A 55626-nucleotide genomic window follows, 5' to 3' on the forward strand; every position below is an offset into this window, starting at 1 on the left:
GGCGGCCGCTGGGACATCTCCGCGCACCGCTTCGAGCGGCGCGGGCTGCTGGTCGCACGGGCGACGCTCGCGGGCGCGCGACCGGTCACGCTGCTGTGCGCGCACCTCGCGCTCACGCGCGCCGCACGGCTGCGCCAGATGCACTGGATCGCGCACTGGATCGTGCGCAACGCGGGCGACGGCCCGCTGATGCTGGCCGGCGACTTCAACGACTGGCGCAACGATTCGGTCGCGCTGTTCGGCGAGATCGGGTTGTCCGAGGTCGCGACGCTGCTCGGCGAATCGGGCCGCACGTTCCCCGCGTTCTCGCCGGCGCTCGCGCTCGACAAGATGTTCGTGCGCGGGCTGACGCCGCTCGAATGGCGCGCGCCGTCCGGCGAGGCCGCGTGGCTGTCGGATCACCTGCCGTACATCGCGCGCCTGCGCCTCGATCCGCCGCAAACCTGAGCGGCGCGGCGGCGCCCGCGCTCGTCGGCCTCGGCGCGAAACTCGCCGCCGATCGATGAAAGCGAATCGAAAGACAACGTTGCGCCAAATCCGCGCCTGTGCCGGGGGCAAGCGCGCGATTGGCACAGTCAAGGTAAAATAACGAGTTCCTCAATCGTCTGTCATCGAGAAGGCGCGTGTCCGACGCGCCGGCCGGCCGATCCCCGGATCGGGTCGACGCCCTCGTTTTTCGCCCATTGCACGCGTCTGCTACGCGCGTCCGTTTTCAAAGCCATGAGCAAATACGACACCGCCACCGTCCAATCCGTCCATCACTGGACCGACACGCTGTTCAGCTTCACCTGCACCCGTGAGGCGAGCCTGCGCTTCAACAACGGCGAATTCACGATGGTCGGCCTCGAAGTCGACGGCAAGCCGCTCGCGCGCGCTTACTCGATCGTCAGCCCGAACTACGAAGAGCATCTCGAATTCTTCAGCATCAAGGTGCAGAACGGCCCGCTGACGTCGCGCCTGCAGCACCTGAAGGTGGGCGACACGGTGCTGATCGGCAAGAAGCCGACGGGCACGCTGGTTGCCGACAACCTGCTGCCGGGCAAGACGCTGTGGATGCTGTCGACGGGCACGGGCCTCGCGCCGTTCATGTCGATCATCCGCGATCCGGACATCTACGAACGCTTCGACAAGGTGATCCTGACGCACACGTGCCGCCTGAAGGGCGAGCTCGCGTACATGGACTACATCAAGCACGACCTGCCGGGCCACGAGTACCTCGGCGACATCATCAAGGAAAAGCTCGTCTACTACCCGACGGTCACGCGCGAAGCGTTCGACAACGAAGGCCGGATCACCGACCTGATCGCGACGGGCAAGCTGTTCACCGATCTCGACGTCCCGCCGTTCTCGCCGGAAAACGACCGCGTGATGCTGTGCGGCAGCACCGCGATGCTGAAGGACACGACCGACCTGCTGAAGCAGGCCGGCCTCGTCGAAGGCAAGAACAGCGCGCCGGGCCACTATGTGATCGAGCGCGCATTCGTGGACTGATCGATCCCCATATTTGCGCGTCATCAAGAACCGGAGCGAAAGCTCCGGTTTTTTTTCGTCCCTACTTGGCGAATTCGTAACAAATTGGGATCATCCCATCTCAAATAGTTACATTTGGATACGTCATCGTCCGGTGCTCGGGTGTCAGTGTTTTTCCTACAACACGTTCATTCCGATTATTCACATTTACCCTTAAATGTCCCGCCCGTCATGACTTTTCAAGAATTTTTGAGATATTATTCGCCGCGCGCGGTTGCCGTTCGGATGAGAGTGGAAGGGTCGGATGCAAGTGTTACAAGACGTAACTTTTGTTACTCTGGCAGGTGACAAATTCCGTCAGGGAGCCGCGCCTTCTGCGGCTTCCGGCACACGCCGCCGACCGGTGTCTGAACCGCTTTCTGACAGCAGGGAGAGTCATGGATACGTCGCTTAACGCGCCTTTGGGCGCCCACGCCCCGTTCCCGTCGCAGCAGCCGTCGCCGGCCTGCGCCCCCGCCCCGTTGCCTTGCACGACTGCCGCCGGCCGCGATGCGCTCGCCGCGCGGATCACCGAACTGTCCGCCGCACTGTTCGCCGCCGACGAAGCGGCTCGCCGCCACCTGGCCGGCGAGTTGCACGACGGGCTCGGCGCCGAACTCACCGCCGCGCGTTTCGCGCTCGCGAACATCGACACCTGGCTGCCCGCCGACGCGCCCGAAGGCTGCCGTCGCGCGCTCGATCTCGCGCAGCGCGCGCTCGACGCCGCAACCGACGCGAATCGCCGGCTGATCGACGAGCGCGGCACGCCGGCGCTCGACGGCGGGCTCGTGCGCGCGCTGTCGGCCTGGATCGACACCCATGCGGCACGCACGGGCCTGCGCACCAGCTTCGTGTGCGCGGCCGATGCCCGCCTGACGCAGATCGCCGGCGCCGGCGCACTCGCGGTGTTCCGCGTCGCGCAGGAAGCGTTGTCGAACGTCGCGAAGCACGCCCGCGCGACGTCCGTCGACGTGCGGATCGTCGCCGACGGCACGCATCTGTCGCTGAGCGTTGCCGACGACGGAATCGGTTTCGCGCGCGCGCACCGTCACGGCTACGGTCTCGCCGGCATGCGCGCCCGCTGCGAGGCGTTCGGCGGCAGCTTCGAACTGGCCTCGCCGGCCGCCGGCCGCGGCGCCCGGCTCGCCGCGCGGTTCGCGTGGGACGCGCTGTTCGCGGCGCCGGCAACGGCGCGCCGCGCCTTCCCGATTTCGTGAGGTCGTCATGAGCCTGAACATCCTGCTCGTGGACGATCACGCGATCGTCCGGCAAGGGATCCGCCAGTTGCTGATCGACCGTGGCGTCGCGCGCGACGTCACCGAAGCCGAGAACGGCGGCGACGCCATGGCCGCCGTCGACAAACAGGAATTCGACGCGATCCTGCTCGACATTTCGCTGCCGGACACGAACGGCATCGAAGTGCTCAAGCGTCTCAAGCGCAAGCTGCCGCGCACGCCGGTGCTGATGTTCTCGATGTACCGCGAGGATCAGTACGCGGTACGCGCGCTGAAGGCCGGCGCCGCCGGCTACCTGTCGAAGACGGTCAACGCCGCGCAGATGATCGGCGCGATCCAGCAGGTCGCGGCCGGCCGCAAGTACGTGAGCCCCGCGATGGCCGAGGCGCTCGCCGAATACGTGTCGTTCGAGAACGAGCCGCTGCCGCACGAGAAGCTGTCCGACCGCGAATACCAGACGCTCTGCATGCTCGCGTCGGGCAAGCGGCTCACCGACATCGCGAACACGCTGTCGCTGTCCGTGAAGACGGTGAGCGTGTACCGGTCGCGGCTGCTCGAGAAGATGCGGCTGTCGAACAATGCGGAACTCACGTTCTACGTGATGAGCAACCAGCTCGTCGACATGGCGCCCACGGCCGGCGCCTGATACGCGCGCCGGCACGCCGGCCGGCGTGCCCAAGCGCTTGTTTTGCCTGACGATCCCGCCGCCCGGTGCTGCACCGCGGCGAATCGTCTCGGCCAGATCGGTTAAAATTGCGGGTTTTCACTCAGTCAGCGCTACGCGCCCGCGCGCGCTGGCGATTCATCCGCAATGTCTCTCTTCCGCAAGAAAAACGTCGATCGCATGATCGCCGGCGCGCATGCCGCCGGGCTCAAGAAAGCGCTCGGCGCGATCGACCTCACCTTCCTCGGCATCGGCGCGATCATCGGCACCGGCATCTTCGTGCTGACCGGTACCGGCGCCGTGCAGGCCGGTCCCGCGCTGATGCTGTCGTTCGTGATCGCCGCGATCGCATGCGGCCTCGCGGCGCTGTCGTACGCGGAATTCGCGTCGACGATCCCCGTCGCCGGCTCGATCTACACGTACTCGTACGCGACGCTCGGCGAACTCGTCGCGTGGATCATCGGCTGGGACCTGATGCTCGAATACGGCCTCGCGTCGTCGGCCGTGTCGGTCGGCTGGTCGGGCTACCTGCAGTCGCTGCTGCAGGGCTTCGGGCTGACGCTGCCGACCGTGCTGACGGCCGCGCCCGGCGCGGTGCCGGGTGTCGTCACGTGGTTCAACCTGCCCGCGTTCCTCGTGATGATCGTGATCACCACGCTGCTGTCGATCGGCATCCGCGAGTCGACCCGCATCAACAACATCATGGTGTTCATCAAGGTGTCGGTCGTGCTGCTCGTGATCGCGGTCGGCCTGTTCCACGTGACGCCCGCGAACTGGCAGCCGTTCATGCCGCACGGCTGGAACGGCGTGTTCGGCGCCGCGGCCGTGATGTTCTTCGCGTTCATCGGTTTCGACGCGGTGTCGTCGGCGGCCGAGGAAGTGAAGAATCCGAAACGCGACCTGCCGATCGGCATCATCGCGTCGCTCGCGGTGTGCGCGGTGCTGTACGTGACGGTCGCCGCGGTCGCGACCGGCATCGTGCCGTCGGCCCGGTACGCGAACATCTCGCACCCGATCTCGTATGCGCTGCAGGTTGCCGGCGAGACCTGGGTGGCGGGCTTCATCGATCTCGGCGCCGTGCTCGGCATGCTGACCGTGATCCTCGTGATGAGCTACGGCCAGACGCGCGTGATCTTCGCGATGTCGCGCGACGGGCTGCTGCCGGCGACGCTGTCGCGCGTGCACCCGCGCTACGCGACGCCGTTCCTGACGACCTGGCTCGTCGGCCTGTTCTTCGGGCTGATCGCCGCACTCGTGCCGCTCAACGTGCTCGCCGAGCTGATCAACATCGGCACGCTCGCGGCGTTCTCGATGGTGTCGATCGCGGTGCTCGTGCTGCGCCGCACGCACCCCGACCTGCCGCGCGCGTTCCGCTGCCCCGGCGTGCCGGTCGTGCCGATCCTCGCGGTCGCATCGTGCCTGTTCCTGATGCTGAACCTGCAGCCGATCACGTGGGCCGCGTTCGGCATCTGGCTCGTGATCGGCCTCGTGATCTACTTCCTGTACTCGCGTCACCACTCGAAGCTCGCGCACGGTCGCCACGACGCGCATTGAGCGCCGCCGCTGCGCGCGAGCGCCGCGCGCAGCGGTGCGACGCCCAGCAGGGCCGGATGCCGGCCCTGCGCACTTCTTCGCCCTTCCTCCCAGGCACCCGCCGCACCGTGCACGGCGGGCTCATTTCCGCGGAACCGGCAACGATCCGCACACCGGTTCAATTCTTCGTCCAGCGGTCCCAATGCAGTCGGATTCAATACATTTCAATTAATCAATCGACGCATCGTGCACTCTGACCAAATTACAAAGAAATGAAAAAATAATCGGCGGATCGACATTGACCTATTTCAACCGCGAAACTAGTATTCAGAACGATCATCGTTGCCATCCGGCCTTTCTCCACGGAAGCGCCGAGCAGCTGCGCACATCACGCGGCATCACGAGAACGATATTGTGGAGACAGCTTTCGGATCATTCCCATTCGCACCGCCGTTCCCGCGGCGAGATTTTCACGCCCCATTAACCGGCTTGCACAAAACCGGATAATTCGCTTGCCTGACTGTATTGAATTGCCTCCGTTTGGAGGCATAGTGCGGCACTGTCCGAAGTTCAACAAGAACCAGAGAGGTCTGTCATGAGCAATACATTGGTCAACGTCACGGCGAAGGTCGAAATCAGCGCGGCAAATGCCAAAATCGCCGAACTCAAGGATTTTCAGAGCCGGAACTGGGCGATCGGGCTGAACGGGGATACGCTGGCCCCGGATAGCTTCCTATCCTTCTTCACCGAACGCAACCTGCCGTTCAGCTACTACGTCCGCGCGCGTGGCGTCTCGGTCGGCGAGCCGAGCGCATACCAGGCGAACATCGAGACGCTGACGCAGCACATCGCCGCGATTCGCGCGTCGGAAGCGCTCGCCGTCGGCGCAACGATCCGCGAGCTCGAGCTGTACAAGTCGCGGAACTGGGCGATCGGCCTGAACGGCACGACGCTGCAGCCGGACAATTTCCTGCCGTTCTTCGGCACCCGTTCCGTGCCGTTCGAGTATTACGTGCGCAGCGGCGGCGTCGAGCTTGGCTCGCCGAACGCGTACGACAACAACATCCGCAACCTCCAACAGTACCTGAGCGCGCTGTGACGCAGCGTCCCGCCGGGTTCTCGCGCCTGCCCGGCGGGTGAATCGGCGCCGTCCCGCTGAAGTCGGCCGGGACGGCGCGCATTCGGGGCGCATACACCCTGCGTCGCCTCAGCGGTCGCCCGGTATTCGGGTGTCCCATTGCTTCGCACATCCCTCCTTTTCCGCCGAGCCCATCCACCCGGCGCCTGCACGCCTGCGCGCGGCGGTTCATAATCGCGCCATCGAACGGCGGCCCGCATCGGCGGGCGCGCCCGGCAACAGGAAGAAGATGATGGAAAGCGTCGATCTCGATGTATTGAAATCCAGCGCGCGCTGGCTCGAAGAAGGCCGCCGCGTGCTGCTCGTGACGGTCGTGAAGACCTGGGGCTCGTCGCCGCGTCCCGAAGGCGCGATGCTCGCGGTGCGCGAGGACGGGCTCGTGGTCGGTTCCGTGTCCGGCGGGTGTATCGAGGACGACCTGATCGCCCGCGTGCATGCGAGCGGCATCGCGGCCGACGCGCGCCCGGAAGCGCTCAAGTACGGCGTGACGGCCGAGGAAGCGCATCGCTTCGGGCTGCCTTGCGGCGGCACGATCCAGCTCGTGCTCGAGCCGCTCACGCGCGACAGCGGGATTGCCGCGCTGTGCGCGGAAGTCGAGGCCGGGCGCCTCGTCACACGCACGATGACGCTGGCGACGGGCCGCGCATCGCTGTCGCCCGCGCAGGCCGCCGACGGGCTCGCGTTCGACGGCGAGCGGCTCGTGACGATCCACGGGCCGCGCTACCGGATGCTCGTGATCGGCGCCGGCCAGTTGTCGCGCTATCTGTGCCAGATCGCGGTCGGGCTCGACTACCAGGTGACGGTGTGCGATCCGCGCGAGGAATACACCGATGCGTGGGACGTGCCGGGCACGCGCGTCGTGCACACGATGCCCGACGATACGGTGCTCGACATGAACCTCGATGCGCGTTCGGCCGTGATTGCACTGACGCACGATCCGAAGCTCGACGATCTCGCGCTGATGGAGGCGCTGAAGACGCCCGCGTTCTACGTGGGCGCGCTCGGCTCGCGGCGCAACAACGCGGCGCGGCGCGAGCGGCTGCGCGAATTCGATCTGAGCGAAGCGGAACTGGCCCGGCTGCACGGGCCGGCCGGCATCTACATCGGCAGCCGGACGCCGCCGGAAATCGCGATCTCGATCCTCGCCGAGATCACCGCCGCGAAGAATCACGTGTCGCTGCCGACGATCCTGCAGGTCGAAGGCGCGAAGGCCGCGCGGGAGATCGCCGCGCGCGGCGGCGAGGCCTGCGGCATCTGAGCCGCGGCCCCCGCGGCGCCAAACGAGCCTCTAGACGAGCCCCGCGACGAGCGCCGCGGCGACCGAACCGACCACCAGCACGACGCCGACCGTACGGCGCTTGTTCAGCTCGGTCCACAGCAGCACGCCGGTCAGCGACAGCAGGATCAGCGAGCCCGCGATCGTATCCATCAGCAGCACCCAGCCGAGATTCATCCCGACGCCGCGATGCAGGTTGTTCAGCGTCGTCAGGAACGAGTTGCCCGTACGCTTCACCGAGACATAGCCGTTGCCGACCCAGTATTCGGCCTGCAGGTTCTGGTGCGGGCCGAACAGGCCGAACTGCCAGTGCTCCGGCTGCATCACGCGCTTGTCGCCCCACGCAACGGGCTGCGCGGCGTCCTTGCGCACGCGCCCCGGCTTGCCGTCGAAATTCAGCTCGCGCTGCAGCCACTTCGTCATCGCGGCAGGCGTCTTCGGCACCGGATCCGGCAGCGCGATCTGCATCTCCTCGACCTGCGGCTCGCCTGTCGAAATCTTCAGCGGCGGCGCGCGGTGGTTGAGCAGCACGCCCGTCACGCCGAACAGCAGCCCGAGCACCGCGCCCCACAGCCCGACCCAGCCGTGCACCTTGCGCAGCCACTTGATGAAGGTCGCGCGGCGCGAACGCTGGCGGCGCGCGGCCCGTTCGTCGTCGCTCAGCGGGCGGGCCGCCGGGTGCAGCACGGTGACGCCGGCACGGGGCGTACCCGCTTGGGGCGTATCGATCGTTTCGGGCGCGTTCACGCGAAAGGTTCCATTCGTTCAAAACAACGGGCGGCGCGCAAAGCGTGCGCGCCGCCCGGGTAGCATGAAAATGAGAATGGATATCATTACATAAATTGAGGCGGGGCTCAATCGGCGAGCCCGTGCAGGCCAGGGCCTGTTCACGCTAATAACAGGCTTGCGCTGGCCGCGTCAGCGCAGCGGCGGCAGCGGAAAGTCAGGCGGCGCGCCGCCCGCCCCTGCGTCGGCGCGCTCGAGCGCGTACAGCCATGCGAGCAGATCCGCGACCGCCTGGTAGAGCTGCGGCGGAATCCGGTCGTCGAGGTCGACCTGCATCAGCAGCGACACCATCTCCGGCGCCGTATGCACGTACAAGCCCGCATCGTGCGCGCGCGCGACGATCATCTCGGCGAGCACGCCGTAGCCCTTCGCGACCACGCGCGGTGCCGCATCGCCCCCCTTCGGATCGTAGACGAGCGCGGCCGCGCGCTTGCGGGACGATCCGCTCATCGCGCGCCTCCGTCGTCGGCGCCGCCGCCGCGCACATAGGCAGCCGCGGCCGCCTTCGCGGCGACCGCGTCGAAGCCGTCCGGGCCGTCGTCGACCGCGCGGATCGACAATCCTCCCACCCGCAGCCCCGACACCTCGAGCCGCTGCCGCAGCGCGGCCTCGTGCCGTGCGAGCCGGCCGGCGCCGATCTCGTTCGCGCGCAGCCGCGCGACGAGCTGTTCGCCGTTCAGCACCAGTTCCGCGTCGACCGTGCCGAGCGACGGCAACGTCAGCGTCAGGCGCGTGCGCCACGCGATGCCGTCGCCCGGGCCGTCGTCGCCGCGCGGCGCGCGGCTGCCCGGATCGTCCGGCTCGATCGTCCAGTCGAGCCGCGCGCCGGGCCATGCCTCGCCCGTCCAGCGGAACTGGTCGGTGGCGAGTGCGTCGAGCTGCTGCCTGACGAGCGGCACGGCGGCCGGATGCACGGTCACCGGCGCCGCGCCCTGCGCGTCGGACGACGCAGCGTCGGCCAGCGCGGCGCGCGCGGGGGTCCAGCGGGAATCGGCGGTTTCGGGGCGCGCGTCGGCGGCGCCGGCGCCGCGCGCGTGCACCGCGTCGGGCCCGAGAAAGTCGTGCGCGGGCGCGCGCGGCGGCGCGCCGGCCGGCGTGCCCTGCCCCGGCGTCTGCTGGGCCGCCGCGCGAGGCGCGGGCGACGGCAGCGGCAAGCGGGCGTCGAGCAGGTCGTCGAGCACGCTGTCGGCCGCCGGCGGATGCGCGTCGGCGGGCGCGAGCAGGCGCGCCTGCGGCTCGCGCATCAGCGCCGCGAGCGGCCGCTGGCCGGCCAGCCACTGCGCCAGATGGGATTCGTAGAAAAGACCGCTTTCGCTCACGGCCTGCGCGAGCGCGGTGCGCAGCGCCGCGACCGGCGGCGCGGCCGACGCATCGCGCACCGCCTGCGCGGACGATGCGGCCTGGCCGGACGGGAGCGCCGCCTGGCGCGCCGCGTCCGGTGGCACGGCCGCGCGCGCGCCGCCCGGCGCCTGCGCCGCCGGATCAGCCAGCAGCACGGTCGGATCGGCGAGCAGCGGCGTGCGGCCGACGACCGCCGGCGTCGCGTCGCCGCCGAAACGGGAGATCGCGTCGAGCACGCGCCCGACATCGGACAGCGCCGTCTGCGCGGACGCTTGCGGGATCGACGCCGCAGGCGGCACCGGCGGCGCCGGCGCCGCGGAGGCGCCGGTGGCCTGCGCACCGACCTGCGCCGCCGCCCCGCCGCCGGACGGGGGCGACACGACGCCGGTCAGCAGGCTGTCGAGGCGGCTCGCCAGCAGCGCGGCCGCAACGGAGTCGATACCGGTCATGATCGGAGCCTGCTCACCTATGCAACATCGATGCGAATTCGGAAACCGGCGGCGCCGGGCGCGGCGCAACCCGCGCCGTCAGCCGCGCGCGCGCGCCTGGTACAGGTCGGTCAGCACCTTGGTCGAGCGCCGCGCCTCGAACAGCGCGGACAGCCGCGCGACGTCCGGGCTCGCGAGATCGCGGATCGCGGCGTCGTCGGCCAGGATGCGGCGGATCAGGTCGAGCTTGCGGGCGAGTTCGGCCTCGTCGAGCGCGATGCCCTGCCCGGCCTCCTTCAGCCCGTCGACGAGCTGCAGGTATTCCTCCTGCAGCCCCGGCAACGCGCTCCAGTCGGCGCTGCGGGCGGCGCCCAGCATGCGGCCCGATACGGCGGCGAGCGCCTCGTAACGCGCGAAGTACTGTTCCTTCCGGTTCATCTTTGCTGGTCCGCGGCCTGCTGGGCAGCCATCCGCGCGACTTCCGGGGCGATCCCCGTCCATGCTTCCTCGAGCGTCGCGAGCAGCCCGTCGACCTCGACCAGCATCGCGTCGCTCGCCTGCGCGTTCGCCTGCAGCAGGCGCTTGCCGATGTAGCTGTACAGCGCATCGAGGCGCGCCGCGATGTCGCCGCCCGCGTCGCGGTTCAGCGACGCCTTCAGCCCGCTCTCGACGATCCGGATCGCCTTGCCGATCGCATCGCCGCGCGCGGATACGTTGCCCTGCTGCAAATGCATGCGCGCCAGCGCAACCGCCTGCCGCGCGCCCTGGTACAGCATCGCGATCAAACGGTGCGGGGAGGCGCCCATCACCCCGGTCTCGACGCCGACACGCGCGTATGCACTGGCTCCAGCGTGTCCTGGGGAAAACATGCGCTTCTCCTTGTTATGCGTTGGATCTGGATAGCCTGCGCCCGCGACGCGGCTGACTCCCGGAGTTATCGGAAATGAAGTTAAAAGCTTTAGGCGAAACCGAGGGCCCTGTCAGACCGGCATCTGCATGATGTCGTTGTAAGCGCTCACCAGCTTGTTGCGGACCTGGAGCCCGAACTGGAAGCCGATGTTGGCTTTCTGCATGTCGACCATCACGTCGTTCAGCGACACGTTCGGCGCGCCGACCTCGAACGCCTGCGCCTCGCCGAGCGCGTGCTGCTGGTCGCCGCTGATCTTGTCGAGCGACGCCTTCATCGCGCTCGCGAACGTGCCGGCCGTCGCCGCGCCGGAACCGGCGACCGCCGCGCTCGGGCTCGCCGCGCCGCTTGCCGCCTGCGCGGCCATCGACTGCATCTGTTGCAACACCGAACCGATTCCGCTGACGTTCGCAGTCATGCTGTTTCCCCATCCAGAAAAGAGGGCCCGTTCGGGCCGGACCGGGCGGGCCGTCGGCGCGTATCGCACGCCCGCCATACCGGATCGCGAAAAAGGATAGCAGCGCGCCGCGCGTCAAAGCCGAGAAAGTACGGGGGAAACCCCGCTCTTTTCAGTCGATCGGAACAGGGCCCGGTTCACGATAATCGCATCGTGTCATTGTCCGCCCGCTCGTCCGAGCGAGCTCAGTCGTCCCGCTCCGGAGAAACTCGACGCATGGATTCGCAGGCCAACTCGCTGATCAACCCAGACGCCCGCGCGGGCCTCGCCAGCCCGGCGCCCGGCGCCGCCGCGGCCGCCGCGTTGCCGGGCGCGGGTGGCGCAGGCGCGGACTTCGGGCTTGGCGGCTTCGCGGAACGCATTCCCGGCATCTCGCGGATGAAGGGCAACCCGAAGCTGCCGTTCCTGATCGCCGTCGCGTTCGCGGTCGCAGTGATCGCCGCGCTCGTGCTGTGGAGCCGCGCGCCCGACTATCGCGTGCTGTACAGCAACCTGTCGGATCGCGACGGCGGCGCGATCATAACCGCGCTCCAGCAGGCAAACGTTCCCTACAAGTTCGCCGATGCCGGCGGCGCGATCCTCGTGCCGTCGAACCAGGTGCATGAAATGCGCCTGAAGCTCGCCGCGATGGGGCTGCCGAAGGGCGGCTCGGTCGGCTTCGAGCTGATGGACAACCAGAAGTTCGGCATCAGCCAGTTCGCCGAACAGATCAACTACCAGCGCGCGCTCGAAGGCGAGCTGCAGCGCACCATCGAATCGATCAACGCCGTGCGCGGCGCGCGCGTGCATCTCGCGATCCCGAAGCCGTCGGTGTTCGTGCGCGACAAGGAAGCGCCGAGCGCGTCGGTGTTCGTCGACCTCTACCCGGGCCGCGTGCTCGACGAGGGCCAGGTGCAGGCGATCACGCGGATGGTGTCGTCCGGCGTGCCCGACATGCCCGCGAAGAACGTGACGATCGTCGACCAGGACGGCAACCTGCTGACCCAGACCGCGTCGGCATCCGGTCTCGACGCGAGCCAGCTCAAATACGTGCAGCAGGTCGAGCACAACACGCAGAAGCGCATCGACGCGATCCTCGCGCCGATCTTCGGCACGGGCAACGCGCGCTCGCAGGTCAGCGCGGATCTCGATTTCTCGAAGGTCGAGCAGACGTCGGAAAGCTACGGCCCGAACGGCAATCCGCAGCAATCCGCGATCCGCAGCCAGCAGACCAGCAGCGCGACCGAGCTCGCGCAGGGCGGCGCGTCGGGCGTGCCGGGCGCGCTGTCGAACACGCCGCCGCAGCCGGCGTCCGCGCCGATCGTCGCCGGCAACGGCCAGAACGCGCCGCAGACGACGCCCGTGAGCGACCGCAAGGACCAGACGACCAACTACGAGCTCGACAAGACGATCCGTCACCTCGAGCAGCCGATGGGCAGCGTGAAGCGGCTGTCGGTCGCGGTCGTCGTCAACTACCAGCCGGTCGCCGACGCGAAGGGCCACGTGACGATGCAGCCGCTGCCGCCGGCGAAACTCGCGCAGGTCGAGCAGCTCGTGAAGGATGCGATGGGCTACGACGCGAAGCGCGGCGACTCGGTGAACGTCGTGAACAGCGCGTTCTCGACCGCGAGCGACCCGTACGCCGACCTGCCGTGGTGGCGCCAGCCCGACATGATCGCGATGGCGAAGGAAGCCGCGAAGTGGCTCGGCATCGCGGCGGCCGCGGCGGCGCTCTACTTCATGTTCGTGCGCCCGGCGATGCGCCGCGCGTTCCCGCCGCCCGAGCCGGTCGCGCCGGCGCTCGCGGCGCCGGAAGATCCGGTCGCGCTCGACGGCCTGCCGGCGCCGGAGAAGGTCGAAGAACCCGACGCGCTGCTGCTCGGCTTCGAAAGCGAAAAGAACCGTTACGAACGCAACCTCGACTACGCGCGCTCGATCGCCCGCCAGGATCCGAAGATCGTCGCCACCGTCGTGAAGAACTGGGTGTCCGATGAACGCTGAAGGCTTGACCAAGAGCGCGCTGCTGCTGATGTCGATCGGCGAGGAAGAGGCCGCGCAGGTATTCAAGTTCCTCGCGCCGCGCGAGGTCCAGAAGATCGGCGCCGCGATGGCCGCGCTGAAGAACGTCACGCGCGAGCAGGTCGAGGACGTGCTGCAGGAATTCGCGAAGGAAGCGGAGCAGCACACCGCGCTGTCGCTCGATTCGAGCGACTACATCCGCTCGGTGCTGACCAAGGCGCTCGGCGAGGACAAGGCCGGCGTACTGATCGACCGCATCCTGCAGGGCAGCGACACGAGCGGCATCGAGGGCCTGAAGTGGATGGACTCGGGCGCGGTGGCCGAACTGATCAAGAACGAGCATCCGCAGATCATCGCGACGATCCTCGTGCACCTCGACCGCGACCAGGCATCCGAGATCGCGTCGTGCTTCACCGAACGCCTGCGTAACGACGTGATGCTGCGGATCGCGACGCTCGACGGCATCCAGCCGGCCGCGCTGCGCGAACTCGACGACGTGCTGACGGGCCTGCTGTCCGGCAGCGACAACCTGAAGCGCAGCCCGATGGGCGGCATCCGCACCGCGGCCGAGATCCTGAACTTCATGACGAGCGTGCACGAGGAGGGCGTGCTCGAAAGCGTGCGCCAGTACGACGCCGATCTCGCGCAGAAGATCGTCGACCAGATGTTCGTGTTCGAGAACCTGCTCGACCTCGAGGACCGCGCGATCCAGATGGTGCTCAAGGAAGTCGAGTCGGAAACGCTGATCATCGCGCTGAAGGGCGCGCCGCCCGCGCTGCGCCAGAAGTTCCTCGCGAACATGTCGCAGCGCGCGGCCGAACTGCTCGCCGAGGATCTCGACGCGCGCGGCCCGGTGCGCGTGTCCGAAGTCGAGACGCAGCAGCGCCGCATCCTGCAGATCGTTCGCAACCTGGCCGAGAGCGGCGCGATCGCGATCGGCGGCAAGGCGGAAGACGCGTATGTCTGATTCGGCGAGCGATCGCGCGGGCACCCTCACCGCCTACCAGCGGTGGGAGATGGCGTCGTTCGACCCGCCGCCGCCCCCGCCGCCGCCCGACGACGCGGCAGCGGCCGCCGCCGCGCTCGCCGAGGACCTGCAACGCGTGCGCGACGCCGCGCACGCCGAAGGCCATGCGGCCGGCCACGTCGAAGGTCAGGCGCTCGGCTACCAGGCCGGTTTCGAGCAAGGCCGCGAACAGGGGTTCGAAGCCGGCCAGGCCGACGCGCGCGAACAGGCCGCGCAGCTCGCGGCGCTCGCCGCGTCGTTCCGCGAAGCCGTGTCGAGCGTCGAGCACGATCTTGCCGCCGACATCGCGCAGCTCGCGCTCGACATCGCGCAACAGGTCGTGCGCCAGCACGTGAAGCACGACCCGGCCGCGCTCGTCGCGGCCGTGCGCGACGTGCTCGCGGCCGAACCCGCGCTGTCCGGCGCGCCGCATCTCGCGGTGAATCCGGCCGACCTGCCCGTCGTCGAAGCCTATCTGCAGGACGATCTCGATGCGCTCGGCTGGAACGTGCGCACCGACGCGTCGATCGAGCGCGGCGGCTGCCGCGCGCACGCCGCGACCGGCGAGGTCGACGCGACGCTGCCCACGCGCTGGCAGCGCGTCGCCGCCGCGATCGGCAAGGTGAGCACGTGGTGACGCGGCCGCCCGAAGCGCTCGCGCACGACGGCCTGACGCCGCTCGAACGCGAGCTCGCGCTCGCGTCGTTCGGCCCCGACGCCCCGCACGAGCCCGCGCCGCCCCCCGCGGCCGCCGACACCGCGCCGCGCGCACCGCACAACCCGCATCTCGCGCACTGGCGCACGCACCTGAACGGCCTCGCCGCGCGCAGCCGCCGCGCGCTGCCGCTGCGCCCGTGCGGACGCCTGACGCGCGCGGCCGGCCTCGTGCTCGAGGCGATCGGGCTGCGCCTGTCGGTCGGTGCCGAATGCACGATCGAACTGCCGCCCGGCAGCACGCTGCCGCACGCGGAAGCGGAAGTCGTCGGCTTCGCCGGCGACCGCCTGTTCCTGATGCCGACCACCGACGTCGCCGGCGTGCTGCCCGGTGCGCGCGTCTGGCCCCGCGAAACCGCGCCGGTGGCCGATCCGCTCGCGGGCGCGAAGCGTTTGCCGGTCGGCTGGGAGATGCTCGGGCGCGTCGTCGACGCGTCGGGCCGCCCGCTCGACGGCCTCGGCCCGCTCGCGTCGAAGGTCGACGCGCCGCTGTCGGCGCCGTCGATCAACCCGCTCGAGCGCGAACCGATCCACCACGTGCTCGATGTCGGCGTGCGTGCGATCAACGCGCTGCTCACCGTCGGCCGCGGCCAGCGGATGGGCCTGTTCGCCGGCTCCGGCGTCGGCAAGTCGGTGCTGCTCGGCACGATGGCGCGCTACACGAGCGCGGAAGTGATCGTGATCGGGCTGATCGGCGAACGCGGCCGCGAAGTGAAGGAGTTCATCGAACAGATCCTCGGCGAGGACGGGCTCGCGCGCTCGGTCGTCGTCGCGGCGCCGGCCGACGTATCGCCGCTGCTGCGGATGCAGGGCGCGGCCTATGCGACGTCGCTGGCCGAGTATTTCCGCGACCAGGGCAAGCACGTGCTGCTGCTGATGGATTCGCTGACGCGCTACGCGATGGCGCAGCGCGAGATCGCGCTCGCGATCGGCGAGCCGCCCGCGACCAAGGGTTACCCGCCGTCGGTGTTCGCGAAGCTGCCGGCGCTCGTCGAGCGCACCGGCAACGGGCCGGAGGGCGGCGGCTCGATCACCGCGTTCTACACGGTGCTGACCGAAGGCGACGACCAGCAGGACCCGATCGCCGATTCGGCGCGCGCGATCCTCGACGGCCACGTCGTGCTGTCGCGTGCGCTCGCCGAAGCCGGCCACTATCCGGCGATCGACATCGAGGCGTCGATCAGCCGCGCGATGACCGCGCTGATCGACGAAACGCATCTCGACCACGTCCGGCAGTTCAAGCAGATGCTGTCGCGCTACCAGCGCAATCGCGACCTGATCGCGGTCGGCGCGTACGCGCCCGGCCGCGACGCGCAGCTCGATCGCGCGATCGCGCTCTATCCGCGCATCGAGGCATTCCTGCAGCAGGGCTTTCGCGAATGCGCGCCGTTCGCGTCGAGCCTCGCCGGGCTCGATGCGCTGTTCACCCACGGAGGCTGACGCTAAATGGCACAAGGCTTTCCCCTGCAGATCCTGCTCGACCGCGCCAACGAGGATCTCGACTCGGCGACCCGGCAGCTCGGCACCGCGCAGCGCGACCGCACCGCGGCCGCCGAGCAGCTCGACGCGCTGCTGCGCTACCGCGACGAATACCACGCGCGCTTCTCGCAATCCGCCCAGCACGGGATGCCGGCCGGCAACTGGCGCAATTTCCAGGCGTTCATCGACACGCTCGACGCCGCGATCGCGCAGCAGCGCAGCGTGCTGGCCGCGGCCGAAGTCCGTATCGACGAAGCACGCCCGAACTGGCAACAGAAGAAACGCACCGTCGGCTCGTATGAAATCCTGCAGGCGCGCGGCGTCGCGCAGGAAGCGGTCCGAAGCGCGAAGCCCGGCGCGAACAGCGCGACGCCGACGAACACGCCGCGAAGATCCTGCGCATGCGGGCCGACGCGGCAAAGTCGACGTAACCGACCACCGCATTCGAACGAGAGAACGTCATGCCTCCCCTGCCCCTGCTCGGCGCACTGATCGATACGGCCGGCTCCGCCCTCAAGGCCGGCCGCAAGGCGGCCGCCGCGGACGCGTCCGCGCCCGCCAATGCGGCCGACGCCGCCGGTTCGCCGCTGCCGTTCGCGCAGACGCTGAAGCAAAGCGTCGCGTCGCAGCGCACGTCGTCGGCGCAGGCCGATGCGTCGTCGACGCCGACGTTGCCTTCGACGTCATCGAGCGCGCCGTCGACCGTCGCCGGCAACGCGAAGCCGTCCGGCTCGTCCGACGACAAGGCCCGCGACGACGCCACCGCGGCCGTCAACCCCGATGCGGCCGCACTCGCCGCCGCGGCCGTGCAGGCGCAACTGCAGGCGCGTCCCGACGGCACGCCTGCCGCGGCCGACGCGCCGTCCACCGACCCGCTGTCGCGCGCCGGCGACGCGGCGTCGGCCGCCCTCGCGGCGGCCGCGAACGCGACGAAGGGCGACGCGCAGGCAGCAGCCGCGACCGACGAACCGGCGACGAGCCGCGACGTGCTGCATGCCGCGCTCGCGAAGCTGACCGGCGACGCGAACGCCGCCGCGACGCCGTCCACGGGCGCGGCCACGGGTACGGCCGCGCAGCCGGCCCTGTCGACCGCGGCCGCCGTGCCGGCGACGCCGAAAGCACCGACGTTCGACAAGACGCTGACCGACGCGAAGGGCGCGCTCGCCGCGCAACAGGGGCAGGCGCAGCCGTCGCCCACGCAGCCGGTCCAGGCCGATGCGGTCAAGCCCGATGCGGCCCATGCGCTCGCGGCGACGCAGGACGCCGCCGCTCCGGCCGGTGCGGCGCTGGCTGCCGCGACGGCCGCCGCGCAAGCGAACGCGCCGGTGGCGGCGGCCGCGAACGGCATCGCCGCCGCGAACGCGCACGTGCTCGCCCCGCACGTCGGCACGCCGGACTGGACGGACGCGCTGAGCCAGAAGGTCGTGTTCCTGTCGAATGCGCACCAGCAGAGCGCCGAGCTGACACTCAATCCGCCCGATCTCGGGCCGCTGCAGGTCGTGCTGCGTGTCGCGGACAATCACGCGCACGCGCTGTTCGTGTCGCAGCACGCGCAGGTGCGCGACGCGGTCGAAGCCGCGCTGCCGAAGCTGCGCGAAGCGATGGAATCGGGCGGGCTCGGCCTGGGCAGCGCGACCGTCAGCGACGGCGGCTTCGCTTCGCAGCAGCAGAACCCGCAACCGTCCTTCGCCGGCGGGCAGTCGGCGCGGCGCGGCGGCGGCGCACCGTCAGGCGCCGATGCGACGCTCGACGCCGCGCAACCCGCGGCGACGGTCGCGACCGCAAGCCGCGCCGGCCTCGTCGATACGTTTGCCTGAGCATGACTGCCCGCGTGCGCGCGCCGCTCAGCGGCCGTGCACCGCCGCAGCCGCGTGCGGCGCGCCCGCCCGGCGCGCCGCGACGATGAAGTCCGCCGCGCGTTCGCCGATCATCACCGACGGCGCATTCGTGTTCCCGCCGACCAGCGTCGGCATCACCGACGCATCCACCACGCGCAATCCTTCGACGCCGCGCACGCGCAGTTGCGGATCGACGACCGCGCGCGCGTCCGACCCCATCCGGCAGGTGCCGACCGGGTGGTAGATCGTGTCGGCATGCTCGACGATCGTCTTGCGCAGCTCCGCTTCGCTCTGGTCCGCCCGCGTGTACAGCTCGCGCCCGCCCTGCGACGCGAGCGGTGCCTGCGACAGGATCCTGCGCATCGCCTGCGTGCCCCGCACGAGCAGGTCGATATCGCGCGCATCGCTGAAGAAGCGCGGATCGATCAGCGGTGCGTCACGCGCATCGCCGCTCGCGAGCGTCACCGTGCCGCGGCTGAACGGCCGCAGCGCGCACACGTGCAGCGAATAGCCGAAGCCCCAGTGCATCTTGCGGTTGTGGTCGTCCACGAGCGCCGTGCAGAAATGCAGCTGCAGGTCGGGGCGCTCGAGCGACGGATCGCTCTTGATGAAGCCGCCGGCCTCCGCGACGTTGCTCGTCATCATCCCGGTGCGGCTCGAGAAATAGCGCGCGAGCGCGGGCGTCATCTTCGCGATCCCGCGCAGGCACACGCCGACCAGTTCCGATGAATTCACGCGCGTGTTGATGATGAAGTCGATATGGTCGATCAGGTTCGTGCCGACGTCCGGCGCATCCTGCACGACGGCGATCCCGTGCCGGCGCAGTTGCTCGGCCGGGCCGATCCCCGAACACATCAGCAGTTGCGGCGAATTGAACGCGCCGGCCGACAGGATCACTTCCGCGCGCGCGTCGAGCGTCTCGACGCGCCCGTTGCGCGCGACCGCGACGCCGGCCGCGCGCTTGCCGTCGAACGTGACGCGCAGCACCGTCGCATCGGTGATCACGTGCAGGTTCGGCCGGTCGCGCCCGTAGATGTACGCACGCGCAACGCTGCAGCGCGAGCCGTCGCGGTGCGTGACCTGATAGAAGCCGACGCCTTCCTGCGTCGCGCCGTTGAAGTCGTCGTTCAGCGGATAGCCGGCCGCATGCGCGGCCTGGATGAATCGTTCGGAGAACGGATTGCGAAAGCGCAGATCCGACACCGACAGCGGGCCGTCCGCGCCGTGCCACGCATCGGCGCCGCGTTCGTTGCCTTCCGCGCGTCGAAAATACGGCAGCACGTCCTGCCAGCCCCAGCCTGTCGCGCCGAGCTGCGCCCATTCGTCGTAGTCGCCCGGGTGGCCGCGCGTGTAGATCATCGCGTTGATCGCGCTCGAGCCGCCCATCCCGCGCCCGCGCGGCTGGTAGCCGCGCCGCCCGCCGAGGCCCGGCTGCGGCACCGTCTCGTAGCCGTAGTTCGTGCCGAGCTTGAACGGCACCAGCGCCGCGATGCCGACCGGCATGTTGACCAGCAGGTTGCGCTCCGTGTGGGAGCCGGCCTCGATCAGCGCGATCGTCGCGTCGGGGCAGGCATCGGCGAGACGGCCTGCCAGGCTCGATCCGCCCGATCCGCCGCCGACGATGATGTAGTCGTATTGCATGTCACGTCTCCGTCGTGTCATGGAAGGCGCCCGGCACCGCCGCGCGTCCCGGGTCTTGTAGTTCGGGCATTGTAGGAATGGCCGCTGCGCACGCGGCGCGCGGATTCAAGAGCGATTCCTCTAAACGCCCGCGTGAACTAAATTTAAGATGTATCGATTCGCTTGGCGCGACGCCCCCGGCCGCCAGCAGCCGATCTGTCGCGAAATGGGAGTGACCGTCATGCAGCGACACGTTGTGCAGGCCGTGCGCCGACCAGGTGGTCCGGCCGTGCCGCCCCTGCCCGGCATTTCATTTCAAACGACGCCCGGTGCGCGCGCATGCGCTGCGATGCGAACGACGCGCGACGTTCGAACGACGCGGCTGTCGCCGGTCCGTTTGGAACGCGCCGCGTCTGCACCGCTCGACAGGCTGCTGAAGCTGCAGGCGACAGTCTCGCGATGCATCGCGCCCGCGCATGCGGCGACGCCGCATGCAGCCGTTCACGCGTCGGTTTCGCACGCTGCAACGCAGCGCAAACAGGCAACGCGCATCGCCGGCGCCAGCGCGTCGATGCGCATCGACCGTCGCGCGGATGCGACGCTCGCAGCAACGCCCCCACCCCGATCCGCCACGCCGCGCTTGTCGCGCGGGCGCCAGCGGCCCGACTGCCGGCCGGCGCGCCACGCCCCACCGGAGGAGACGACATGAAGAACGACCTGCCCGAATTCGCCGCGCTGACGTCGCTGCTACGCGACCAGCGCGCGGCCTACCTGCGCGCACCGTACCCCGCATGGGAAACGCGCGCGCAGCACCTGCGCGCGCTGCGCACGATGCTGCTCGACCACGCGGACGCGCTCGCCGAAGCGATCAGCGCCGATTTCGGTCATCGCGCGAAGCAGGAAGTGCTGCTGTCGGAAATCTGGATGGCGAAGGAAGAGATCGACGACGCGCTCAGGCACGGCAAGCGCTGGATGAAACCGATCCGCAAGCCGATGAACAAGTGGCTGCGCCCGGCGCGCGCGAAGGTGATTCCGCAGCCGCTCGGCGTGGTCGGCATCGTCGTGCCGTGGAACTACCCGGTGCTGCTCGCGGCCGGCCCGCTGATCTGCGCGCTCGCGGCCGGCAACCGCGCGATCATCAAGATGTCCGAACTGACGCCGCGCACGTCGGCGCTGTTCGAGCAGCTCGTTGCGAAGACCTTCACGCGCGACCACGTCGCGGTCGTGAACGGCGATGCGGAGGTAGGCGCCGCATTCAGCGGCCTGCCGTTCGATCATCTGCTGTTCACCGGTTCGACGCACGTCGGCCGCCACGTGATGCGCGCGGCCGCCGACAACCTCACGCCCGTCACGCTCGAACTCGGCGGCAAGTCGCCGGCGATCGTCGGGCCGAATGCGCGCTTCGATGCGGCCGTCGACGCGATCGTCGCGGGCAAGACGCTGAACGCGGGCCAGACCTGCATCGCGCCCGACTACGTGCTGCTGCCGCGCGGGATGGAGGCCGCGTTCATCGAGCGCGCACGGGCACGGTTCGCGAAGATGTACCCCGACCTGTCGGCCAACGGCGACTACACGACGATCGTAACGCCGCGCCACTACGCCCGGCTGCAGCAACTGGCCAGCGACGCGCAGGCGGCCGGCGCGCAGCTGCATCCGCTGTCCGACGCGCAATCCGATCCTGCATCGCGCCGCTTCGTGCCGTGCGCGGTCACGCAGGTGCCGGCGGCGTCGCAGCTGATGCAGGAGGAAATCTTCGGGCCGCTGCTGCCGCTCGTGCCGTACGAGCGGCTCGACGAAGCGATCGCCTACGTGAACGCGCGCCCGCGTCCGCTCGCGCTCTACCTGTTCGACGAGGACGGCGGCACGATCGACCGCGTGATGCGCGAAACGATCTCGGGCGGCGTGTCGATCAACGAAACGCTGATGCACATCGCGTGCGGCAGCCTGCCGTTCGGCGGTGTCGGCGCGAGCGGCATGGGCGCCTATCACGGCTACGACGGCTTCGTGACGTTCTCGAAAATGAAGCCGGTGCTCACGCAGGCGCGCCTGAACGCGCGCAACCTGCTCGCGCCGCCGTACGGCAAGCGCTTCGCCGCGCTGATCAAGCTGATGCTGAAGTTTTGAGCGACGCGGGCCGCGTGCCGGCCCGCGTCCGTCACACGGGCCAGAGCGGCCCTTCCTGCATCGCGCCGATCTGCTCACGCAGCTCGAGCACGCGTGCTTCCCAGTAGCGGTGCGTGTTGAACCACGGGAACGCGGCGGGGAAGGCGGGATCGTCCCAGCGTCGCGCGAGCCATGCCGCGTAGTGGATCAGCCGCAGCGTGCGCAGCGCTTCGACGAGATGCAACTCGCGCGGCTCGAATTCGCAGAAATCCTCGTAGCCGGCCAGCAGGTCAGCCAGCGCACGCGACGCGCCTTCGCGATCGCCCGGCAACAACAGCCACAGATCCTGGATCGCGGGCGCCATCCGGCTGTCGTCGAAGTCGACGAAGTGCGGGCCCGCATCGGTCCACAGCACGTTGCTCGGATGGCAGTCGCCGTGCGTGCGCAGCAGGCGGATCTCGCCCGCCCGCTCGAACGCGGCCTCGACACCTTCGAGCGCGAGCGTCACGGCCGTTTCGTAGGCCGGTCGTACGTCATCCGGAATGAAATCGTGCGCGAGCAGGTAGTCGCGCGGCTCGTAGCCGAACGTACCGATATCGAGCACGGGACGCGCGACATACGGCTGCGTCGCGCCGACCGCATGGATCCGGCCGATGAAGCGGCCGAGCCATTCGAGCGTGTCGCTGCGGTCGAGATCGGGCGCGCGGCCGCCGCGCCGCTCGAAGATCGAGAAGCGGAAACCGTCGAACGCGTGCAGCGTGCGGCCGTCGAATGCACGCGCGGGCACCGCCGGAATCTCGCGCGCGGCGAGTTCGGCGACGAACGCATGCTCTTCGAGGATCGCTTCGTCCGACCAGCGGGCCGGACGGTAGAACTTCGCGACGACCGGCGGGCCGTCTTCGATGCCCACCTGATACACGCGGTTTTCGTAGCTGTTGAGCGCGAGCAGGCGCCCGTCGGTGCGCAGGCCGGCCGGCATCAGCACGCTGTCGAGCGCGTCGAGCACGCACTCGGGCGTGAGTCCGGCGAACGGCGGGCCGGCCGGGGCGGAAGGAGCGGGAGTGACTTCGTTCATGCCCCGCATTGTGCCGCCAGCCGGGCCGAAAGACGAGCGCCCGGTGCGGCGTATGCGCTCAGTGAAGCGCCGCGCCGGCCGGCAGCACGGATTCGCCTGTGTCGATCAGGTCCTCGAGAAAGAACGGCTCGGTGTTGAGTTCCTTCGACTCGCCCGGTACGCCCGCGTACCAGGTCACCATGGCCATGTCGCCCAGGATGCGCTGGACGATGCCGCGCGCGCCCTTCGGCACCGCGATATGGGTAGTGCAGACAATCGACCCGACATGCATGATGGTTCCCCACTCGTTCTTGAATCTTGATATCCGGCCAACCTGCGCGGCCGGCCAATGCACGACATGCGCCGCCGCTGCGATGGCGGCCGCGCTATCCCATTGTTCACGGTTTATCGAAGCGCGAAAAGAAGAAGAAGCAGGCGAAGTGCCGCGAATTCGTCGAATGTCTCCAATCAACCACTGCGCCGCCCGCGCGCTTGCATGGGCGACACCCCCATCATACCCTGTCGGGTGTGACTGTCCGGCGATCCTGCCGCCGGCGCTCCGGCGGCCGCTTCCGGGGGCGCGCATGGCGGGCGCGGGCGGCGCGTGACGCCCGCGCGCCGATTGCCACTCAGGCCGCTGTTGCGGTACCTTTGATGCTCATTCGCGTTCCAGCGCATTTCGCCCACGATGCCTTCGCAACCGTCCGCCCTTCCGATTTCACGGCCGCCGCTCGACGCGCGGCCGCGGGCATGCGCGCATCCGGCCGCGCCTCCTCCTGTCGCACCGCCGCTCGTCGGCGCCGCGCCGCCCCCTCCGGCGGCGTTCGCCGGCTGACCGCCGGCGCCGTTCCGTCCTCCATTCGCCTGCCTGCCGTTCGTGCGTCGTGACGCACGGCTCGCTGCTGCGCGCGCGGATGGAACGTTCCGATCCGTTCGACAGGTGGATTCACATGGTTTCGTTCAAACGCGCGCTCGCCGCGCACGGCGCGACGTCGCTCTTCGTGCTGCTGTGGAGCAGCGGCGCGATCTTCGCTGAACTCGGTCTGCGTCACGCATCCGCGTTCGTCTTTCTCACCGCTCGTTTCGCCCTTGCATCGCTCGTGCTGCTCGCGTTGTCCGCCGCGCGCGGACGCTGGCTGCCCGCATCGGGCGAGCGGCGCATCGCGGTCGTCACCGGGGTGCTGATGATGGGCGGCTATTCGATCTTCTACCTGCTCGCGCTCGAACGCGGGATCGCGCCGGGCGTACTCGCCACGATCCTCGGCGTGCAGCCGATCCTCACGCTCGCGCTCGTCGAGCGGCGCTGGCAGCCCGTGCGCATCGCAGGGCTCGCGCTGTCGCTCGCCGGCCTCGCGCTCGTCGTGTGCCGCGGCGTGGGCGACGGCGGCCTGTCGCTCGCGGGCATCGCGTGCGCGCTCACCGCGCTCGTCGCGCTGACCGCCGGCTCGTTGCTGCAAAAGCGCGTACGGGCGGCGCCCGCCGACGTGCTGCCGTTGCAGAACGCGATCGGCCTCGCGCTGTGCGTGGCGATCGTGCCGTTGCGGCCGATCGCATTCGACGCGACCTGGGCGTTCGTCGTGCCGCTCGCGTGGCTCGGCATCGTGATTTCGGTGATCGCGCAACTGCTGTTCTACCGGTTGATGCAGCGCGGCGACCTCGTCAACGTGACGAGCCTGTTCTATCTCGTGCCCGTCGTCACCACGCTGATGGATGCCGTATGGCTCGGCAACCGGCCCGAGCCGCTCGCGCTCGCCGGCATGGGCGCGATCATCGCGGGGCTCGTGCTCGTGTTCCGTTCGCCCGCACGTCGCGCGTGACCTGGCGGGGCCGCCCGCCGGCAATGGCGGGCGGCCCCGCGAAAGCAGAAAGGAAACGGAAAGAAATTCGCAAGACGGCCGTCTGATTCGCGTTCGAACCGATGCTTTCTTGAGATTTCTGCTGCTTTTTTAATGGTTCGGATAGCGAAAAGCGTGCGGCGTTTCCTATACTCGTACTGACCACCCTTCTCGCAATCGGGTCGGAGCAAAACGAGACTGCCCAAGCATGGGTCCGGAGCAAGTGCAGCTCCGGTCGACAAGGAGACACGCATGACAACCTACTTCACGATCGGCGACTTCATCCTGTTGATTCCGATGGCGCTGGCCGGTGCGCTATTTCTCGGCGCGGTGCCGTGCGCAACCGAATTCCGCCACAACCTGCTGCGCGTGCTGGGCGTCATCCTCGGCGTCGGCGTCGCGGTATTGCTCGTCGAAGGCCTGCCTGCGCTGATCTAGCGGCGCTGCGTATGCCCCCGTTGCGCCGCGCCGGCGGAACGGACTGTCGATACGATGCGGCGGCTACGTCGCGCGCCGCATCGCATGCCGGTCAGATCGCCTGATCGGTGGACGGCTTTTCCCACAGATTGATGCCGCCTTCCGTCGCGTAACGATCGATCTCCGCGAGTTCCTCCGCCGAGAATTCGAGGTGCTTCAGCGCACCAACGTTTTCACGCACCTGCTCCGCACGGCTCGCGCCGATCAGCGCGGACGTCACGCGGCCGTTGCGCAGCACCCATGCGAGCGCCATCTGCGCGAGGCTCTGCCCGCGCCGTTCGGCAATCGCGTTGAGCTTGCGCACGTGCTCGAGGTTGTCCGCACTCAGGTGATCCTGCTTCAGCGAGCCGCCGCCCGGCTTGTTCACGCGCGCGTCGGCCGGCACGCCGTTCAGGTACTTCGACGTGAGCAGCCCCTGCGCGAGCGGCGTAAACGCGATGCTGCCCGTGCCGATCTCGTCGAGCGTGCCGAGCAGCTCGGTTTCGACCCAGCGGTTCAGCAGGTTGTATGACGGCTGATGGATCAGCAGCGGCACCTTGTACTGCGCGAGCAGCTCGGCCATCTCGCGCGTCTTCGCCGCCGAATACGACGAAATGCCGATATAGAGCGCCTTGCCCTGCTGCACGGCCGACGCGAGCGCGCCCGCCGTTTCCTCGAGCGGCGTGTGCGCGTCGAAGCGGTGCGAATAGAAGATGTCGACGTAGTCGAGCCCCATCCGCTGCAGGCTCTGGTCGAGGCTCGCGAGCACGTACTTGCGCGACCCGCCGCCGCTGCCGTACGGCCCCGGCCACATGTCCCAGCCGGCCTTCGTCGAGATCAGCAGCTCGTCGCGGTACGGCCGGAAATCCTCCTTCAGCAGCCGGCCGAAGTTGGTTTCGGCACTGCCGTACGGCGGCCCGTAGTTGTTCGCGAGATCGAAGTGGTTGATGCCGAGGTCGAACGCGGTACGCAGGATGTCGCGCTGCGTCGAGATCGGCGTCGAGTCGCCGAAGTTGTGCCACAGGCCGAGCGACAGGGCGGGCAGTTTGAGCCCGGATTTGCCGCAGGTGCGGTATTGCATGCCGGCATAACGTTCGGAAGCTGCTTCGTAGGCCATGAGTAATCCCGTCAGGACGTCGGAGGGCGGACGCGCGCCGGCACCGCGCGCGGCGCGCCGGCGGCGAAGGAAACGCAGGACGGATATGGTAGCGAACGCGGCCGATGCGCGCACGGCAATGGACGCGGCCGCGACGCTCGCCTACACTGCGGCGTCTCGAATCACCGTTTCAGCGAGGTTGGTATGTCCCGGGTCATCTCGGTTGCACTGCTCGTCGGCGGCGTCGTGCTGCTGTATTTCGGCGGCCAGTCGTTCCATTCGATCAACGACAACGTGTCGCGCTTCTTCACCGGTTCGCCCGCGACGAAGACGATCCTGCTGATCGCAGGCGGCGCCGTCGCATCGTTCATCGGCCTGATCGGCCTCGCGATGCCGGGCAACAAGCGCTGACGCGCGCTCCGCGGCGACGAATCGTCCGACGCAGCGGCCGCAGGCCGGCGGCTAGAACTGCACTTCCGGTTTCGACGCCGAGCGCGTGCCGGGCAGCGGCCGGTTGCTCGCGCCGTGATAGGTGTACACGAGCGAGAATTTCACCTGGTCGGAGCGGTTCTGCCCGGCCGAATGCAGCGTGTTGCTGTGGAAGAACACCACGTCGCCGGCATTGAGCGGCGGGCACACGGCCGCATCGATCATCGTCCGGTTCGCCGGCAGGTCGCTGCGGAAGAACTTCGCATCGTCGAACGCTTCGGGCCCGAATTCGGCCGTATGCGACCCCGGCACGAGCCACAGTGCGCCGTTTTCGTTCGTTTCCGGCCCGAGCGCGAGCCACACCGACACCATGTCCGGGCGCTCGAACGACCAGTAGCGGAAATCGCGATGCCAGCCGGTCAGGCTGCCGTACGCGGGATGCTTCGTCATCATGCAGTTGTGATGCGCGCGCGACAGCACGGGTTCTTCGCCGAAATACTCGCGCATCCACGCGCCGATTTCGGGTGCGATCGCGCGCTCGGCGAACGCCGGATCGCGCGAATACGCATCCAGCAGCCGCCGCACCGTATGCCCGCCCGGCGCATGCTTGGACTCGGGCGCGCCCGGGTAGCGCAGGTCCGCCTCGAACTCGATCGGCTGCGCGGCTTCCTGCAACTGTCGCTCGGCGACGCGCTTCAGCGCCGCGCACTGCTCGGCGCTCACGAGCCCGCGGGCGACGACAAAGCCGCGCTCGCGCAATTCCGCGACTTGCGCGCGGATCGATTCCGACTGCAAAGAAGACATGGGACGCTCGAAATATTTCTTGTGAATGTGACGATTGTAAATCGGCGCCGGATGCCGCGAACAGCGCCATTGTCGTGCGCAGGGAATTGCCGTTCGGCAATTTGATCCAGAGCAAGGGAACTGTGCGCGTCCGCGCTGGCCTCACTGACAGGCGGTATGTAATGCAGGCCTTGTGGCACAAGGGTTTATCGCGACTTTTGCCCGTCATGAATCCCCTGTAGCCTGTCGCGGCCTGTCAATTCTGGCGGGCGCGGCGCGCAGCGAGTTTCGATAAGATCCGTTGCGTCATCCGAGGCCGTTCATACCAGTGCGCTCTCAAGGGCGCCATCCATACAAGCGAAGCATCGTTCACATGCCATTCCGTCTGACTTCCCGTCTCAGCCGCGCTGCGAAGCGCGTCGTGCCCTCCGTTCCCCTTCGCCCGCTGCGCCATCACCGCGCGCGCACGCAGGCGCTGGCCGAGCGCACGCAACAGCCCGCGCGGCTGGACGGTATCCGTGCGTGGTTCCACGCATTTTTCTCGATGATGAGCGCGCAGGCGTTCTCGCGCCGCGCCGGCCTGCGCTCGCTGCTGCAGAAACCGTCGTCGCTGCGTGCGCTCGCGCTGCGCCGCGCTGGGGCCCCAGCGGCGCGTCAACCGTCCGCGCCGCCTCGCGGCCAGCAACGGCTGGTTCGGGTTCGGCGCGCGCTGATCGCAGCGCGGCAAACCGCCGCACGCAAACGTCGCCGCGCCTGCGCGCCGCGACGGCAGAAATAAAAATCTATGGTCAGCCCGATTTTTGCAAGCGAGGCAGCGTTGACCTAAAGTGGACTTGCTCGAATCTATCCGGGGTTGTGGATGGGAAAGATCCCGCCCCATGATGGGAGCCGCACCGGGCAAACCTCAAAAACCCCTCAGCATCGACATGCTGATTTTTGTGTCAGGTTACTTGCCCGGCCGTTGAGTCGTTTATGCCTTCACGTATCTCGCGTCGCAAAACCAGGTGTGACGACTGAAACTGAAGCTGTAAGCGATGGGAAGCGTCAGGCCGGCAGAGCCGCCGGCGCGCTTCGATAGTGTGTCCCTTTGGCGAGGATGGCCCAGGCGATCCTCGCCAATTTATTGGCCAGAGCGCAAGCCACCACGTTCGAGTGCCTTCGTGCCAGTAGACTGCGGACCCACACGCCCAAGGAATCCGTTCGGCGCTCGATGCGCAGCATGATGACCCGCGCACATTGCACCAGCAGTCTCCGCAAGCCTTTGTCGCCGCGCTTACTGATGCCCAATAACGTGGGTTTGCCGCCCGTGCTGTATTGCCGAGGTACCAAGCCGATCGACGCCGCGAACTGACGCGCTGAGCCGTATTGGCGGGCATCGCCCAATTCCGACATCAACACACTGGCAGTAATCGGGCCGATGCCGGGAATCTCCAGTAGCCGTTCGCTGCGTTCGTCTTCGTGCAGTTGCGTGAGCAGCTCGTGTTCGACCTGGCCGATCTGCTCGTCCAGATACTTGAAATGCGCCTGCAGGCGTTCGAGCACGGCCACCAGCCTGGGCGGCAACGCTTCCGCCTCCAGTACGGCCGGTAATCGCCGCATCACTGCCATGCCACGCGGTAGGCTGATACCGAACTCCAACAGAAATGCGTGAATCTGGTTGATCGTACCGGTGCGATTGCGCACCAGCGCCTCGCGCACGCGGTGCAACGCCGACACGACCTGCTGCGCTTCGTTACGCGGGCTCACGAAACGCATGCTCGGGCGCGAAGCGGCTTCACAGATCGCCTGAGCATCCGCGAAATCGTTCTTGTTGCCTTGCCGGAACGGCTTGACGAATTGGGGGGAGATTAACTTGGCCTCATGGCCTAGCGTTTGAAGTCGGCGTGCGATCCAGTGAGCACCGGCGCAGGCTTCCATTACCACGGTACAACTCGGAAAATTGCTCAGCAGCGTGAACATCTGATTGCGCGTGAGCTTCTTGCGCAACACCATCCTGCCCGACCCATCCTGCGCATGCAGGTGGAAGCAGTGCTTGCCGAGATCGATGCCGATCAGCGATACCGTGTCCATGATGGCCCCCAAAAGGACAAAATCCTCACTCAGCGTAGTCCACTGAGCGAGGATCGGGCTGACCATCCTATTAACCCCGGCATGGCCGGGGTTTTTCATTTCGGGCGAACGACGCTTACGCGACGCGTGCCGTCGGCTCGACGCCGGCCGCTTCGGCCAGTGCGAGCGCCTTGTCGGTCGCTTCCCACGAGAATTCCGGCTCTTCGCGGCCGAAGTGGCCGTAAGCAGCCGTCTTCTCGTAGATCGGGCGCAGCAGGTCGAGCATCTTGATGATGCCCTTCGGACGCAGGTCGAAATGCTCGCGCACGAGCTTCGTGATCACCGCATCCGACACGCGGCCCGTGCCGAACGTGTTGACCATCACCGAGGTCGGCTCGGCGACGCCGATCGCGTACGACACCTGGATCAGCGCGCGCGACGCGAGGCCGGCGGCGACGATGTTCTTCGCGACGTAGCGGCCGGCGTACGCCGCCGAACGGTCGACCTTCGACGGATCCTTGCCCGAGAACGCGCCGCCGCCGTGCGGTGCGGCACCGCCGTAGGTGTCGACGATGATCTTGCGGCCGGTCAGGCCGCAATCGCCCTGCGGGCCGCCGATCACGAACCGGCCGGTCGGGTTCACCAGGAACTTGATGTCGCCCTTGATCAGGTCGGCCGGCAGCGTCGGCTTGATGATTTCCTCGATCACGGCTTCGCGCAGCGCGGGCAGTTCGATGTCCGGTGCGTGCTGCGTCGACAGCACGACGGTGTCGATCGAATGCGGCTTGCCGTCAACGTAGCGGACGGTGACCTGCGACTTCGCGTCCGGGCGCAGCCATTGCAGGCGGCCGTCGCGGCGCAGGCTGGCCTGGCGCTCGACGAGACGGTGCGACAGGTAGATCGGCAGCGGCATCAGTTCCGGCGTTTCATCGCACGCGTAACCGAACATCAGACCTTGGTCGCCCGCGCCCTGATCGAGGTTGTCGTCGTGTGCACGATCGACGCCCTGGGCGATGTCCGGCGACTGCTTGTCGTACGCGACGAGCACCGCGCAACCCTTGTAGTCGATGCCGTAGTCGGTGTTGTCGTAGCCGATGCGCTTGATCGTGTCGCGCGCGATCTGGATGTAGTCGATGTTGGCCGTCGTGGTGATTTCACCGGCCAGGACGACAAGACCCGTGTTGCACAGCGTTTCCGCCGCGACGCGGGAATACTTGTCTTGCTCGAGGATGGCGTCGAGGATCGCGTCCGAGATTTGGTCCGCGACCTTGTCCGGATGGCCTTCGGAGACGGATTCGGACGTGAAGAGATAATCGTTTGCCACTTTTTCAGGCTCCGTGTGGTTACGGTTGGTTTCACGTAGCCAGCTTCGTTGGGCCTGAAGCGGCGACGCTTTAGCGGATTACCAGGACCGGGCAGCGTGTGTGACGCCAACCGGCTTCGCCCCGCAAGTTGTCAGTTAACTCGGCGAAGCCCGTATTATAGCGGCTTTCCTGAATTGTCACAGAGCGCCGCCCGTGCTGCATCTTCCGCTGTCTTACCACCCTGTTCGCAACGCGCCGGCCAGCCGGTCCCACGGAGGTTTCGCATGCTAGGTCGTCTAGCCACGCACCTCGCCATTGGCTTGCTGAAACTGCTCGCCCTGTTGCCGTACGGCCTGACCGCACGGTTCGGCGATGGTCTCGGCTGGCTGCTCTACAAGATCCCCAGCCGGCGAAAGCGCATCGTACACACCAATCTGAAACTCTGCTTCCCGGATTGGAGCGACGCACGCCGCGAGGAAGTGGCGGGCCAGCATTTCCGCCATGCGATCCGCAGCTACGTCGAGCGCAGCGTGCAGTGGTTCGGCTCGGAGAAAAAACTCGCGAAGCTGATCCAGGTGGACAGCGCGGTCGACCTCGACGATCCGGACCTGCCGCCGACGCTGTTCCTCGGCCTGCACTTCGTCGGCATCGAGGCCGGCTCGATCTGGCTGAACCGTTCGCTCCACCGCCGCTGCGGGTCGCTCTACCAGCCGTTCTCGAACGCCGTGCTCGAGGAAGAGGCGAAGAAGGCGCGCGGGCGTTTCGATGCCGAGATGGTCGGCCGCGCGGACAGCGCGCGCGTCGTGCTGCGCTGGCTGCGCGACCGCAAGCCGGTGATGCTCGGCGCCGACATGGATTACGGGCTGCGCAATTCGACGTTCGTCCCGTTCTTCGGCGTTCCCGCGTGCACACTGACGGCGGTCGGCCGGCTCGCGAAGACGGGCCGCGCGCAGGTCGTGCCGTTCATCGGCGAGGTGCTGCCGAACTACAAGGGTTACCGCCTGAAGGTATTCAAGCCGTGGGAGCATTACCCGACGGGCGACGACGATCTCGACGCGCGGCGGATGAACGAATTCCTCGAGGAACAGATCCCGCTGATGCCCGAGCAATACTATTGGGTCCACAAGCGCTTCAAGACGCGCCCGCCCGGCGAGCCGAGCCTTTACTGATTCGGCGCGCACGCCCGGCCGTCACGTCCGCGCGTGCGCCCGCACCACCTTCGGCATGCCTTTCGCGCGCGCCTGCCAGAGGTCGTAGGCGGCCTGCTGGGCCAGCCAGAGATCCGCGCGCCCGCCGTTCTCCTCGCCGAGCCACGCTTCGAGGCGCAGCGCCATTTCCGGCGAGATGCCCGCGTGACCGTTCAGCACGCGGGACAGCGCGGCACGCGTCACGCCCAGCTGCGACGCGGCCTCGGTGACGGTCAGGCCGAGCGCCGGCAGCACGTCGTCGCGCAGCGTTTCGCCCGGATGGGGCGGATTGAAGATGCGTGTCATGCCTTTGAGCGACCTCAGTGGTAGTCCTAGGGTTTGTTTACATACGGAACGCACATGCGAATGCCCGAAATCGCCCGCAGGGCAAGGAGCAAGGAGCGCCGTTTGGCCGAGCCAAACAAGCGACGCGCGACGCCGCTATACGGGCGATTTCGGGCATTCCCCTGGAATGGGTTTTCAATTTGGGGTTGCCACGAGAACGGCCGCTCGCCGCGTTGCGCTTCTTGCGAATACGTCCAGTATTCGCCGCGTCGCGCGCCTCGCGAGCGGCCGTTCTCGTGGCAACGCATGTGCGTTCCGTATGTAAACAGACCCTAGTAATCGACCAGGACGGCGTCCGGCCCGTCGAACCTGAAGGTCAATCGCCAGTTGCCGTTGACGCTGACCGCGTAGTGGCCGACGAGCGAACCTTCGAGCCGGTGGAACCGCCATCCCGGCACATTCATGTCCAGCGGCGCGCTCGCCAGGTCGAGCCGGGCCAGCTGCCGCCCCAGCCTGGGCGCATGATCGGGCCGGATGCCCGCCTTGCTCCCGCTGAGAAAAAACGCTTCCAGCCCCTTGTGTTGCCATGACTTGATCATGGACCTCCTGCACTCGAGTCGCGATGGCCGCCGGCCTCGCCTGTATAGCGTATAGCATCACTATACGCACCCTCTGCCCGACATGTCAAACGCGCCGGGATCGATGAATCACTTCCCGCACGCACGAGCACGCCACGCCCAGCCAGCCTAAAACCGGCGTCCATCCCCCGACACGACGGCCGATCGGCCATCGTGCCCCACTCCGGAGCCAGTACGAACCGCGTCGCGTCAGGACCGCACGGGACGGCCATGACGGCTGCATGTATCATTTGCGGTTGAGATCAGCGTGACGCAAACGGCCGTCCGGCACCGAGCCGCGACGAGCCTGCCGCGCTGAGCACCCTGTTTGCAATGGAATCCCGGGACCCGTGAAACTCTCGTTCACCAAGATGCACGGCGCGGGCAACGACTTCGTCGTGCTCGACGGCTATTCGCGCGCCTTGCCGCCGCTCACCGAAGCGCAGGTGCGCGCACTCGCCAACCGCCACTTCGGCATCGGCGCCGATCAGTTGCTGCTCGTCGAAAAACCGACCGTCGACGGCATCGATTTCAAGTACCGGATCTTCAATTGCGACGGCGGCGAAGTCGAACACTGCGGCAACGGCGCGCGCTGCTTCGTGAAGTTCGTCAGCGACCGCGGCCTGACCGACAAGCGCAGCGTGCGCGTGCAGGTCATGAAGGGCCTGATCACGCTGACGATGCAGGACAACGGCGAAGTTGTCGTCGACATGGGTGCGCCCGTGTTCGCGCCGGCGCAGGTGCCGTTCGATGCGGCGGGCCTCGACGGCCGCACCGAGGGCCGCGACACGCTGTGGCCGCTCGACGTCGGCGGCACGACGCGCTGGATCTCGACGGTGTCGATGGGCAATCCGCACGCGGTGCAGATCGTCGACGACGCCGAAGCGTATCCGGTGCTCGAGGAAGGCCCGCTGATCGAGCACCACGCGCGCTTCCCGGAGCGCGTGAACGCCGGCTTCATGCAGATCGTGTCGCGCAGCGAAGTGCGGCTGCGCGTGTACGAACGCGCGGCGGGCGAGACGCTCGCGTGCGGCACCGGCGCGTGCGCGGCGGTCGCGGCCGGCATCCGGCGCGGCCTGCTCGATTCGCCCGTGACCGTGCACACGCACGGCGGCACGCTGACAATCGGCTGGGACGGCGCGCGCGACGAGGCTGCCGCGCTGATGATGGCCGGGCCCGCCACGACCGTGTTCGAAGGCGAGATCGACCTGCCCGCCGCCTGACCCTGCAACGTCCTTGATAACTGAACGCTCCAGCCACATGAACGATCGCGAAGTCGCCGACTACCTGCTCGCCAATCCCGAATTCTTCGCGCAGCACGCCGAACTGCTCGCGACGATCCGCCTCGCGAACCCGCACGGCAAGGCCGCGATCTCGCTGCAGGAGCGGCAGATGGAGATGTTGCGCGACAAGAACAAGCATCTCGAGCGCCGGCTCGCCGAACTCGTGCGCTACGGCCACGAGAACGACAGCCTGTCCGCGAAGTTCAGCCGCTGGACCGCCCGCGTGATCGCGGAACGCGATCCGTACGCGCTGCCGCGCACGATCGCCGACGGCATCGCCGACGTATTCGACGTGCCGCAGACGGCACTGCGCGTGTGGGACGTCGCCGACACCTATTCGCAGGCCGACTTCGCGCGCCAGGTCGGCGAGGAAGTGCGCCTGTTCACGAACGGCCTGTCGACGCCGTACTGCGGTGCGAACACGGGCTTCGAGGCCGCGCAGTGGCTCGCACCCGCAATCGCCGCACCGGCCGCGAACGCGGCGGAAGGCGCGGAAGCCGCGCCGCCGGCCGGCGACGGCTCGGCCGCCTCGGTCGCGCTGCTCGCGCTGCGCGCGCCGCTCGCCGGCACCGACGCACCCGCGTTCGGCCTGCTCGTGCTGGGTTCGCCCGACCCGCGCCGCTTCCACGACGGGATGGCCACCGACTTCCTCGCGCAGATCGCAACGCTCGCGAGCGCGGCGCTCACGCGCCTGCTGCCGCACTGAGCCTGCCGCACCACGCGATGACAGACGATCCGGTCGCCGCCTACCTGTCGAACCTGAAGCACGTCAGGCAGCTGTCGGAGCACACGCTGCGCGCCTACACGCACGAACTCGACGAACTGAAGAAGCTCGCGGCCGGCCGGCCGCTCGAAGCGCTGACGGCCGCCGACATGCGCGGCGCGGTCGCGCGCGCGCATGCGGGCGGGCTGTCCGCCCGGTCGATCTCGCACCGGCTGTCCGCGTGGCGCGCGTTCTACCGCTGGCTCGCGCATCGCATCGACATGCCCGCGAACCCGGTGGCCACGGTGCGCGCGCCGAAACGCCCGAAGACCTTGCCGAAGGCGCTGTCGGTCGACGATGCATCGGCGCTGATGGACGCGCCGCTCGCCGGCACGACCGAGGGCATCCGCGATCACGCGATCCTCGAGCTGTTCTATTCGTCGGGGCTGCGCCTCGCGGAGCTGATCGGGCTCGACGTGATGTACACGCAGGCCGACGGCTACCGTTCGGCCGGCTGGCTCGATCTCGCCGAAGCCGAGGTCACCGTGCGCGGCAAGGGCAACAAGGAGCGCAAGGTGCCGGTCGGCCGCAAGGCAATCGATGCGCTGAACGCATGGCTCGCGGTGCGCGGCGAATTCGTGAAGCACGATCCGCATCCGCTGTTCGTGTCCGTGCGCGGCAACCGGATGTCGCCGGGCGTCGTGCGCGAGCGCGTGAAGCGCGCGGCGCTCGCCGCGGGCATCCCCGCCAACGTCCACCCGCACGTGCTGCGCCACTCGTTCGCGACGCACGTGCTGCAGTCGAGCGGCGACCTGCGCGCGGTGCAGGAACTGCTCGGCCACGCGAGCGTGTCCGCGACGCAGGTCTATACGTCGCTCGACTTCCAGCATCTCGCGAAGATTTACGACAGCGCGCATCCGCGCGCGAAGAAGCGCGACTGACCGACGCTTTCCGTGTTTACCCGCCGCGCCCGACGACCGGACGAAGTCCCCGCGGGGCGCGGCCCAATTCGATCAAGCCATGCAAACCGTCACCCTCAAGCCGTCCAAGGACAAATCGCTGCTGCGCCGCCATCCGTGGATCTACGCCAATGCGATCGACCGCGTCGACGGCAAGCCCGCGCCCGGCGCGACCGTGATCGTGCGCGCGCACGACGGCCGCTTCCTCGCGCGCGGCGCGTACAGCCCGCAGTCGCAGATCCGCGTGCGCGTGTGGAGCTTCGACGAGAACGAGCCGATCGACCACGCATTCTTCAAGCGCCGCGTGCAGCGCGCCGTTGCGCACCGCACGACGATGGTGTCGGGCACGGGCGCGGTGCGGCTCGTGTTCGGCGAAGCCGACGGGCTGCCGGGGCTGATCGTCGACTACTACGTCGAAGATTCGGGCGCCGCGTCGCCGCGCGGCCAGCTCGTCTGCCAGTTCATGGCCGCGGGCGTCGAAGCATGGAAGGACGCGATCGTGAAGGCGCTCGTCGGCGCGACCGGCTGCCCGAACGTGTACGAGCGCTCGGACGTGTCGATCCGCGACAAGGAAGGGCTCGAGCAGACGACCGGCGTGCTGGCCGGCGATGCACCGCCCGCGACGCTGATCTCGAACGAAAACGGCGTGCGCTATCACGTCGACGTGCCGAACGGCCACAAGACGGGCTTCTACGTCGACCAGCGCGACAACCGCGCGCTGGTTGCGCAGTACGCGGCCGACCGCGACGTGCTGAACTGCTTCTGCTACACGGGCGGCTTCTCGCTCGCGGCGCTCAAGGGCGGCGCGAAGCGTGTCGTGTCGGTCGACTCGTCGGGCGATGCGCTCGCGCTCGCGCAGCAGAACGTCGTCGCCAACGGTTTCGACGCCGAACGCGCGACCTGGCTCGACGCGGACGCCTTCAAGACGCTGCGACGCCTCGTCGACGAGGGCGAGCGTTTCGACCTGATCGTGCTCGATCCGCCGAAGTTCGCGCCGACCCGCGACAGCGTCGATCGCGCGGCGCGCGCGTACAAGGACATCAACCTGAGCGGCTTCAGGCTGCTGCGTCCGGGCGGCCTGCTGTTTACGTACTCGTGCTCGGGCGCGATCGACATGGACCTGTTCCAGAAGATCGTCGCGGGCGCGGCAGCCGACGCGAAGGTCGACGCGCGCATCCTGAAGCGGCTCGGCGCGGGCGTCGATCACCCGCTGCTCGCGGCCTTCCCGGAAGGCGAATATCTGAAGGGCCTGCTGTTGCAAATCGTCTGATCGCCCCGATCTACGCGCGTAACCGTCCGCCGGCCGCGGCCTCGCGCCCGGCGGATTCGCGTTCCCGCCTGTCGTTCGGACGACGGGCGGGGGCTTGACAGGTATGTTTCAATGGATGGTTGTGCGCCCCGGCTAGCAGCGCGAGCGGGCGCAACGCACATCCTGGTTTTGACCCCGATTCACGAACCACAGGCGATTGACATGGCCACTCCCGTCACCATCCTCACCGGCTTCCTCGGCAGCGGCAAGACGACGCTGCTCAAGCGCATCCTGAACGAACAGCACGGCATGAAGATCGCCGTGATCGAGAACGAGTTCGGCGAAGAGAACATCGACAACGAAATCCTCGTGCAGGATTCGAACGAGCAGATCATCCAGATGAGCAACGGCTGCATCTGCTGCACGATCCGCGGCGACCTCGCACGCGCGCTCGGCGACCTGGCCGCGAAGAAGCGCGAAGGCAAGCTCGACTTCGACCGCATCGTGATCGAAACCACCGGCCTCGCGAACCCGGGCCCGGTCGCGCAAACCTTCTTCATCGACAGCGAAATCGCCGACGACTTCCTGCTCGACGCGGTCATCACGCTGGTCGACGCGAAGCACGCGAACGCGCAGCTCGACGAGCACGAAGTCGTGCAGCGCCAGGTCGGCTTCGCCGACCGGCTGTTCATCACGAAGTCGGACCTGGTCGACGACCAGACCGTGGCCGGCCTGAAGCACCGCCTGATGCACATGAACCCGAAGGCCGCGATCAAGGTCGTGAACTTCGGTGAAGCCGACATCAAGGAAATCTTCGACCTGCGCGGCTTCAACCTGAACGCGAAGCTCGAGATCGACCCCGACTTCCTCGCCGAGGACGATCACGCGCACCACGGCCATGACCATGATCACGATCACGCCAATTGCGACCACGATCACGGTCAATGCGCGCACGATCACGACCACGGCCACCACCATCACCACCACGCGCACCACGACGACAAGATCAAGTCGTTCGTGTACCGCAACGACCGCCCGTTCGACCCGAACAAGCTGGAAGACTTCCTCGGCGGCATCCTGCAGATCTACGGGGAACGGATGTTGCGCTACAAGGGCGTGCTGTACATGAAGGGCGTCGACCGCAAGGTCGTGTTCCAGGGCGTGCACCAGATGATGGGCAGCGACCTCGCCGCGAAGTGGCTGCCGATCGAGAAGAAGACGAACAAGATGGTGTTCATCGGCGTCGATCTGCCGCAGGACCTGATCACCGACGGTCTCGACGCCTGCCTCGCCTGAGCACGCATCCGCGCCGCTTCGCCGCCGGCCGCCGACCGCTGCCGGCGGCGGCCGGGAGCCGCTTCCTGCAAGGGGTTTGCCGTCATCGCTTTTTCGCGATTTGCGCGTTATATTTTCTAGATATTGGCGCAGCCGACGGGGATCGACCCGATACGGCGCCCGCTTGCGATTCAGTTACAATACGTGCCCGCTGGAGTACGGCAACAAACAGGCCCGGTTCTTGCAGAAGAGCATTGCCGGGAATCGCAACCGTTCCGCATCCGGCCAGGCCGCGGCCGATGCGATGTGCCGCGCAGCACACCGGTTCGCAGCGCGCGCAACTCCGCGCCAGGCCTATCCTGGTATTTGAGAACCGGTTTTCCAGAGGCTTTCGGCCCCGCGGCGGCAAATCGCAAATGATTGCAAGCGCGGTTGCGGGTAATCCCAAAGTGCAGGCAATATCTCTCGATTTGCCGCACATTGAAGAAGCAAGCAGATGACGAAGAAACTCTTGACCGAAGCCGAAATCCTGAAGATGAGCGACAAGGATTACATGAATGAGGATCAGCTCGCCTTCTTCAAAAATCGGCTCGAACAGTTGCAGGCGGACATCCTCAAGAATGCAGGCCAGACGACCGAGAACCTGCGCGAGACGGTGATCGTCCCCGATCCCGCCGATCGCGCGACGATCGAGGAAGAGCACGCGCTCGAGCTGCGCACGCGGGATCGCGAACGCAAGCTCCTCAAGAAGGTTCAGCAGTCGCTCGCCCGCATCGATTCCGGCGATTACGGCTGGTGCGAGGAAACCGGCGAGCCGATCGGCATTCCGCGGTTGCTCGCCCGTCCGACCGCCACGCTGTCGCTCGAGGCGCAGGAGCGCCGCGAGTTGCGCCAGAAGCTGTTCGGCGACTGATCGAGCGGCGTTCCGCTCAGACACGCTGCTTCCCGAAAGCGCGCGGCCTGCCGCGCGCTTTTTGTTTTTCCGGCACCGCTCCCCGGCCCGCCGATTTGCCTCCCGCCTCTTGATATCCCGGCGCCCGCCCTAAAATGAAACGGACGCGCGCCGGGCCGCTTCCCGGCGCACTGCGAGTTACGCGGCGGCGCCTCGCGCCGCCCCGACTCTTCCCCGTTTTTCTCAAGGAACGCAGATGGAGCAATTTCACGGCACGACCATCGTTTCGGTCCGGCGCGGCGACAAGGTCGCGCTCGGCGGCGACGGCCAGGTAACCCTCGGCAACATCGTCATGAAGGGTGGCGCGCGGAAAGTGCGGCGGATCTACAACAACCAGGTGCTGGTCGGATTCGCGGGCGGCACCGCCGATGCGTTCTCGCTGCTCGACCGCTTCGAGGCGAAGCTCGAGAAGCACCAGGGCAACCTGACCCGCGCGGCCGTCGAGCTCGCGAAGGACTGGCGCACCGACCGGATGCTGCGCCGCCTCGAGGCGATGCTGATCACGGCCGATGCCACCACCACGCTCGTGATCACCGGCAACGGCGACGTGCTCGACCCGGAAGAGGGCATCTGCGCGATCGGCTCGGGCGGTGCGTATGCGCAGGCCGCGGCCCGCGCGCTCGCGGAGAACACCGAGCTGTCGCCGCGCGAGATCGTCGAGAAGTCGCTCGAGATTGCCGGCGACATGTGCATCTATACGAACCACAACCGCATCATCGAAACGATCGAGTAAGGACCGCCCCATGAGCACCATGACCCCTGCCGAGATCGTCTCGGAACTCGACAAGCACATCATCGGCCAGGCGAAGGCGAAGAAGGCCGTCGCCGTCGCGCTGCGCAACCGCTGGCGCCGCCAGCAGGTCGCCGACCCGCTGCGCCAGGAAATCACGCCGAAGAACATCCTGATGATCGGGCCGACGGGCGTCGGCAAGACCGAAATCGCACGCCGCCTCGCGAAGCTCGCCGACGCGCCGTTCATCAAGATCGAAGCGACCAAGTTCACGGAAGTCGGCTACGTCGGCCGCGACGTCGACAGCATCGTGCGCGACCTGATCGAGATCTCGGTCAAGCAGACGCGCGAATCCGAGATGCGCAAGGTGCGCAGCAAGGCCACCGACCAGGCGGAAGACCGCATCCTCGACATCCTGCTGCCGCAGCCGCGCGCGGTGGGCTTCGGCGGCAATGCCGACCACGCGAACGACGACAACAACGCGACGCGCCAGACCTTCCGCAAGCGCCTGCGCGAAGGCCAACTCGACGACAAGGAAGTCGAGCTCGACCTCGAGCAGCCGTCGGCCGGCATGGACATCATGGCGCCGCCGGGGATGGAAGAGATGACCGAGCAGATCCGCTCGATGTTCTCGAACCTCGGCAGCGGCAAGAAGCAGCGTCGCAAGGTGAAGATCAAGGAAGCGCTGAAGCTGCTGACCGACGAGGAAGCGGCGAAGATGCTGAACGACGAGGAAGTGAAGACGAAGGCCGTGCAGAACGTCGAGCAGAACGGCATCGTGTTCCTCGACGAGATCGACAAGATCACGTCGCGCAACAACGAAGGCAGCGGCGGCGAAGTGTCGCGCCAGGGCGTGCAGCGCGACCTGCTGCCGCTCGTCGAAGGCACGACGGTCAACACGAAGTACGGGATGGTGAAGACCGATCACATCCTGTTCATCGCGAGCGGCGCGTTCCACCTCGCGAAGCCGAGCGACCTGATTCCCGAACTGCAGGGCCGCTTCCCGATCCGCGTCGAGCTCGACTCGCTGTCGGTGAACGATTTCGAGGCGATCCTCGTCGCGACCGACGCGAGCCTCGTCAAGCAGTACCAGGCGCTGCTCGCGACCGAAGACGTGCAGCTCGAATTCGCCGACGACGGCATCCGCCGTCTCGCGGAAATTGCCTACGCCGTCAACGAGAAGACCGAGAACATCGGTGCGCGCCGGCTGTACACGGTGATCGAGAAACTGCTCGAGGAAGTGTCGTTCTCGGCCGGCAACCATGCGGGCGAGCGCGTGACGATCGACGCGAAGTATGTCGACCGTGCGCTGGGCGAAGTCTCGCAGGACGAAGACCTGTCGCGCTACGTGCTGTAAGCGCCACGCGGCATCGAGCGGGAAACGGGCGGCTCCGGCGGGGCCGCCCGTTTTTTTCGGCAGGCGCGGCGGCAGCGCGCCGACGCCGGCCCGTCAGCGGTCGTATTCGACCGACACGGTGAACAGCATGTCGGACGTATCCGACCAGTTCAGATTCGCGAACGAGAAGTCGGTGCTGCCTGTCCAGCCGGCCACCGACGGAAACGCCACGCCCTGATCGCCCGGCACGTTGAGCGTCACCGCGGCGCCCGGCTGCGCCGGCGCGGCACGCGCGGTCCCGTTGACGAAGACCGCCGAGGTTTGCCCCGGCGCCGTCGCGCGAACCTGCACGTTGGCGCGCTTGACGAACGGCAGCCCGGCTTTCGACGTCCAGCCGAGCGGGAAGGTCGCGCCGCCCGCGAACGTACTGGCCGTGCCCGGCGTCAGCACGTCACGCGTCGCCTGCGCGATATCGTGCCACTGATACTGGCGCAACGCGTCGGGAGACGGCGACGGGGTACGCAGCCGGACCGTATAGCTCCTTGCCGGTGCCGTAGTGTTGCCGTTCTGGTAGATGTCGACCGTATAGGCGCTGAACGGCTTGATGTCGGCCAGCTCCGCGGCGCTCAATTGCGGCTTGGACCACGCGGTGTTGTTGCGCGGCGCGTCGCCGGGCCACGTGAACAGGCCCTGGTTCGCCGGGTCCTGCGCGACGCCGGCCAGCCGATAGTTGTTGCGGCATTGACTGCCCTTCGCGAGCGCGGCGAGTTGGGCCGGCGTCTGCCCGCCCGCGATCTGCGCGCGGATATTGAGCGTGTCGCACGTACCGCTCGACGGCTGCAGGAACACGCCGTTGCGCAAGCCCGGGCCCTTGACGATCGCGAAGTCCACGGCCGTGCCGGCGGCATCGACGATTCCAACCTGCAGGTTCAGCGAGTCGACGAACGCGTTGGTGCCGGTCGACGGATTGGCCGGATTCAGCCAGTCCCACTTCTGCGCGTTCGCATTCACCTTGCTCAGCACCGCGCGCTGATTGCCGATCACGCGCCAGCCGGTGTCGCCGCTCGCGCGGGCGCTGTCCTTCACCGCCAGTTGCACGTGCTGCTGCATCCCGTCGCGAACGCCGTCCGCGCGCGTCCACGACAGCTTGACCCACATGGTGTCGCCAGCCACCACACGGATCACTTCCGGCAGGCTGAAGCTCGCGTTGTTCATCGCATCGTCGGCCACGATGCCCGGCGACGTGCCGAACTCCTGTTGCGCCGACATCCCGTTGTTGAGGTAGGTGGAAGGCACGCCGGCATTCAACGCGCCGGACGCGACGTCGTCGACGACGAGCTGGCTGCAGGCCGCCACGCCGCCGCCGAGACGCGCGGCGGCGGTGGTACCGGCGAAGCACTTGTTGAACGCGGCCTGCAGCGCGGCGAGATCGCTGGCGCTCGGCAGGCTCGTCACCGGCGCGCCGTTGATGGTCGCGACGGCCGGCAAGCTGGCCTTGTCGCCGGCTTGCGGCGCGACACCCGGCACGAGCTGAAGCTGCGCGGGCGTATCGCTCGAAGCGCCTGCCACCGAGCTGATCTGCACGCCGCCGTCCGGCAGCACGTTGACCTTCAACTGGTCGAGCAGCCGGTCGAGCCCCGGCGCGCCCGCGGTCAGCGGGCCCGCGATCAGGTCGACGCCGGCGTTGCCGGTCGCGGCCAGCACGTCGGCCAGTGCGGCGGAGTAAGCCTGCACGGCGCCGGCGACGGCCTGAGTCGTCACCTTGCTCAGCAGCAGCCCGGTGTTGCCCAGCAATTTCGCGGGGTTGTCGCCGACGATCGTGGCGGCGATCGCATTCGTGAGCGGCGTGATGTTGATCGTCTGCGTGCCAGCAGTGGCGCTGAGCGAGATCAGCGTCGCCTGCGAATCGGCGACGTTGCCGACGGCCGACAGCGCGAAAGGCGCGGTCATGCCGGTCACCGTGCAATGGAACGCGCCGGTGGCGGCGTCGGCCGGGCAGTCGACCGATTTGCCCGTCGCGTCGACGAGCGTGACGGTCGCGCCCTGCATCGCGGCGCCCGCCGCCGCGACGCCGCTGACAGTCTGCGCGGCGGGTCCCGACGACGATGGGCCGCCGGGCGACGAACTGCTGCCGCCCCCGCAGGCAGTCAGGACCAGTGCGGCAATTCCGAGTACGACAGGTGTGCGTTTCATTGCTTTTCCCCGAGAACCTGCTGGTTGTTGCATTGCATACGCGTCGCGCATGCACGCTGAATGGCGGGGATTCTCGCAAAACCGATTTTCCCGATCATCATCCAGGTAGATGAAAATCGCGACCAAGCATGACCCTTTTTGCAAGATTCCTGTGATAGCCTGCCTGAAAGTTCGTGGTTCGAAGCAATATCATCAGACAAAATACCGATACGCCGCGACGGCCTCACGAGGCAACGGGGAAGAACAATGCAAAGAGACCGACTCATCGGCGACCTCTATGAGGCCGCGCTGCGCCCGGACACCTTTCTCGAAGTCTTTCATCAGGTATCCGAATCACTTGGCGCAAACGTTTTCCACATGTTCAGCTGGGACACCGCGCGCAATGCACCGCAGTTCTCGATCTACTCTCCGCGCGCGGAGCTGGAAACTGTCGTCGCGCTCTACGACCAGTACTACGGCGCACTCGATCCGCGCCGCGGCTTTGTCGAGAAAGCACCGCTCGGCGAGTTCGTCTGCTGCCAGGATCACCTCACCGAGCAGGATGTCGCGCGCAGCGAATTCTTCCAGGATTACCAGATTCCGTCCGGCATTCGCTATCTGATGGGCGTCCGCCTGGCGCGCCCGGGCGGCGACGACATCCTGCTCGGATTACTGAGGGCTTACGGCCGCCCTCCCTACACGCCCGAGGAACGCGCGGCCCTGTCGGGCATGGCGGGACATCTGCAACGCGCGATCAACCTCTGGCAGGATGCGCGCGTGCTGCACCGCGACGCCGCGCTCGGCGCCGAACTGATGGAGGAATTGGGTCTGGCCGTCTTCGCGCTGGACAGGCATGCGCGCGTCGTCTTCGTCAACCGGGCGGCTGAGTCGATGTTGCGCGCGACCACCTGCCTCAAGCTCGAGCACGGACACCTGAGTGCAGCGAGCGCGCCGCACAACGATGCGCTGAAGGCGGCGCTGGCACGTGTCGCGAAGACCCGCAACGGCGAGAGCCTCGCCCTTGCGGGCTCGTTGAACGCCGCGCACGAGATCTTTCTCGGCATCGCCGCGTTGGCCGGGCCGGCGCTCCATGCCACGTTCGGCGGCGCGACGATCCTCGTGACCGCCAGACGGCGAAGCGCTGCGCCGCTCGTCGTCGCGCAACAGCTTCGGCAGGCATTCGGCCTGTCGAGTGCGGAAGCCGCCGTCGCGGAAGCGCTGATCGGCGGCAAGACGCCCGACGAATGCGCGGCGAGCGCCGGGGTGTCGCTCGCCACCATCCGCACCCAGCTGCGCGCGATCTACGAGAAGACGCATTCGCGGAACCAGGCCGAGGCGGTGGGAAGAATGCTCTGGGTGCTTCCGCAGCACAAACGCGAAAGTTGATACGCCCGAAACGGCAGGTATCGTGAGGCCGGTCCGCAGGCGCCTTTCCGCAACGACCCGGATAACGAACCAATACCGCATGCGCGCGACGCAGCGGTTGCGGGCGCGACAGCCGGCGCGCCCACATGAGCTGCGCGCCGAACTTACTGCCGCACCGGCTTCTTCGCGAGCTTGCGCTGCAGCGTGCGGCGGTGCATGTTCAGCGCGCGCGCCGTCGCCGAAATATTGTTGTTGTTCTCGGCCAGCACGCGCTGGATGTGCTCCCATTCGAGCCGGTCGACCGACAGCACGACCGGATTCTCGAGCGCTTCGTCGGCCTGCACTTCGGTCGCGTTGGTCTGCAGCGCGGCCAGGATCGACTCGACGTTCGCGGGTTTCGCGAGATAGTTGTCGGCGCCTTCCTTCACCGCCTGCACGGCGGTCGCAATGCTCGCGTAGCCGGTCAGCACCAGGATCCGCGCATCGGGCTGCAGGTCGCACAGCGGCGCGATCAGGCTCAGGCCCGAATCCTCGCCCAGATGCAGGTCGACGGTGATGAACTGGAACTTGCCGCCCGCGGCGAGCCGCAGCGCCGCCTCCTTGTCGTGCGCCTGCTGGACCGCGTAACCGCGGCGCTCGAGGCCGCGCGCGAGCGTGCCCGCGAACACCTCGTTGTCGTCGATCACCAGGAAATTGTTCTCGCTCATGTGGTTTCTCCGTCTACGTGTTGGTTGGGGGCGAACTACGCCGCGTGGCGCGTCACCGGCAGGCGCAGCACGGCCCGCGTGCCGCGGCCCGGGGAGACCCCGGCCGGGCGCCCGCCGGAGCGCCCTGCTCCGTTGGCCGCTTCCGGCGCGTGACCGTCGGAGGCGCCGCCCGGAAAGCCCGCTGTGGCTGCCGCCGCCGTGCGCGGCTTCGCGTCCGACAGCTCGATGTGGCCGCCCAGCCGCGCGGCCGCGCTGAACGCGAGATACAGGCCGACCCCGTGCCCGCCCTGCGTGCTGTCGACCGGCATCGCGCCGAGCGACTCGCGCAGCGCGGCCGGAATGCCCGGCCCGTCGTCGCACACCTCGAATTCGATCTCGTCGGCCGTGCCGGCGTGCGCGACCTTCGCGGCCAGTGTCACGCGCTGCGGGCTCGCGCGCGCGGCATTGTCGAGCAGGATCGTCAGGATCTGGCCGGCCGCGACCGTGTCGTCCAGCGCGACGCCCGCCGGACGCGCACCGAGCAGTTCGAACTGCACGTGCGGATGCCGCAGGCGCCAGTGCTCGACGAACGTGTCGAGCCAGTCGTCCACCGGCTGGCGGCTCGCGGGTGCGCTCGCGCGGCTGCGCAGGCGCGCGAGCGCCGACGTGCACAGCGTCATCTGCTCCTCGAGCACCTTCAGGTCGGCTTCGTAGCGCGCCAGCCCCGGATCGGCGCGCGCCGCGTCGCGCAGTTCCTCGGCAAGCATCGCGATCGTCGACAGCGGCGTGCCCATCTCGTGCGCGACGGTCGCGGCCTGCACGCCGAGCGCGACCGCCCGCTCGTCGCGCAGCAGGTGCGCCTGCGCTTCGCCGAGCGCCGCGTCGCGCTGGCGCAGCGCATTCGACATGCGCGCGACGAACCACGCGATCAGCCCGACGCTGACCATGAAGTTCGCCCACATCCCGGTACGGTAGTAGTCGAACAGGTTGGCCGGGTTATCCATGTTGAGCGGCACCGAGTCGAAGCCGAGTGCCGCGTAGCACGCGACCGCGAACGCCGCGAGCCAGATCATCAGGTGCCACGGCAGCACGGCCGCCGCGATCGCGAGCGAAGGCAGGTACAGCGACACGAACGGATTGGTCGTGCCGCCCGACAGGAACAGCAGCGCGGACAGCGCGCCGAGGTCGACCCACAGCTGGCCGAGCAGCTCGAAATTGGTCTCGGGCCGCGCGCGCAGCACGCGCACCCAGGTCAGCGCGTTGAAAACGATTTCGAGCGCAATGACCATCAGCATCGCCGGCAACGGCAGATGCACGCCGAAATAGGTCTGCACGACGCCGATCGTCACGAGCTGGCCGATGATCGCGAGATTGCGGAGCCAGAACAGGTGACTGAGGTTGACGCGCCCGGTGGTGGTGATTCGTTGCATCCGGGCAGTTTACCCGTTTAACCGGGGGCGACCCTAGCAAGGGGCCAGAACGCGAACGCCGGACATCGCGTGCCCCCGGCCATCCCCGCTATGCCGGCTTTCCCGCCACGCGCCGGGCGATCTCGTCGGCCAGGCACTCGGGGCACCGGCAGCGCGCGCCGCTGGCCGGCTGCGCGCCGTCGGGCAGCCCGGGCATCGACGCGCACCAGCATTCGAACGGCTGCGAGCGGGCGCCGCAGTCGAAGCTGCGCCCGCAGTGCGGGCAGCGCGCGCGGCGCGGGGCGGAGCGGCGATCGGCGGCGGTTTCGGTCATGACGGGGCGGCGGGGAACGGGTGTGGCGGCACCCAACGAAACAAGCATAACGCGGCGGCCGGATTTTGCGGGTCGGCCGAACGGCCGACGTCGAGGGCAGCAATCGCGGGACGGGCGAGCGAACGGCGCGTTTCGCGCCCTCCCCGGCGCCGCCTCCACCTCCGGCTTTCCCGCGCCGGCCGGGCCGCGCAGCCCGACCGCCCGTTGCGCCGCACCCTGCCGCCGGCCGTCCCCGCCCGCCCAAAATCCCCGATGCTGCGCTGCGCCACTCCTGTACAATTCGCCGTGTTTCAACCGTTCCCAGCCAGAGCCGCCGCCATGTCCGAGCCCATCGACCTCTCGCAGATCGCCCCCACGCTGAAAGCAGAAATCCTCGCCGAGGCGCTGCCGTATATCCGCCGTTACCACGGGAAAACCGTGGTCATCAAATACGGCGGCAACGCGATGACGGAAGAGCGGCTCAAGCAGGGCTTCGCGCGCGACGTGATCCTGCTGAAACTGGTCGGCATCAACCCGGTGATCGTCCACGGCGGCGGTCCGCAGATCGATCACGCGCTGAAGAAGATCGGCAAGGCCGGCACCTTCATCCAGGGCATGCGCGTCACCGACGAAGAGACGATGGAAGTCGTCGAATGGGTGCTGGGCGGCGAAGTGCAGCAGGACATCGTGATGCTGATCAATCACTTCGGCGGCCACGCGGTGGGCCTGACGGGCAAGGACGGCGGCCTGATCCACGCGCGCAAGCTGCTGATGCCGGACCGCGACAACCCGGGCCAGTACATCGACATCGGCCAGGTCGGCGAAGTCGAGGCGATCAACCCGGCGGTCGTGAAGGCGCTGCAGGACGACGCGTTCATCCCGGTGATCTCGCCGATCGGCTTCGGCGAAGACGGTCTCTCGTACAACATCAACGCAGACCTCGTCGCGGGCAAGCTCGCGACCGTGCTGAACGCCGAGAAGCTGCTGATGATGACCAACATCCCCGGCGTGATGGACAAGGACGGCAACCTACTGACCGACCTGTCCGCGCGCGAGATCGACGCGCTGTTCGAGGACGGCACGATTTCGGGCGGCATGCTGCCGAAGATCTCGTCGGCGCTCGACGCCGCGAAGAGCGGCGTGAAGTCGGTGCACATCGTCGACGGCCGCATCGAGCACTCGGTGCTGCTGGAAATCCTGACCGAGCAGCCGTTCGGCACGATGATCCGCTCGCATTGAGCGCGCGCCGCCACCCCATCCAGCCCCGACCTGCCGGCGTCGCTGCGACGCCGGCGCATCTCCCGCAGCCGGCCGCGCGCCGGTTCGCCCGTCTGGCTGTTCGATCTCGACAACACGCTGCACCACGCATCGCACGCGATCTTTCCGGAGATCAACCGCGCGATGACGCAATACATCATCGACGCGCTGCAGGTCGAGCGCGCCGAAGCCGACCGCCTGCGCACCGGCTACACGCAGCGCTACGGCGCCGCACTCCTCGGCCTCACGCGCCATCATCCGATCGATCCGCACGACTTCCTGCGGGTCGTCCACACGTTTTCCGACCTGCCCGCGATGGTGCGCGCCGAGCGCGGCCTCGCGCACATCGTCGCCGCGCTGCCGGGGCGCAAGTTCGTGCTGACCAATGCGCCGGAGAACTACGCGCGCGCGGTGCTGCGCGAATTGCGCATCGAGCGGCTGTTCGAACGCGTGATCGCGATCGAGCACATGCGCGACCGCCGCACGTGGCGCGCGAAGCCCGATCACACGATGCTGCGCCGGACGCTGCGCGCCGTGCATGCCCGCGCGTCCGACGCGATCCTCGTCGAGGATACGCTCGGCCACCTGAAGCGCTACAAGCGCCTCGGCATCGGCACGGTATGGATCACCGGCCACCTGCCCGGCCATCTGCCAGGCACCGGACGCCCGCTTTATGTCGACCAGCGCATTCGTTCGCTAAAATCGCTCCGACTGGGCACTCGATCGGGGCGACAAAAATGCAGCCGACTTACCCGCAGGACCAAGCCGTAACGGACGACCAGGCTCCACCCACCCGCACCCGCCCGCGCCCGAAGCCGGGCGAGCGCCGCGTGATGATCCTGCAGACCCTCGCGGCGATGCTCGAGGCGCCGAAACCCGAAAAAATCACGACCGCCTCGCTCGCGGCCCGGCTCGACGTGTCGGAAGCCGCGCTGTACCGGCACTTCACCAGCAAGGCGAAGATGTACGAAGGGCTGATCGAGTTCATCGAACAGGCGCTGTTCGGGCTCGTCAACCAGATCGTCGCGAAGGAACCGAACGGCGTGCTGCAGGCGCGCACGATCGCGCTGACGATGCTCAATTTCGCCGCGAAGAACCCCGGCATGACGCGCGTGCTGACCGGCGAGGCGCTGGTCGGCGAGGACGAGCGGCTCACCGAGCGCGTCGACAAATTGCTCGAGCGGCTTGAAGCGTCGATCAGGCAATGCCTGCGGCTCGCGCTGCTCAACGCGAACGCACGCGACGCCCACCCCGCCGCGCGCACGGTGCCTCTGCCCGCCGATTACGCCCCATCGGTGCGCGCCAGCCTCGTCGTCAGCTACGTGCTCGGCCGCTGGCACCGCTACGCAAACAGCGGCTTCGCGAAAATGCCGGCCGAACACGCGGATGCCCAACTGCGCCTGATCCTGCAGTAAGCGACAAGGCCGCGAACGGACGATCCGCGGCCTCGCCCCCGTCAGGCGCCCTCTTGCGCGCAAGACGCCCGGAACGCGAATGCTTCCGCGGGCGCCGCACCGGCGTCGACCAGATCGAGCTCGATACGCGCCAGCGTGCGCTTCGACGCAAGCGCGTCGAGCCACTGCGCAGCGAGCCGCGGCAGCACGTGCTGCTCGATGAAGCCGATCAGCAGACGCGCTCCCGTTTCCTGCACGAGGCAGCGCTCGACGATGTAGTCGAGCACGGCCGGCGCATAGCTGAACGCCACGCCGTGCCCATCGGCCATGCGGGCGGCCACGCGGTCCAGATGCAGACGCACGATTTGCGACAGCGTCGCCTGCGCGAGCGGACGGTACGGCACCACGCTCACGCGTCCGAGGAATGCAGCCGGGAACGTCTTCAGCAGTGCCGGCCCGAGCGCCGTGCACAGCGCGTCCGCGTCGGGCGCGAGCGTCTCGTCCGAGCACAGGCTCGCGATCAGGTCGGAACCGGCGTTGCTCGTCAGCAGGATCGTCGTGTGGCGGAAGTCGATGTAGCGCCCGTCACCGTCCTCCATGTAACCCTTGTCGAACACCTGGAAGAACATCTCGTGCACGTCGCGATGCGCCTTCTCGATCTCGTCGAGCAGGACAACCGAATACGGTCGGCGCCGCACCGCCTCGCTCAATACGCCGCCCTCGCCGTAACCGACGTAGCCGGGCGGCGCACCCTTCAGCCCGGACACCGTGTGGGCCTCCTGATACTCGCTCATGTTGATCGTGATCAGGTTCTGCTCGCCGCCGTATAGCGCCTCGGCAAGCGCCAGCGCCGTCTCGGTCTTGCCGACGCCCGACGGGCCGGCCAGCAGGAACACGCCCAGCGGCTTCTTCGGATCCGTCAGCCCTGCGCGCGCAGTCTGCACGCGCTCGCCGATCCGCAGTAGCGCATCCTGCTGCCCGATCACGCGGGCCGAGAGCGTGTCGGGCAGCGTCCGCACCGCCGCGACCTCGTCGGTGACCATCCGGCGCACTGGAATGCCCGTCCAGTCCGACACGATTTCCGCGACGATCGCCTCGTTCACTTCCGGGAAAACGAGCGCCGTGTCGCCCTGCAGTTCCTCGAGCGCGCGCTCGAGCGCTTGCAGCCGGTCGTCCGGCACGCCGTCACCGGCGGCCTCCCCCGCCGCTTCGCGTGCGCTCAGCAACGCCTGCGCGGCGTCGGCCTGCGCCCGCCAGCGCGCCTCCACACCCTCGGCCTCCCGCTTCAGCTCGACGATGCGCGCCTGCGCGCGGGCCAGTGTATCCGCGTCGCCGAGACCGATGCGCCGTTCATGATCGAGCAGGTCGCATTCGACGCGCGCGGCCTGCAAGCGCTGCCGCACGTCGTCCAGTTCGCGCGGCGTCGCGTGCTGCGACAGCGCTACCCGCGCGCACGCGGTGTCGAGCAGGCTGATCGCCTTGTCCGGCAGTTGCCGCGACGGAATGTAGCGATGCGACAGCGCGACCGCCGCGCGAATCGCCTCGTCGAGCACGACGACACCGTGGTGCCGCGAGAAGGTCCGCGTGAGCCCGCGAACCATGTCGGTCGCGGCCGCTTCCTGCGGCTCCGGGACCTGGAGCACCTGGAAGCGCCGGGTCAGCGCCGGGTCCTTCTCGATATGTCGCTTGTACTCGGCCCAGGTCGTCGCGCCGATCGTGCGCAGCGTACCGCGCGCCAGCGCCGGCTTCAGCAGGTTCGCTGCATCGCCCGTGCCGGCCTGGCCACCCGCGCCGATCAGCGTGTGGACCTCGTCGACGAAGAGGATGACGGGCACGGTCGATTTCATCGCCGCCTCGAGCACGCCCTTGAGGCGTGCCTCGAATTCGCCTTTCATGCTCGCGCCGGCGAGCAGCGCGCCGACGTCGAGACTCAGCAGGCGCACGTCGGCGAGTTTCGGCGGCACCTCGCCGTCGACGATCGCGCGCGCGAGGCCCTCGACCACGGCCGTCTTGCCGACGCCAGCCTCGCCGGTAACCAGCGGATTGTTCTGTCGCCGACGCAGCAGCACGTCGATCATCGTGCGTATCTCGAGCTCGCGGCCGACGACCGGATCGATCTCGCCTGCCCGCGCGCGCGCGGTGAGATCGCTGCAATACTGCTCGAGCGGCGAGCCGCCGGCCGCCGCCGGCGCGAGTGCGCCGGCCGATTCGCCGGGCACTGCGCCGCCGAAGTCGGTGCCGTCGTACGGCACATCCGCAGCCTCCGGCGATCCGGCGATCCACGCGGGCAGCATCTCGCCCAGGCAATCGAGCGGGATCTTGCCGAACGCGGGAGAGATCGACAGCAGCACACGGCGCAACTCGGGCGTCGTGACGAGCGCCGCGACGAGCCATGCGCCGCGGACCCGCCGATCGCCGAAATCCAGTGAGGCCAGCACCCATGCCCGCTCGATGGCCGTCTCGATATGGTGCGAGAAATCGCTGATCGAGCTCGCGCCGGCCGGCAGCGCGGCCAACGCACGCAGCACGTCCTGATCGAGCGTCTCGGCGTCGATGTCGCAGTGCCGGACGATTCGTTGCAGATCGCCGTCGGGGGCCTGCAGCAATTGATGCAGCCAATGCACCAGCTCGACGTACGGGTTGCCGCGCAACTTGCAGAAAGTCGTGGCGGACTCGACGCTTCGGAACAGCGAATGGCCGAGTTTGCCGAACAGGGCTTGCCTCGAAATTGTCATGACCTCGATCCGGAAATAGGTGGCGTCGCATGCGAAGACGAGGCGGATACGATCATGCCCCCGTCCGTCGTCACAAATGCAAACGACAAAAGCGATGACATTAATCCCGGCACAACCTGCAACTCAATCGGACAAGTATTATTTTTTCGCCAAAGAGATAGGTTCATCATTAGACACCGGCATCATGAGTCCGGTCGCCGCGTGCCGCCCCGGCCGCGCGCCCCGCCGACAATCCATGCGTGCCGCGGACATCGCGGCCAGCAGCCCGCCCGGCCTCCCGCGGCATTTCACCGCCATCTGCCTCGCATATTTAGAACAATTCCCATATATCTCAAAATTAGCACGCGATAAGATGCCCATTAACCTGCCGGTCAGGATTTTAAATTTATCGAGATAATCGATTTATCGACAGCCGCCTCTTATCTCGAATTAGCTCGATGCATGCTGCCGCGCCAAAGCCCTTCCGTCTTTTACTGGTCAACCGTTATGTCGAAAACAAGCGAGAACGCGTCTCGTGCTCCCGGCTGCGCACCGTTCGATAGCGTGCATGCCGACACCTCACCGGTTCCGTTCGCGAAGCTCGTCCGGCGGGGCGGCCGCTCGCCGCGCGCCCCGATGCAGCACGCGATCGGCCCGGCGCGGTGCGCATATTCGCCGTCGTCCGGCGATTTCGCTCCGCTGCCTGACGACACGAACGCGCTCGCCGGCCATGTCGTCTTCACCGTCGACGCCAACGGCGTCATCCGGCTGGAAAACCACTGCGAAGCACTCGCCTGCCGCGTCGGCAGCGCCACGGTGCCGCAGCACGGCACGTGCGCCGTCCCATTCGGTGCGGCGATCACGGTCGGCGTCGACGAACTGACCGTCGGCTTGCCGTCCGCCGCCGTTGCGCTGGACGACACCCCGCCGCCCATCGACCTGACCGCGCTGGGCAACGCGCTACCCCGCAGCGAACCGGCCGGGTTCGCCGACCTTGCCGCGCTGGCATGCGCGGGATCGGATGCCGGCGCGGCGCTCGCCGTGTTCGACGATGAACCTCTCGGCCTCGTCGCGCCGGTGTCTCCCAACGCCGACGACGGCGATCCGCTCGATAAACTGCTCGCCGAATACCGACGGGCGCTGATCCACCGCGAACGTGACTATGCGCACGAACTGAAGGAGATCGAGCAGCCGCAGATCGCCGCGCCCCTGCCCGACGATCCGTTCCTCGACGCCCCCGGCCGCTATCGGACGGGCTCGCTGTTGAGCGATCTGCTGGACAAGCGCCAGAAGATCGATTTCGTGCTCGACGGAATGAATCCGTTCCTCGCCGAGCAGCTTTTCGTCGACGACGCGCGGCACGACGTCCTCCTCCTGCTCGCTCCGGCGCATCGGCAGCGTCCGCACTTCGCGTCCGCGGCGCTGCTCGCGCGCCATGAGCATCACCTGATCAGTGTCGACAGCCACTTCCCGATGCTGAACACCATCACCGACACTTCAACGACCGAACGACATGACGACGAACGCCCCTGATCCGGCCACGCAGGCCATCGACCGACCGACGCAGCAGAACCTGGTGCATACCGGGTCGTTTGAAGCGCTGAAGGAACGGACCATCGAAACGGTCCGCCGGCGCCCCTCCGACGCGTCGGAGCGCTGGCTGCTGTTCCAGTTGCTGTGCGTCGACGGCGACTGGGAGCGCGCGCTCAAGCAGTTGCAGACCTGGGCGACCCTCGAGCCCGAGGGCGCAGCGCGCGCTCAGCTGCATCGCGGGCTGATCGAGAGCGAGATATTCCGCGCCGAGGTATTCGCCGGTACGCGCACGCCCGGCTTCATCGACGGCGCCGCGCCCGCATGGATCGACCTGTTGCTGCAGGCGAACGCGCGCCTCGGCGCCGGAGACGTGGCAGGCGCCGACGCACTGCGCCGGGCGGCGCTCGACGAGGCGCCGGCAAGCCGCGGCGAAAGCCCCGAAATGGACGGCTTCGACTGGCTGACCGACAGCGACACGCGGCTCGGGCCGGTCTGCGAAATGACCGTGGCGGGCGGCTACCGATGGATTCCGTTCGCCCGGATCAAATCGTTGACGCTTACCCCGGTCGGCACGCTGACCGATCTCGTCTGGCGGCCTGCCACGCTCATCCTGCGCGACGCCACGGTGCTCAGAGGCTACGTGCCGACCCGCTATCCGGGCTCGGAACACGGCCCCGCCGAGATCCGGCTCGCGCGCGAAACCCGCTGGCAGGACGTCGGCGAAACCAACGTGATCGCGCTCGGACAAAAAACCTGGACGACCGACCGCGGCGACTGGGGCGTGCTGGACGTCGGCAGCTGCCGCTTCACGGATGAAGGCGAAGATGGCACGGCATCCTGACGACCTGCACCGGCCCGCCTACCTGCCGTCCCTGCTCGACCGGCTGCAGGACGACGCGCCGCACGCGCGCCACGAGACGCCCAGCGCGTATGCGCCGAACGGCGAAGGCATGCGCCGCATCATTCGGCGCGATCTCGCGCTGCTGCTCAACTCCACCAACCTCGACGGCGAGCTGGACGCCGCCCGCTACCCGCAGGCTGCCGCGTCCGTCGTCAACTACGGCGTGCCGCCGTTGTCGGGGAGCTACCTGAGCGACCGGAACTGGGAAACCATCGAGAAGCTCGTCAAAACCGCCATCGTCCGTTTCGAGCCGCGCCTGCTGCCGGAG

53 protein-coding genes and 2 pseudogenes (2 of these 55 only partly in view) are annotated in these 55626 nt (G+C 68.0%); 35 read left to right on the top strand and 20 right to left on the bottom strand.

Features of this window, described 5'->3' with window-relative positions:
• The 7 genes from WT26_RS19770 to WT26_RS19800 form a co-directional block, all read left to right on the top strand.
• Positions 1-447, top strand: the 3' portion of a protein-coding gene (locus tag WT26_RS19770) for an endonuclease/exonuclease/phosphatase family protein (protein WP_069273616.1). Its footprint begins 378 nt before the window's first position; only the last 447 of its 825 coding nucleotides appear in the window; the start codon falls outside the window, past its left edge; its stop codon occupies positions 445-447.
• Between the two features lie 273 nt (positions 448-720).
• Positions 721-1491 carry a ferredoxin--NADP reductase gene (locus tag WT26_RS19775; protein ID WP_027788896.1) on the top strand — a complete coding sequence of 257 codons (771 nt, stop codon included), beginning with the start codon at positions 721-723 and terminating at the stop codon, positions 1489-1491.
• 416 nt (positions 1492-1907) lie between these two features.
• Positions 1908-2726: a quorum system sensor histidine kinase RqpS gene (gene rqpS / locus WT26_RS19780; RefSeq protein ID WP_069273617.1), complete on the top strand. Its 819-nt coding sequence runs from the start codon at positions 1908-1910 to the stop codon at positions 2724-2726.
• Between the two features lie 7 nt (positions 2727-2733).
• Complete coding sequence (rqpR, locus tag WT26_RS19785) at positions 2734-3390, top strand: response regulator transcription factor RqpR (RefSeq protein ID WP_021157028.1); 657 nt, start codon at positions 2734-2736, stop codon at positions 3388-3390.
• Positions 3391-3555: 165 nt separating this feature from the next.
• Positions 3556-4962, top strand: coding sequence for an amino acid permease (locus WT26_RS19790; protein ID WP_059523065.1), 1407 nt, complete (start codon positions 3556-3558; stop codon positions 4960-4962).
• Positions 4963-5536: 574 nt separating this feature from the next.
• Positions 5537-6040 carry a hypothetical protein gene (locus tag WT26_RS19795; protein ID WP_069273618.1) on the top strand — a complete coding sequence of 168 codons (504 nt, stop codon included), beginning with the start codon at positions 5537-5539 and terminating at the stop codon, positions 6038-6040.
• 271 nt (positions 6041-6311) lie between these two features.
• A complete protein-coding gene (locus WT26_RS19800; RefSeq protein ID WP_069273619.1) occupies positions 6312-7337 on the top strand; it encodes an XdhC family protein in 1026 nt (341 codons plus the stop codon).
• A 30-nt stretch (positions 7338-7367) separates the two neighbouring features.
• On the opposite strand, the gene WT26_RS19805 is transcribed toward WT26_RS19800, so the two are convergent.
• From WT26_RS19805 to fliE, 6 genes are all read right to left on the bottom strand, one after another.
• Entirely contained in the window at positions 7368-8102 is a 735-nt protein-coding gene (locus WT26_RS19805) for a PepSY-associated TM helix domain-containing protein (protein WP_069273620.1), read from the bottom strand.
• A 171-nt stretch (positions 8103-8273) separates the two neighbouring features.
• Positions 8274-8591 carry an EscU/YscU/HrcU family type III secretion system export apparatus switch protein gene (locus WT26_RS19810; RefSeq protein ID WP_069273621.1) on the bottom strand — a complete coding sequence of 106 codons (318 nt, stop codon included), beginning with the start codon at positions 8589-8591 and terminating at the stop codon, positions 8274-8276.
• Positions 8588-9931, bottom strand: coding sequence for a flagellar hook-length control protein FliK (locus WT26_RS19815; RefSeq protein ID WP_069273622.1), 1344 nt, complete (start codon positions 9929-9931; stop codon positions 8588-8590). Before WT26_RS19815 ends, WT26_RS19810 begins: the two co-directional genes overlap by 4 nt.
• A 78-nt stretch (positions 9932-10009) precedes the next feature.
• Positions 10010-10348: a flagellar protein FliT gene (locus WT26_RS19820; RefSeq protein WP_069273623.1), complete on the bottom strand. Its 339-nt coding sequence runs from the start codon at positions 10346-10348 to the stop codon at positions 10010-10012.
• Positions 10345-10779, bottom strand: coding sequence for a flagellar export chaperone FliS (gene fliS, locus WT26_RS19825; RefSeq protein ID WP_069273624.1), 435 nt, complete (start codon positions 10777-10779; stop codon positions 10345-10347). The genes WT26_RS19820 and fliS overlap by 4 nt, the downstream gene beginning before the upstream one ends.
• Positions 10780-10890: 111 nt before the next feature.
• Positions 10891-11235 carry a flagellar hook-basal body complex protein FliE gene (gene fliE, locus WT26_RS19830; RefSeq protein ID WP_069273625.1) on the bottom strand — a complete coding sequence of 115 codons (345 nt, stop codon included), beginning with the start codon at positions 11233-11235 and terminating at the stop codon, positions 10891-10893.
• Positions 11236-11490: 255 nt separating this feature from the next.
• Between fliE and fliF the strand changes: the two genes are divergently transcribed.
• From fliF to WT26_RS19860, 6 genes and pseudogenes are all read left to right on the top strand, one after another.
• Complete coding sequence (gene fliF, locus WT26_RS19835; RefSeq protein WP_059667192.1) at positions 11491-13254, top strand: flagellar basal-body MS-ring/collar protein FliF; 1764 nt, start codon at positions 11491-11493, stop codon at positions 13252-13254.
• The gene (fliG, locus tag WT26_RS19840; RefSeq protein ID WP_027788887.1) at positions 13244-14239 is read left to right on the top strand and encodes a flagellar motor switch protein FliG; all 996 of its coding nucleotides are present in this window, start codon (positions 13244-13246) and stop codon (positions 14237-14239) included. The genes fliF and fliG overlap by 11 nt, the downstream gene beginning before the upstream one ends.
• A complete protein-coding gene (fliH, locus tag WT26_RS19845) occupies positions 14232-14915 on the top strand; it encodes a flagellar assembly protein FliH (RefSeq protein ID WP_059667191.1) in 684 nt (227 codons plus the stop codon). Before fliG ends, fliH begins: the two co-directional genes overlap by 8 nt.
• On the top strand, positions 14909-16432 hold the full coding sequence (fliI, locus tag WT26_RS19850) for a flagellar protein export ATPase FliI (protein ID WP_069273626.1): 1524 nt from the start codon (positions 14909-14911) through the stop codon (positions 16430-16432). The genes fliH and fliI overlap by 7 nt, the downstream gene beginning before the upstream one ends.
• Positions 16433-16438: 6 nt before the next feature.
• Positions 16439-16902 (top strand): annotated as a pseudogene (fliJ, locus tag WT26_RS19855) (flagellar export protein FliJ).
• A gap of 30 nt (positions 16903-16932) precedes the next feature.
• The gene (locus WT26_RS19860) at positions 16933-18288 is read left to right on the top strand and encodes a flagellar hook-length control protein FliK (RefSeq protein WP_069273627.1); all 1356 of its coding nucleotides are present in this window, start codon (positions 16933-16935) and stop codon (positions 18286-18288) included.
• Between the two features lie 27 nt (positions 18289-18315).
• On the opposite strand, the gene WT26_RS19865 is transcribed toward WT26_RS19860, so the two are convergent.
• Positions 18316-19950, bottom strand: coding sequence for a GMC family oxidoreductase (locus WT26_RS19865; RefSeq protein ID WP_069273628.1), 1635 nt, complete (start codon positions 19948-19950; stop codon positions 18316-18318).
• Positions 19951-20634: 684 nt separating this feature from the next.
• On the opposite strand from WT26_RS19865, the gene WT26_RS19875 reads away from it, so the two are divergent.
• Positions 20635-22053 (top strand): coniferyl aldehyde dehydrogenase, encoded by a 1419-nt coding sequence (locus tag WT26_RS19875; protein ID WP_069273629.1) that lies wholly within the window; start codon positions 20635-20637, stop codon positions 22051-22053.
• A gap of 31 nt (positions 22054-22084) precedes the next feature.
• Here the strand turns inward: WT26_RS19875 and WT26_RS19880 are convergent, their stop codons facing one another.
• Positions 22085-23116 (bottom strand): serine/threonine protein kinase, encoded by a 1032-nt coding sequence (locus WT26_RS19880; RefSeq protein WP_069273630.1) that lies wholly within the window; start codon positions 23114-23116, stop codon positions 22085-22087.
• Between the two features lie 49 nt (positions 23117-23165).
• Positions 23166-23378 carry a hypothetical protein gene (locus WT26_RS19885; RefSeq protein WP_004198969.1) on the bottom strand — a complete coding sequence of 71 codons (213 nt, stop codon included), beginning with the start codon at positions 23376-23378 and terminating at the stop codon, positions 23166-23168.
• A gap of 658 nt (positions 23379-24036) precedes the next feature.
• Here WT26_RS19885 and WT26_RS19890 point away from each other — a divergent pair.
• Both WT26_RS19890 and WT26_RS19895 read left to right on the top strand, forming a co-directional pair.
• Positions 24037-24903, top strand: coding sequence for a DMT family transporter (locus WT26_RS19890; protein WP_069273814.1), 867 nt, complete (start codon positions 24037-24039; stop codon positions 24901-24903).
• Positions 24904-25173: 270 nt separating this feature from the next.
• The gene (locus tag WT26_RS19895) at positions 25174-25359 is read left to right on the top strand and encodes a hypothetical protein (RefSeq protein ID WP_011353526.1); all 186 of its coding nucleotides are present in this window, start codon (positions 25174-25176) and stop codon (positions 25357-25359) included.
• 91 nt (positions 25360-25450) lie between these two features.
• Here the strand turns inward: WT26_RS19895 and mgrA are convergent, their stop codons facing one another.
• Entirely contained in the window at positions 25451-26494 is a 1044-nt protein-coding gene (gene mgrA / locus WT26_RS19900) for an L-glyceraldehyde 3-phosphate reductase (RefSeq protein ID WP_059521058.1), read from the bottom strand.
• A gap of 183 nt (positions 26495-26677) precedes the next feature.
• Between mgrA and WT26_RS19905 the strand changes: the two genes are divergently transcribed.
• Positions 26678-26884, top strand: coding sequence for a DUF3185 family protein (locus WT26_RS19905; protein ID WP_021163509.1), 207 nt, complete (start codon positions 26678-26680; stop codon positions 26882-26884).
• A gap of 51 nt (positions 26885-26935) precedes the next feature.
• Here WT26_RS19905 and WT26_RS19910 read toward each other — a convergent pair whose 3' ends face one another.
• On the bottom strand, positions 26936-27706 hold the full coding sequence (locus tag WT26_RS19910; RefSeq protein ID WP_069273631.1) for a phytanoyl-CoA dioxygenase family protein: 771 nt from the start codon (positions 27704-27706) through the stop codon (positions 26936-26938).
• Between the two features lie 352 nt (positions 27707-28058).
• On the opposite strand from WT26_RS19910, the pseudogene WT26_RS19915 reads away from it, so the two are divergent.
• Positions 28059-28398: pseudogene (locus WT26_RS19915) on the top strand (hypothetical protein).
• Positions 28399-28729: 331 nt separating this feature from the next.
• Here WT26_RS19915 and WT26_RS19920 read toward each other — a convergent pair.
• Both WT26_RS19920 and metK read right to left on the bottom strand, forming a co-directional pair.
• Positions 28730-29755, bottom strand: a complete 1026-nt coding sequence (locus tag WT26_RS19920; protein WP_060092462.1) for an IS110 family transposase — start codon at positions 29753-29755, stop codon at positions 28730-28732.
• 115 nt (positions 29756-29870) lie between these two features.
• On the bottom strand, positions 29871-31058 hold the full coding sequence (gene metK / locus WT26_RS19925; RefSeq protein ID WP_011353531.1) for a methionine adenosyltransferase: 1188 nt from the start codon (positions 31056-31058) through the stop codon (positions 29871-29873).
• A gap of 264 nt (positions 31059-31322) precedes the next feature.
• On the opposite strand from metK, the gene lpxL reads away from it, so the two are divergent.
• Positions 31323-32207: a lauroyl acyltransferase LpxL gene (gene lpxL, locus WT26_RS19930; RefSeq protein ID WP_059521061.1), complete on the top strand. Its 885-nt coding sequence runs from the start codon at positions 31323-31325 to the stop codon at positions 32205-32207.
• Positions 32208-32228: 21 nt separating this feature from the next.
• Here the strand turns inward: lpxL and WT26_RS19935 are convergent, their stop codons facing one another.
• Together WT26_RS19935 and WT26_RS19940 are read right to left on the bottom strand one after the other, a co-directional pair.
• Complete coding sequence (locus tag WT26_RS19935; RefSeq protein ID WP_069273632.1) at positions 32229-32531, bottom strand: HigA family addiction module antitoxin; 303 nt, start codon at positions 32529-32531, stop codon at positions 32229-32231.
• Between the two features lie 311 nt (positions 32532-32842).
• Entirely contained in the window at positions 32843-33109 is a 267-nt protein-coding gene (locus tag WT26_RS19940; RefSeq protein ID WP_059625899.1) for a type II toxin-antitoxin system RelE/ParE family toxin, read from the bottom strand.
• 368 nt (positions 33110-33477) lie between these two features.
• Here WT26_RS19940 and dapF point away from each other — a divergent pair, with 368 nt between their 5' ends.
• The 8 genes from dapF to hslU all read left to right on the top strand — a co-directional run bounded on the left by dapF (position 33478) and on the right by hslU (position 41635).
• Positions 33478-34350 carry a diaminopimelate epimerase gene (gene dapF, locus WT26_RS19945; RefSeq protein WP_069273633.1) on the top strand — a complete coding sequence of 291 codons (873 nt, stop codon included), beginning with the start codon at positions 33478-33480 and terminating at the stop codon, positions 34348-34350.
• Positions 34351-34387: 37 nt separating this feature from the next.
• Positions 34388-35116 (top strand): DUF484 family protein, encoded by a 729-nt coding sequence (locus WT26_RS19950; protein WP_059731943.1) that lies wholly within the window; start codon positions 34388-34390, stop codon positions 35114-35116.
• Between the two features lie 17 nt (positions 35117-35133).
• Positions 35134-36054, top strand: coding sequence for a tyrosine recombinase XerC (xerC, locus tag WT26_RS19955; protein ID WP_059731944.1), 921 nt, complete (start codon positions 35134-35136; stop codon positions 36052-36054).
• 79 nt (positions 36055-36133) lie between these two features.
• A complete protein-coding gene (locus WT26_RS19960) occupies positions 36134-37342 on the top strand; it encodes a class I SAM-dependent rRNA methyltransferase (protein ID WP_069273634.1) in 1209 nt (402 codons plus the stop codon).
• Between the two features lie 201 nt (positions 37343-37543).
• Positions 37544-38617: a CobW family GTP-binding protein gene (locus WT26_RS19965; RefSeq protein ID WP_069273635.1), complete on the top strand. Its 1074-nt coding sequence runs from the start codon at positions 37544-37546 to the stop codon at positions 38615-38617.
• A 475-nt stretch (positions 38618-39092) separates the two neighbouring features.
• Positions 39093-39509: an RNA polymerase-binding protein DksA gene (gene dksA / locus WT26_RS19970; protein ID WP_006477498.1), complete on the top strand. Its 417-nt coding sequence runs from the start codon at positions 39093-39095 to the stop codon at positions 39507-39509.
• 235 nt (positions 39510-39744) lie between these two features.
• Entirely contained in the window at positions 39745-40281 is a 537-nt protein-coding gene (gene hslV / locus WT26_RS19975) for an ATP-dependent protease subunit HslV (protein WP_011353540.1), read from the top strand.
• 10 nt (positions 40282-40291) lie between these two features.
• A complete protein-coding gene (gene hslU / locus WT26_RS19980; protein ID WP_042972634.1) occupies positions 40292-41635 on the top strand; it encodes an ATP-dependent protease ATPase subunit HslU in 1344 nt (447 codons plus the stop codon).
• 93 nt (positions 41636-41728) lie between these two features.
• Here hslU and WT26_RS19985 read toward each other — a convergent pair whose 3' ends face one another.
• Positions 41729-43807, bottom strand: a complete 2079-nt coding sequence (locus WT26_RS19985) for a hypothetical protein (protein ID WP_069270612.1) — start codon at positions 43805-43807, stop codon at positions 41729-41731.
• Positions 43808-44053: 246 nt separating this feature from the next.
• Here WT26_RS19985 and WT26_RS19990 point away from each other — a divergent pair, with 246 nt between their 5' ends.
• On the top strand, positions 44054-45172 hold the full coding sequence (locus WT26_RS19990) for a helix-turn-helix transcriptional regulator (protein WP_060154315.1): 1119 nt from the start codon (positions 44054-44056) through the stop codon (positions 45170-45172).
• 143 nt (positions 45173-45315) lie between these two features.
• Here the strand turns inward: WT26_RS19990 and WT26_RS19995 are convergent, their stop codons facing one another.
• From WT26_RS19995 to WT26_RS20005, 3 genes are all read right to left on the bottom strand, one after another.
• Positions 45316-45858 carry a response regulator transcription factor gene (locus tag WT26_RS19995; protein WP_021156278.1) on the bottom strand — a complete coding sequence of 181 codons (543 nt, stop codon included), beginning with the start codon at positions 45856-45858 and terminating at the stop codon, positions 45316-45318.
• Between the two features lie 35 nt (positions 45859-45893).
• Complete coding sequence (locus WT26_RS20000; RefSeq protein WP_069273636.1) at positions 45894-47267, bottom strand: ATP-binding protein; 1374 nt, start codon at positions 47265-47267, stop codon at positions 45894-45896.
• A gap of 88 nt (positions 47268-47355) precedes the next feature.
• The gene (locus tag WT26_RS20005) at positions 47356-47580 is read right to left on the bottom strand and encodes a cysteine-rich CWC family protein (protein ID WP_069273637.1); all 225 of its coding nucleotides are present in this window, start codon (positions 47578-47580) and stop codon (positions 47356-47358) included.
• Between the two features lie 318 nt (positions 47581-47898).
• Here WT26_RS20005 and argB point away from each other — a divergent pair, with 318 nt between their 5' ends.
• Genes argB through slmA form a run of 3 tightly spaced genes read left to right on the top strand, consistent with a single transcriptional unit; the run spans position 47899 to position 50231 of the window.
• Positions 47899-48798: an acetylglutamate kinase gene (argB, locus tag WT26_RS20010; RefSeq protein WP_006490510.1), complete on the top strand. Its 900-nt coding sequence runs from the start codon at positions 47899-47901 to the stop codon at positions 48796-48798.
• A gap of 30 nt (positions 48799-48828) precedes the next feature.
• Positions 48829-49587, top strand: coding sequence for a pyrimidine 5'-nucleotidase (locus tag WT26_RS20015; protein ID WP_069273638.1), 759 nt, complete (start codon positions 48829-48831; stop codon positions 49585-49587).
• Positions 49554-50231: a nucleoid occlusion factor SlmA gene (gene slmA, locus WT26_RS20020; protein WP_069273639.1), complete on the top strand. Its 678-nt coding sequence runs from the start codon at positions 49554-49556 to the stop codon at positions 50229-50231. Before WT26_RS20015 ends, slmA begins: the two co-directional genes overlap by 34 nt.
• A gap of 41 nt (positions 50232-50272) precedes the next feature.
• Here the strand turns inward: slmA and tssH are convergent, their stop codons facing one another.
• Positions 50273-52945, bottom strand: a complete 2673-nt coding sequence (gene tssH / locus WT26_RS20025; RefSeq protein ID WP_069273640.1) for a type VI secretion system ATPase TssH — start codon at positions 52943-52945, stop codon at positions 50273-50275.
• A 76-nt stretch (positions 52946-53021) separates the two neighbouring features.
• On the opposite strand from tssH, the gene WT26_RS37395 reads away from it, so the two are divergent.
• The 4 genes from WT26_RS37395 to tssE all read left to right on the top strand — a co-directional run.
• Entirely contained in the window at positions 53022-53342 is a 321-nt protein-coding gene (locus WT26_RS37395; RefSeq protein WP_155123134.1) for a hypothetical protein, read from the top strand.
• 146 nt (positions 53343-53488) lie between these two features.
• The gene (locus WT26_RS20030) at positions 53489-54457 is read left to right on the top strand and encodes a TagK domain-containing protein (protein WP_418219983.1); all 969 of its coding nucleotides are present in this window, start codon (positions 53489-53491) and stop codon (positions 54455-54457) included.
• Positions 54438-55298 (top strand): type VI secretion system accessory protein TagJ, encoded by an 861-nt coding sequence (locus tag WT26_RS20035; protein ID WP_069270614.1) that lies wholly within the window; start codon positions 54438-54440, stop codon positions 55296-55298. Before WT26_RS20030 ends, WT26_RS20035 begins: the two co-directional genes overlap by 20 nt.
• Positions 55282-55626: the 5' portion of a type VI secretion system baseplate subunit TssE gene (gene tssE / locus WT26_RS20040; RefSeq protein WP_059538683.1), read on the top strand. The gene runs 177 nt beyond the window's last position; only the first 345 of its 522 coding nucleotides appear in the window; the start codon lies at positions 55282-55284; its stop codon lies off the right edge, out of view. Before WT26_RS20035 ends, tssE begins: the two co-directional genes overlap by 17 nt.

Source organism: Burkholderia cepacia (assembly GCF_001718835.1).
Classification (GTDB): Bacteria; Pseudomonadota; Gammaproteobacteria; order Burkholderiales; family Burkholderiaceae; genus Burkholderia; species Burkholderia cepacia_F.

What these genes read in the sequence shown, in the direction of transcription:
- WT26_RS19865 (WP_069273628.1), bottom strand. Translation starts at nt 19,950, where the DNA reads ATGCAATACGACTACATCATCGTCGGCGGCGGATCGGGCGGATCGAGC.
- WT26_RS19905 (WP_021163509.1), top strand. Translation starts at nt 26,678, where the DNA reads ATGTCCCGGGTCATCTCGGTTGCACTGCTCGTCGGCGGCGTCGTGCTG.
- fliH (WP_059667191.1), top strand. Translation starts at nt 14,232, where the DNA reads ATGTCTGATTCGGCGAGCGATCGCGCGGGCACCCTCACCGCCTACCAG.
- WT26_RS19875 (WP_069273629.1), top strand. Translation starts at nt 20,635, where the DNA reads ATGAAGAACGACCTGCCCGAATTCGCCGCGCTGACGTCGCTGCTACGC.
- WT26_RS19960 (WP_069273634.1), top strand. Translation starts at nt 36,134, where the DNA reads ATGCAAACCGTCACCCTCAAGCCGTCCAAGGACAAATCGCTGCTGCGC.
- WT26_RS19820 (WP_069273623.1), bottom strand. Translation starts at nt 10,348, where the DNA reads ATGAACCGGAAGGAACAGTACTTCGCGCGTTACGAGGCGCTCGCCGCC.
- WT26_RS19920 (WP_060092462.1), bottom strand. Translation starts at nt 29,755, where the DNA reads ATGGACACGGTATCGCTGATCGGCATCGATCTCGGCAAGCACTGCTTC.
- WT26_RS20005 (WP_069273637.1), bottom strand. Translation starts at nt 47,580, where the DNA reads ATGACCGAAACCGCCGCCGATCGCCGCTCCGCCCCGCGCCGCGCGCGC.
- mgrA (WP_059521058.1), bottom strand. Translation starts at nt 26,494, where the DNA reads ATGGCCTACGAAGCAGCTTCCGAACGTTATGCCGGCATGCAATACCGC.
- fliF (WP_059667192.1), top strand. Translation starts at nt 11,491, where the DNA reads ATGGATTCGCAGGCCAACTCGCTGATCAACCCAGACGCCCGCGCGGGC.
- WT26_RS19910 (WP_069273631.1), bottom strand. Translation starts at nt 27,706, where the DNA reads ATGTCTTCTTTGCAGTCGGAATCGATCCGCGCGCAAGTCGCGGAATTG.
- WT26_RS19990 (WP_060154315.1), top strand. Translation starts at nt 44,054, where the DNA reads ATGCAAAGAGACCGACTCATCGGCGACCTCTATGAGGCCGCGCTGCGC.
- WT26_RS19890 (WP_069273814.1), top strand. Translation starts at nt 24,037, where the DNA reads ATGGTTTCGTTCAAACGCGCGCTCGCCGCGCACGGCGCGACGTCGCTC.
- fliE (WP_069273625.1), bottom strand. Translation starts at nt 11,235, where the DNA reads ATGACTGCGAACGTCAGCGGAATCGGTTCGGTGTTGCAACAGATGCAG.
- WT26_RS19790 (WP_059523065.1), top strand. Translation starts at nt 3,556, where the DNA reads ATGTCTCTCTTCCGCAAGAAAAACGTCGATCGCATGATCGCCGGCGCG.
- hslV (WP_011353540.1), top strand. Translation starts at nt 39,745, where the DNA reads ATGGAGCAATTTCACGGCACGACCATCGTTTCGGTCCGGCGCGGCGAC.
- lpxL (WP_059521061.1), top strand. Translation starts at nt 31,323, where the DNA reads ATGCTAGGTCGTCTAGCCACGCACCTCGCCATTGGCTTGCTGAAACTG.
- slmA (WP_069273639.1), top strand. Translation starts at nt 49,554, where the DNA reads ATGCAGCCGACTTACCCGCAGGACCAAGCCGTAACGGACGACCAGGCT.
- WT26_RS19880 (WP_069273630.1), bottom strand. Translation starts at nt 23,116, where the DNA reads ATGCGGGGCATGAACGAAGTCACTCCCGCTCCTTCCGCCCCGGCCGGC.
- WT26_RS19985 (WP_069270612.1), bottom strand. Translation starts at nt 43,807, where the DNA reads ATGAAACGCACACCTGTCGTACTCGGAATTGCCGCACTGGTCCTGACT.
- WT26_RS37395 (WP_155123134.1), top strand. Translation starts at nt 53,022, where the DNA reads ATGCAAACGACAAAAGCGATGACATTAATCCCGGCACAACCTGCAACT.
- WT26_RS19995 (WP_021156278.1), bottom strand. Translation starts at nt 45,858, where the DNA reads ATGAGCGAGAACAATTTCCTGGTGATCGACGACAACGAGGTGTTCGCG.
- WT26_RS19940 (WP_059625899.1), bottom strand. Translation starts at nt 33,109, where the DNA reads ATGATCAAGTCATGGCAACACAAGGGGCTGGAAGCGTTTTTTCTCAGC.
- dksA (WP_006477498.1), top strand. Translation starts at nt 39,093, where the DNA reads ATGACGAAGAAACTCTTGACCGAAGCCGAAATCCTGAAGATGAGCGAC.
- WT26_RS19885 (WP_004198969.1), bottom strand. Translation starts at nt 23,378, where the DNA reads ATGCATGTCGGGTCGATTGTCTGCACTACCCATATCGCGGTGCCGAAG.
- WT26_RS20035 (WP_069270614.1), top strand. Translation starts at nt 54,438, where the DNA reads ATGACGACGAACGCCCCTGATCCGGCCACGCAGGCCATCGACCGACCG.
- WT26_RS19935 (WP_069273632.1), bottom strand. Translation starts at nt 32,531, where the DNA reads ATGACACGCATCTTCAATCCGCCCCATCCGGGCGAAACGCTGCGCGAC.
- rqpR (WP_021157028.1), top strand. Translation starts at nt 2,734, where the DNA reads ATGAGCCTGAACATCCTGCTCGTGGACGATCACGCGATCGTCCGGCAA.
- hslU (WP_042972634.1), top strand. Translation starts at nt 40,292, where the DNA reads ATGAGCACCATGACCCCTGCCGAGATCGTCTCGGAACTCGACAAGCAC.
- WT26_RS20000 (WP_069273636.1), bottom strand. Translation starts at nt 47,267, where the DNA reads ATGCAACGAATCACCACCACCGGGCGCGTCAACCTCAGTCACCTGTTC.
- WT26_RS19950 (WP_059731943.1), top strand. Translation starts at nt 34,388, where the DNA reads ATGAACGATCGCGAAGTCGCCGACTACCTGCTCGCCAATCCCGAATTC.
- xerC (WP_059731944.1), top strand. Translation starts at nt 35,134, where the DNA reads ATGACAGACGATCCGGTCGCCGCCTACCTGTCGAACCTGAAGCACGTC.
- WT26_RS19800 (WP_069273619.1), top strand. Translation starts at nt 6,312, where the DNA reads ATGGAAAGCGTCGATCTCGATGTATTGAAATCCAGCGCGCGCTGGCTC.
- fliG (WP_027788887.1), top strand. Translation starts at nt 13,244, where the DNA reads ATGAACGCTGAAGGCTTGACCAAGAGCGCGCTGCTGCTGATGTCGATC.
- rqpS (WP_069273617.1), top strand. Translation starts at nt 1,908, where the DNA reads ATGGATACGTCGCTTAACGCGCCTTTGGGCGCCCACGCCCCGTTCCCG.
- WT26_RS19965 (WP_069273635.1), top strand. Translation starts at nt 37,544, where the DNA reads ATGGCCACTCCCGTCACCATCCTCACCGGCTTCCTCGGCAGCGGCAAG.
- WT26_RS19775 (WP_027788896.1), top strand. Translation starts at nt 721, where the DNA reads ATGAGCAAATACGACACCGCCACCGTCCAATCCGTCCATCACTGGACC.
- fliS (WP_069273624.1), bottom strand. Translation starts at nt 10,779, where the DNA reads ATGTTTTCCCCAGGACACGCTGGAGCCAGTGCATACGCGCGTGTCGGC.
- WT26_RS19815 (WP_069273622.1), bottom strand. Translation starts at nt 9,931, where the DNA reads ATGACCGGTATCGACTCCGTTGCGGCCGCGCTGCTGGCGAGCCGCCTC.
- argB (WP_006490510.1), top strand. Translation starts at nt 47,899, where the DNA reads ATGTCCGAGCCCATCGACCTCTCGCAGATCGCCCCCACGCTGAAAGCA.
- tssH (WP_069273640.1), bottom strand. Translation starts at nt 52,945, where the DNA reads ATGACAATTTCGAGGCAAGCCCTGTTCGGCAAACTCGGCCATTCGCTG.
- WT26_RS19860 (WP_069273627.1), top strand. Translation starts at nt 16,933, where the DNA reads ATGCCTCCCCTGCCCCTGCTCGGCGCACTGATCGATACGGCCGGCTCC.
- WT26_RS19895 (WP_011353526.1), top strand. Translation starts at nt 25,174, where the DNA reads ATGACAACCTACTTCACGATCGGCGACTTCATCCTGTTGATTCCGATG.
- WT26_RS19795 (WP_069273618.1), top strand. Translation starts at nt 5,537, where the DNA reads ATGAGCAATACATTGGTCAACGTCACGGCGAAGGTCGAAATCAGCGCG.
- WT26_RS19810 (WP_069273621.1), bottom strand. Translation starts at nt 8,591, where the DNA reads ATGAGCGGATCGTCCCGCAAGCGCGCGGCCGCGCTCGTCTACGATCCG.